A 57,671-nucleotide genomic window follows, 5' to 3' on the forward strand; every position below is an offset into this window, starting at 1 on the left:
ACCTCATGGGGGCCACCCCGGTCGGCACCGGCCTCGAGGACGGTCGTCCCGCGGTCGGTGACTGCGACGCAGGCGTCCAGCCGCACGGCCAGTCGTTCCAGCAACGGCGCGAGGTCGAGGTCGCCGTCCAGGGCGGCCGCGACGAGCTCCGGGTCGGCCGGCCGGCGCTCCGTCTCGGCGGCCAGCGTCGTCCGCATCCGTGTCGCGAGGGCGGCGACGTCGGTGGTGGCGCCGGGTCCCGTCCACAGCAATCCGCAGCCCGCTTCGCACACGACCGAGGCGACGCCGGCGGGCAGGGTCCGCGGTGGCGGCTCGACGGACGCCACCACGATGACGGCGGGGCGCAGCCGGTGCGCGACACGGCCGACGACGAGGTCCAGCGGCTGCGCGGTGTCGCGGGCCGCGGCCGTCCGGTCGAGCACCACCAGCGCGGCCGGAGGGATCCGCTCGGCACGGGCCGGCCGGCCCTCGGCGTCCAGGAGGTGGACGGCCGACGGCGGCGGCAGGCTCGACGGGGCCAGGACGACGAGGTCGGCTTCGGCCGCGATTCGCGCGAGCCGGCTCACCGGCGCCTGCCCGCCGGGTGGGTGCGCGCCGCGTGCCGCCGCGGACCGGCTGGCGGGCGGCGCCGGCGCGACCGAGAATGAACGCCGTGCACAGCCTGCCCGTGGTGGACGTGGCGGCCGTCGGCGACGCCGCGGAGGCCGCCCAGGCCGAACAGCTGGACCTCGCCTGCCGTCACGTCGGCTTGTTCGAGGTGGTCGGCCACGGCATCCCGCGCGAGGACGTCGTCGAGCTGTTCAGGCTCACCCGCGAGTTCTTCGCGCTGCCCGCGGTCGAGAAGGCCGCCGTGGCGCAGCCGGCGCCTGACCAGGTGCGGGGGTGGTCGCCGGCCGGGAGCGAAGGTATCGCCTATTCCCTCGACGAGGAGTCGCCGGCCGATCTCAAGGAGAAGCTGGACATGGGGCGTCCGCACGTCGACGCCGCCGATCCGTACTACGACCCGGCGCGCTCCGGGCCGCACCTGGCGCCGAACCTCTGGCCGGTTCGTCCTCGCGAGCTGCGTCCGGCGTGGGAGGGGTACTGGCAACATCTCGACCGCGTGTGCGCGATCCTGATGCGGCTCACCGCGCTCTCCTTCGAGCTGCCCGACACGTGGTTCGCCGACAAGATCGATCGTTCGATCAGCATGTTGCGGGCGCTGCACTACCCGCATCAGCACGAGCCGCCCCTGGCCGGGCAGCTGCGCGCCGGTGCGCACACCGACTACGGCGCCTTCACCGTCGTCACCGGCGAGGACGCCCCGGGCGGCCTGCAGGTACTGGAACGAGACGGCGGCTGGGTGTCGGTGACGACCACCCCCGGGCGACTCGTCGTCGGCGTCGGTGACCTGTTGGCCGAGTGGACCGCCGACGTGTGGCCCGCGACGCTGCACCGCGTGGTGAACCCGCCGCGCGGTCTCGCGTCGGACGCGTCGCGGCTCGCCTTCGCGTTCTACCAGCACCCGAACTACGACGTCGAGGTCGACGTCCTGCCGTCGCTGCTGAGCCATGACCGCGCCGCGGCGGCGCCCCGGCTGACCGCCGGCGACCATCTGCGGCACAAGTACGTGCGGCAGACGACCTTCGGTCGGGCCTGACCGGGGACGCCGCACGCCGGTCAGCCCGGTGCGAGAGGGAGGTGGTTGATCCGGAACACGTTTCCCTCGGGATCCCGGACGACCGCCTGCCACGCCCCATAGTAGGTCCGGTGCGGCTCCTGGACGGCCGTCCCACCGCGACTCACCGCCGTCGCGAAGCGGGTCGCGACCTCCGGTTCGGTCGCGCACTCGAAGGTCAGGAACGACACCACGCCGTCACGGCCGTGGGACGGCGGTTCGAGGGCGAGCAAGTCGTACGCCGTGTGGGCGCTGAAGCCGAGCACGACCGGGCCCACCCACAACCCGCGGAAGTGCGGTGAGTCGAGGCCGGCGACCGCCGCGAGCCCGAAGACGTCCCGGTAGTAGTCGGCGAGACCGACGATGTCTGCGGCGAAGACGCTCGCGAACGACAGCGAGACGGCCGGCGCGCTCAGAACTTCACCTTGCCGGCGTAGGTCTTGTAGCGGTACGGGTTGGCCTTCACGGCCGCCGTCGCCGTCGACTTGGTGATCATCGCCTGGGTGATGGGGTTGTCGAACGTCGCCGAGCCGCCCTCGATCTTGGCGCGGACCGCCTTGGCCACGGCCGATCCGGTCTGCGCCGCCGAGTAGTAGCGGTTCGCCTGCAGGTAGGGCGTGCCGAGCCAGGTGAACAGCTCGTCGTCGCCGTCGCTCGAGACGTGCGTGAGGTCGGTGATCTTCTTCGACTTGAGATACGAGGCGATGCCGTCGGACATCGACGCGGAGTACGCCACGATCGCGGTGGTGTCCGGGTGGGCCTGCAGGCCGGACTCCACCACGCCGGTCGCCTTGTTGCGGTCGAAGAACGCCTGCTGCCGCACCGCGACCGTGAAGCCGCTGCCGGCGAGCGAGGCGTTCAGTCCCTCGTCGATCTTCTCCGAGAAGCCCTGCCCGACGATGCCCTGCACGACGATGACCTTGCCCGGCTTGGCGTTCTTCTTGAGGTACTCACCGATCAGCTTGCCGCCCGCGACGGAGTCGAGGTCGGCGACGCCGGTGTAGTACTTGTCGGCGGCGCTCTTGCCCGGCCACAACGCGTTGCCGACGGGAACTCCCTGCTGCGAGCACAGCTGCGCCGCCTTGCCGATCGTGGTCGCGTCGGCGGGCAGCACGACCAGCCCGTCGATGCCCTGCGTGAGCAGGTTCTGGATGTTCGACAGCTCCGTGGTGGAGTTGAAGTTGTTCTGCACGCCGACGACCTTGTACTTCGTCCCGGCGAGCGCGGCCATCACACCCTCCGCCACATAGGTGGAGTAGGCGTTGATGCCGTTGAGGGAGATGCCGATCGTCTTGCCGGCACCCGCGTTCCCACCCGCGCCGCCCGAGCCCGACGACGTCGACCCCGAGGAGTCCGACGACGAGGAGCAGGCGGTCGCGGCACCCCCGACGGCGAGGAGGGCGGCGACGCCGCCGATACCGCGCAGGAAGGTGCGTCGGTCGGGTTCGAGGTCGGTGAGCGCGGCGGTCGGCGTGACGGAACCGGGGTGCGGTGACGGGCGGCGGGACATGCGGACTCCTCGGGTCGGGACGGGTTCGATGCGGCGGTGGGCGGCGCTGCCCGAGGTGCCGGTCCGGGTGGGGACGGACCGGGTGGTGGTGGCGTGGTGGGTCGACCGGCGGGGTGCCCGCTCGGCGCCGATCAGCCGGGGTCGGCCCCGGCGTCGGTCCTCGCGGCCGATGACCGGCCAGGACGGGTGAGCACGCGGCCGAGCACGCCGGAGACCGCGCCGCCGAGACCGGCGCCGGTCGCGACCCGGCCGGCCCGCAGGTCGGCGGCGGCGGTGGCGAGCACGGCGAAGATGAGGATGCCGCCGGACACCAGGCTCTGGTAGGCACCGGGCACCTGCAGGAAGGTGAGTGCGGCGCTGACCGTGCCGTAGACCATCGTGCCGAGGAAGGTGCCGATCATGTTGCCGCGGCCGCCAGCGAGGGCCGCGCCGCCGAGCACGGTCACGGCGATGGTGTTGAGCTCGAGGCCCTCGCCCGAGTGCGGGTCGCCGGAGGCGAGCCGCGCCATCATCACGAGCCCGGCAAGGCCCGTCAGCACGCCGTTGAGCGCGAACAGCTCGACGGTCAGCCGTCGCGAGGGCAGGCCGGCGAAGAACGACGCCTGCGGCGACGACCCGAGCGCGAAGGTGTTGCGGCCGAAGCGCGTGAAGTGCAGCAGCAGCCCGGTGGCCACGAGGACGAGCAGCAGGGTCAGCGCGGGGGCCCGCACACCGTGCCACTCGCCGAAACCCAGGGTCTCCAGCCCGGACAGCACGCTGATGGGGTGATTGTCGGAGAGGATGAGCGCAGCCGACGCGAAGACGCTCAGCCCACCGAGCGTGAGGATGAACGGCGGCACCCGCAGGTAGGCGACGATCAGACCGTAAAGGACGCCGACGGCGGTCGACATGCCGAGGCAGACGGCGAGCACGGCCGGTGTCGACCAGCCGTCGTCGAATAGCGTCGCCGCGACGACCGCCACGAACGAGACCATGCTGCCGACCGACAGGTCGAGCTGGCCGCCGATGATCAGGAACGTCTGGCCCGCGGCCAGGATCCCCAGGACCGAGACCTGCGACAGGATGTTGTCGTAGTTGTTCCAGGTGAGGAACTCGGGGTTGCGACTGTTGGAGTAGAGCGACAGCGCGGCGACGGCGAGGACGAGGGGGATCGCCGTCCGGACGAAGGTGATCGTGGTCGACTGGCGCCGGGTACGGGGCCGGCGTGCCGGGTCCGCACCGGCGGCAGGCGCCGCGGCGGGCTTGGCCAGGGCGACGGGGGAGCGGGTCTCGGTCATGCCGTGCCTTTCGTGGACTGGGGCGGCTGCTGGCCCATCTCGAGCTGGTACAGCAGGTCGGGCGTGGCCGTCGCGCCGTCGAGCTCGGCCGTCACCACGCCGTCGCGCATGACCAGCACACGATCGGCAAGGCAGCTGATCTCCTCGTAGTCACTCGACACGAACAGGATCGCCAGGCCGTCCGCGGCAAGGTCGAGCAGCTGCTGGTAGATCTCGAACTTCGAGGCGATGTCGACGCCGGCGGTCGGTTGGTCCAGCACGAGCAGCCGGCAACCGGCGAGCAGCCATCGCGCGAGGACGACGCGCTGCTGGTTTCCGCCGCTCAGGGTGGCGACCGTGCGGCGCGGATCGTCGGCCTTGACCCGGCCGCGTCGCAGCGCATCGCGCACCAGCCGCAGCACGGCGCGTGGACGGTAGAGGGCGGTGCCCCGGCCGCGCCGCGACAGGATGACGTTCTCCACGATCGGGCGGTCCAGCAGCAGGGCGTCGGCCTTGCGGTCGGCCGGGACGAAGCCGACCCCGGCCCGCGCCGCCCGGCTGCGGCCGCGGACGCGGTCGCCCCCCGGCCCGTCGCCCAGCTCCAGTCGCCCCGAGGTGGGCGCCTGCGCGCCCGCCAGGATCGTGGCCAGGTCCGAGGCCCCGGAGCCCGCCCCGCCGCACAGCGCGACGATCTCGCCGCGATGCACTGGGACGTCGGTCGGGGCGAGCACCGGCGGCCGCGCGACCGCCGTGGCCCGCGCGGCGACGTGGCTGGTGTCGCGTTCGGGCCGCGGCAGCCGGACGTGCGCGACGCTGCGGTCGAACATCGCGCCGACGAGCTCGTCGGGCGTGGTGTCGGCGACGCGGAAGTGCCCGACCCGGGCACCGTTGCGCAGCACCGTCGCGACGTCGGCGATCTCGAACACCTCGTGCAGGTGGTGCGAGATGTAGAGCAGCGCCGTCCCCTCGCGCCGGAGGGCGCGGATCACCGCGAAGAGGACGTCGACCTCGCCGCGGCGCAGCGACGCGGTCGGCTCGTCCATGATGACGAGGGGCGCGCGGCGGTGGACGGCCCGCACCAGCTCGACGAGCTGCTGCTCGGCGGCGGTGAGCCCGGCCGCCGGGCGAGCGGCGGAGATGGCGATGTCGAGCCGGTCCAGCTCCTCCTGTGCCCGGGCGACGAGACGCCGGCCGCGTACGACGCCGAACCCACCCGGGAGGTCGTCCATCAGGATGTTGTGGGCGACCGAGAGGTCGGGGGCGATCTGCCGCTCCTGGTGCACGACGCGTACGCCGAGGTGCTGCGCCGCCCGCGGCGTGAACGTGCGCAGCGGTCGACCGGCGATGGTGACCGTGCCGGCGTGCGGGCGCTGCACGCCCGTCACGATCTTGATCAGCGTCGACTTGCCAGCGCCGTTCTCCCCGAGCAGGGCGTGCACCTGGCCGGGCGCGACCTCCAGGCTGACGTCGTGCAGCGCACGCACGCCGGGGAACGCCATGCCGAGGCCGTGGACGGCCAGGGCCGGTACCTCGGGCTCGACGGTCGTCGCCAGGGCGGCGCTCACAGGTCGAGCACCAGGACGGGCGTCCGTGACCGGCTCACGCAGATGGCGATCCGCTTGTTCGCCGCCTTCGCGCGGGGGCTGAGGACGGTGTCGCGATGCGCGGGGGTGCCCGCGACGACGCGCTGGACGCACGTGCCGCACTCACCGCGCAGGCACTGGAAGTCGACCGGTTCCACCGCGAGCAGGGCCTGCAGGATCGTGGTGTCGGCCGCCACGCGCACCTGCCGGCCGCTGCGGGCGAGTTCGACGACGAACGAATCCGGCGGTCCGGGGTCCTCAGCCACCGGCACCTGCGGGGGTCACGGTCGAGGCCAGACCGGCGGCGGGCTCGACCGAGATCGTCTTGACGAACTTGTTCATCAGGTGGTCGCCGGACGCGATCGGCTCGTAACGCGGCTGCTCGCCGGCAGAGAGGCAGCTCGGCAGGCACTCGACCATCGCGTCGTAGTTCGGCTGGTGGAAGAAGACGAGCGACATGCGGCGCGTGTCGCCGGTGCCGGCCGGCGGGTTCGCGACCCGGTGCCGGGTCGAGATCCACAGGTCGTTGGTCCACTGCGCCATGAGGTCGCCGATGTTCACCACGAACGCGCCGGGGACGACGGGGACGCGCAGCCAGTCACCGTCCTGCGTGAACACCTGCAGGCCGCCCGGCGCCTCCTCCTGGCGCACGATGGTGAGGCTGCCGTAGTCGGTGTGCGCACCGGCACGCAGCTGGCCCGGCAGCGGGGGCTGGTCGCTGTGCGGGTAGTTGATCGCCCGCAGCATGCTGATGTCCTTGTCGATCTTGTCGGCGAAGAAGTCGGCGGGCAGGTCCAGCGCTCTCGCGAAGGCGCTCATGAGGAGCCGGCAGAGGTCGTTCATGGCGTGGAAGTAGTCGGTCCACACCTGCTCCATGCCGCTCGGCTCGGCCGGCCACTGGTTGGGCAGGAAGTGCGCGCCGGCGTGCTCGGGCGCGTAGTAGGGGTCGTCGGCCGGGACGTCCACCGGGCCGACGTCGAACTTCTCGTGCAGGTCGCGCGGTGTCTCGATGCCGTCGCTGTACGCGAACGACTGCTCGCCGACGGCGCAGTAGCCGCGAATGGTCTCCGGGTTGGGCTGGGCCACGCCGCGCTTGGCGGGCAGCGGCAGGTCGAAGAACCGGCGCGACGTCGTGTACATCGTCTCGACGAGCTCGGGGTCCACGCCGTGCCCGGTGATCTGGAAGAAGCCGATCTCGCGGCAGGCGTGGTCGATCTGCGCCACGGCCGTCGCGGTTCCGGCGGCGTCGCCCGCGACGAGTGCCCCGATGTCGATGACGGGCACCACCGGCTCGCCGTGGTCCTGCGGGCCGCTGTCGCCGTTCGTCGGCTGTTGCCCCATCGCTGCTTCCCCCTGCTTGTCGGTCGGAGGCACAGCATGGGTCGCGCGACGAGGGGACGGTAATGACCTCGACGCACCCGATCGCACACCGCGATCGGGCAGGTTCGACATCGGAAACACGGCCGACACCGTCGGAAGCGTGGGCGACACGTGCCCCCGGAGGGGGCGGGCGGCTCAGCGGGTGTCGACGCGCCGCAGGACCGTCTCGACGGGGGCGAAGGAGGCCGGTTCGCCGGTGGTGCGCCAGGTGGTGGCCGGGCGGTCGGCGGGCAGCCAGGCGGGGTCCCAGATGCCGAGCGCGAGGTCGAGATCGCCCAGCTCGGCCGCGAGCTCGGCGGACAGCGGCGCCCGCAGGTGCTCGGCCCACACCCGGACCCGCAGGTCGCGCACGGCCGGCGTCGACGTCTCGACGGCGGCGCTGATCTCGGCGTCCACACCGGACATCGACCGGCTGAACAGGTTGGCCGATCCGATGTTGGCGAAGACGTCGTCGATCAGCGTGAGCTTGCTGTGCATGGTGACGTGCTCGACGCGGTAGACGGCGACGTTCCCGCGCCGCTCGGGGTCGAGCCGTCTGAGGATCTTGCTGCGGATGTCGCGGTTCACCGAGGAGTTGATGGGCCGCAGGTTCAGGCCCGGGTCGTCGGGATCGCGGGTGCCCGACCCGACGAGCACGACCTTGACACCACGGGCAGCGGCATCGCGCAGGTAGGGATAGAGCTCGAAGCGGCGCTGCGCGCCGGCGGTGTACTCGGCGAGGTACTGGTCCTCGATGTAGACGTAGCGGCGCGCGGCCGCGATCGCCGCCGTCAGCGTCTCGAAGATCTCCTGCACGCCCGTCGGCGGCAGGGCGTCCCACCGCACCCGCCGCCACGGCAGGACCGAGTCCAGCTTGCGGTTCGAGATCGAGCGCAGCACCCGCACCGAGGTGTGGTCGGCGGCGACCGGCTTCTGGTCGCCGGCGGCGGCGGGCGTCGGGGCCGCGGGTGGGTTCACCGACCGGCGGACCCATGCCCGGGTCGGCAGGCCGGCCGCCTCGTGCCAGCGGCGCAGGAACACGTCGTGCGCACGCGCCGCCGCCGGCCCGCGCAGCCGGACCGCGGTGTCGTGCCAGCCCCACCGGTCGCCCTTCAGACGCAGGGTGGTGTGCGGCTCGTGGTCGAAGCGCTCCTGGACGAGGTCGATCCCCCCCACGAAGGCCGTCACCTCGCCGCGGCGCGTCACCACGACCGTCTTCTGGTGGTTGGACCCGAGGAGCGGGCCGGAGTAGTCGACCAGCGCGTGCCCGGCCAGCCCGGGGGACCCGTTGACCCGGTGGCAGAGCGCGGCGTTGGCCCGGAAGTTCGCGAGGCCCGGGAGGGGGAGCACGAAGGCCGACAGCTTGCCGGCGAGCAGGATGCGGACGTCGACCCCGGCCGCCCCGGCCGCGACGAGGCGGTCGACGAGCGTGGTGCGCCCGTCCGCGCCGTGCGGTCGCCCCGTCAGGTCGAGATCGGCGTCGAGCTCGAGCCCGGCGATCAGGACCTCGTCACCGCGCTCGAGGCCGGTCAGGACCTCGTCGAGCTCGGCGAAGTAGGCGACGCCGTCGACGATGGGTGCCCACTCGGTGTCGCCGTCGAAGGTCGGGCAGTCGGCCGACGGGGCGGGGAAGTACTCCGGCACCCGTCCATCATCGGGGGTGCGGACGAAGCGTGGGGAACCAGGGTGCAACGCGCGGGCGGTCTGGGTACCACGGCGACATGACCGAGAGCCCGGATCCCGACCGCGTCGACCAGCGGGCGACCGACCTGCTGCCCGAGGAACGCGCCGCCGGCAGCGACGACCCGGAACGCGAGGCGGAGATCATCCTGGAAGACTCCGACGCCCGCACCGAGGATCCGGAGGGGACCAAGCATGAGTCGACGCAGACGCCGGACTGACCTTTCCCGCGACGCGGGGCGCGTCGCTCCTTCACTCTCCCGAGCATTTGCGTGATACTGCGCTAATGGCGAGAGCGGGATCGGCACAGACCGGCAAGCGGCGCAGGACCTTCCGCGACGAGAGCGGTCGGACGTTGCTCGACTATCCCCGACCGTCGGTGGCCGTCGACGTCGCCCTGCTCACGCTCGTCCCGGCCGACGACGGGTACGCGCTGTCGGTGCTCGAGGTCCGGCGGGTGGGCGAGACGGGCTGGGTGCTGCCGGGCACCTTCCTGCGCGACGGCGAGCGGCTGGCCGAGGCCGCGCTCCGCGCGCTGGCGGCGAAGGCCGGCGTCACCGGGCTCTCGCCCCGGCAACTGCAGGTCTTCGACGCTCCCGACCGGGACGACCGCGGGTGGGTGCTGTCCGTCGCGCACGTCGACGCATGCCCGCTCGAGGGACTCGAGGGACGGGCGGACGCGACCCGACTGGTCTCGGCCGACTCGCCGGGGCGCCTGCCGTACGGCCACGGCGACATCGTCGCCCGGGCGGTGGCGGATCTTCGCGACCGCTATCTCTACGCGCCGGATCCCGACGGGTTCCTGCCCGAGTCCTTCACCCTGCGCGAGCTGCGCCAGGTGCACGAGTCGGTGGCCGGCTACGAGCTGCAGCGCGACACGTTCCGCCGGGCCATGGAACCCTCGCTCGCGTCGACCGGCGAGGTCAGCGTCGGCGGGCGTGGGCGGCCGGCCGAGCTGTACACACGCGCCTGACGCGCGGCGGCGGCAGAAGCAGAACCGCCCCGCACCCTGGGCGGGTACGGGGCGGGTTCGCGCGACGCGAGGTGAGTCAGACCGCGTGGACGTTCTGGGCCTGCGGGCCCTTCTGGCCCTGCGTGACCTCGAACTCGACCCGCTGGTTGTCCTCGAGGCTCTTGTAGCCGTCGCCGGTGATGCCGGAGAAGTGGACGAAGACGTCCGCGCCGCCGTCGTCGGGGGCGATGAAGCCATAGCCCTTTTCCGAGTTGAACCACTTCACAGTGCCCTGCGTCATTCCGTACTGCCTTTCACCGATCTACGGGGAGACAGCGCACCTCGCGCTGTCCCGGTCCGCTCAACTTGCCTGCCACGGTGGAAGACACGATGCGCTGCACTGGTCCGGCGGTCGTGGATTACGTCGACGGGCAGTACGTGAAGACCGCGGCGAGCATAACAGCGAAACACCCGTCCGTGGCTAGGGTCACGCCGGTGAAACGCCCGGAATGCCGGTGCGCAGGGGGGCGCCCAATTCGTGCAGGGCGCGCAGGGCAGCGCCGTAGGAGGCGAGCAGTGAGGTCTCGGTGTAGGGGATCTCGTGGTGCGCGCAGAACGAGCGGACGAGGTGCTGCGCATGGCGCAGGTTGGGGCGCGGCATGTTGGGGAACAGGTGGTGCTCGACCTGGTAGTTCAGGCCGCCCAGCACGAAGTCGGTGACGCGGCCGCCCCGCACGTTGCGTGACGTCAGCACCTGACGTCGCAGGAAGTCGATCTTGACGCCGGGGGCGATGACGGGCATCCCCTTGTGGTTGGGCGCGAACGAGCAGCCCATGTAGAGGCCGAAGACGGCCTGCTGGACACCGACGAAGACGAGCGCGTAGAGGGGGCCCACCACCCACAGCACCGCGCCCGCGTACCCGAGCACGTGCAGCGCGAACAGGACGATCTCGAGACGCCGGTACCTGCCGGCGGGCCGGCGGCGCAGCGAGGCGACGCTCGAGACGTGCAGGTTGAGGCCCTCCAGCGTCAGCAGCGGGAAGAACAGGTAGGCCTGGTTGCGGGTGACGAACCGCGCGAAGGCGCCGGTGCGGTTCGCCGCCTGCTCGGTCGTGAAGGCGAGGACGCCCTCGCCGATGTCCGGGTCGTGGCCCTCGTGGTTGGGCTTGGCGTGGTGCCGGTTGTGCTTGTCGACCCACCAGCCGTAGCTCAGGCCGGTCAGCAGATCCCCGGCCACGATGCCGAGCAGGTCGTTCGCCCGCCGTGAGCGCCACACCTGCTGGTGGCCGCCGTCGTGGCCGAGGAACGCGACCTGGGTGAAGACGAGGCCCATGACGGCGGCGACGATCGGCTGGAACCAGCTCCGTCCCACCACGACGAACGCGGCCCAGACGGCGACGTAGGCCAGCAGCGTGCCGGCGATGCGGATCGTGTAGCTGACGCGGCGACGGTCTAGGAGGTGCGCGTCGCGGATCTGCCGGCTCAGCGCGGCGAAGTCGCTGCCGCGGCGGACGGGTAGGGCAAGGCTCACGGCCGGCCTCCTGGAGGTCCAGTTGGCCGACAAGGGTTTGAGCCCGCCAAGTACTACCCACTGTGCCCGGTACAGGGGCCGTGCGCCAGACGGCCTGACGATATCCACAGCCTGCCTGCGCGGGATGTCCACAGCCCCGCCCGGGTTGTCGGCCCCCTTGGGCACCATGGCCCCATGACCGCCACCGTCGACCTGCGCTCCGCCGCGCAGGAGCACCTCGTCCGCCTCGCCGGCCCGAGCGCCCACCTGCGCGACGACCAGTGGCGCGCCATCGAGGCGCTGGTCGCGCGCCGGCGCAAGGCGGTCGTCATCCAGCGCACCGGCTGGGGCAAGTCGGCGGTGTACTGGATCGCGGCCGGGCTGCGCCGGGCGCAGGGCTTCGGGCCCACGCTCGTCATCTCCCCGCTGCTCGCCCTCATGCGCGACCAGGTGGCCGCCGCCGAGCGGTCGGGGCTGCGAGCGGTCACCCTCAACAGCGCCAACATCGACGACTGGCCCGCGATCGAGGCGCAGATCGCCGCCGACGAGGTCGACGTCCTGCTCATCTCGCCCGAGCGGTTGAACTCGTTCGGATTCCGGCAGCGGGTGCTGCCGCACCTGGCCGCGCGCATCGGCATGCTGGTCGTCGACGAGGCGCACTGCGTCTCGGACTGGGGATCGGACTTCCGGGCCGACTACCGGCGCATCAGGGACGTCCTGGCGGGGCTGCCCGAGGGCACGCCCGTGCTCGCCACGACCGCCACGGCGAACGACCGGGTCACCGCCGACGTCGCGGCGCAGCTGGGCACCGACACCCTCACGCTGCGCGGCTCGCTCGACCGCGAGAGCCTCGCGCTCTCGGTGATCGACACGCCGGACGTCGCCACCGCCTACGCCTGGATCGCCGACGCGCTGACCGGTGACGACCTGCCCGGCTCGGGGCTGATCTACACGCTGACCGTCGCCGGCACGACCCAGCTCGCGGACTTCCTGCGCGACCGCGGTCACGCGGTCGCGCCGTACTCGTCCGCCACACCGCCCGAGGAGCGGGCCGAGATCGAGCGGCGGCTGCTCGCCCACGAGCTGCGGGCCGTCGTCGCGACGTCGAGCCTGGGCATGGGGCTCGACCACCCCACGCTCGGCTTCGTGGTCAACCTCGGGGCGCCGGCGTCCCCGATCTCCTACTACCAGCAGGTGGGCCGGGCCGGGCGCGCGCTCGACGTGGCGCAGGCGGTGCTGCTGCCCACCGCGGCCGACACCAGGATCTGGGCCTACTTCGACTCCACCGCGTTCCCCGCCGAGGACCGTGTCCGTCGCGTGCTCGACGTGGTCGCCGACGGGCCGACGACGCTGCCGCGTATCGAGGCCGACTCCGGCCTGCGGCGCGGCCGGCTCGAGACCCTGCTCAAGGTGCTCGACGTCGAGGGCGCGGTCGAGCGCGCCGACGGCGGCTGGGTCGCCACCGGCCGCGAGTGGCGCTACGACGGTGAGCGCTACGCCGGCATCGCCGCCGCCCGCAAGCGGGAGCAGGCCGCGATGCTGGCCTACGAGCGCGCCGACACGTGCCTGATGCAGCAGCTGCGCCACGAGCTCGACGACACGACCGGCAGCGACTGCGGGCGGTGCGCGGTGTGCACCGGCCGGCTGCCCGCTCCCGGCACGTCCCCGTCGCCGGAGACGGTGCGGGCCGCGGTCACGCACCTGCGCTCGCAGACCACCGTGCTCGAACCGCGCAAGATGTGGCCATCGGGTCTGCCGCGGGACGGCTCGGGTGCGCCGGCCCGGCGCGGCAAGATCACCGAGTCGGCCCGCGCCGAGGCCGGCCGGGCGCTCGCGGTGGCCGAGGACCCGGCCTGGTCGGGTGCGGTGGCGGCCGCCTTCGCCGCCGACGAGCCGATGTCGCAGGAGCTGTTCGACGGGCTCGTCGCCACCCTGTCGCGCTGGGGGTGGCCGGCCGGGCGGCCCACGTGGGTCACCTGGGTGCCGTCGCGCACCCGGCCCGCGCTGCTCGCCGACGCCGCCCGGCGGCTGGCCGAGCTGGGTCGCATGGCCGTCGCCACGCCGCTACGGGCCGACGGCCCGGGCTCCCAGCGCGACGCCGCCACCAACGTCGACTCCGCGGCCGGTGCCCTCGCGCGGCTCTCGGTCGACGGCGAGGTCCCGCCCGGCCCGGTGCTGCTGCTCGACGACACCACCCGCAGCGGCTTCACCTTCACCGTCGCCGCGGCACTGCTGCGCGAGCACGGCGCCGGCCCGGTCTACCCACTCGCCCTGCACAAGACGTTCTGAGCGCGACGGCGACCGACCGCGCGCCGGGTGCACGTCAGCCGAGCGCGACCTCGCCGCGCACGCCGACGACGGTGTCACCGCCGACCCAGATCTCCCCGCCCTCGCAGACGACGTGCACTCGGCCGCGGCGGCCGAGCCGGGTGCCCTGGCTCGCCACGTACCGATCCGGCGCGTGCCCGGCCGGGACGAGCCACTGGGCGAGCGCGGCGTTGAGACTGCCGGTCACCGGGTCCTCGCCGGACGCGTCGTTCGCGAGGAAGGCACGCACCTCGAAGGCGGGCTCGTCCGGTCCGGCGTCCGGGTACGGGCCGACCACACCGATGTCGGGGAAGCGGCCGAACCGGGTCGCGTCGGGCCGCAGCGACAGCACCCGCTCGGCGTCGCGCAGCAGCAGCGCGACCCAGCCAGGCCCGTTGTCGCACCACTGGGCGTCGACCACCTCGGCCCGGTCGACACCGACGGCCGCGGCGACCGCAGCGACGTCCGCGTCGTCGACGGGACCGCCGCGCAGCAGTGGCGGGGCCGCGAACGCGAGCCGGTCGCCGTCGCGGCGCAGCCGCACCAGCCCCGCGCCGCACTGCTGCACCAGCTCGCCGTCGCGGGCCGGGGTGCCGCCCGCCGCGAGCCAGGCGCGCGCCGAACCCAGCGTCGGGTGCCCGGCGAAGGGCAGTTCGCGCGCCGTCGTGAAGATGCGCAGCCGGTAGTCGGCCGCGGGATCGGTGGGGCGCAGTAGGAACGTCGTCTCGCTGAGGTTCGTCCAGCGCGCGAAGGCGGCGAGCTGGTCGTCGGCGAGGGAGTCCGCGTCGTGCACGACGGCCACCGGGTTGCCGAGCAGGAACTCGTCGCTGAACACGTCGACCTGGGAGAAGGGGAGCACCCGTCCACGCTGTCACGGGAACGAACCGGTTTTCGTGGCGGCCGGTCAGCGGCTCACCACGAGCGCCAGCGAGCCGGCGTAGCTGGGCCGGGTGCGCAGGTGCCCGTGCGCGGCGTCCCACGACCCGTCGGCGAGCGCGGTCGCGAGCGCGTCGACGTAGCCCGCCGCCACGTCCGCGGCGACGAAGCTCCAGGCCGAGCAGGAGCGCCGGGCGGCGGGGTCGAGCAGCCGCTCGGGACGGCCGTAGTACGCCTCGTTGAAGCCGTCGCGGCAGTCGAGGGGGACGGGCACGTACTCGATCGCGACCGCGCCGCCGAGCGCGTCGGTCACCGAGCGCAGGGCCGGGTACCGCCGTGCCTCAGTGGCCAGCACGTCCGGGGCGTAGTCGGCGAGCCAGTACCGCTCGACCAGCGCGGGATCGCAGGTGAGGACGACGACCGGCCCGGTGCTCACCCGCCGGAGCTCCGCGAGGCCGCGGGCGGGATCGCTCCACTGGTGGACGCTGAAGGTGGTCATGGCCGCGTCGAAGGCGCCGTCGGGAAACGGCAGCTCCTCGGCCACCGCGTCGATCGCCGCGGGCAGGTGCGCCGGCCGCTGCGCGCGCATCGCGCGGGACGGTTCGACGGCGACGACCTCGCGGTCCGCGGGTTCGTAGGACCCGGCGCCCGCGCCGACGTTGAGCACCGTGCGGGCGTCGCCCAGCGCAGTCAGGACCGCCGCCGCGATGCGGGGATCGGGGCGCCGGTGGTCGGCGTAGCCGGTGCCGATCGCGCCGTAGTCCGCGTCGCCCGCGCTGCCGTCCTCGGTGCGCGTCATGTGCTGCCTCTCGATCGGGAACGGTGTGGTGCCATTCCAGCCGTAGGGTTCGGTCATGTCGAGCCCCGAGCCGTTCACCGCGCGTGCCTCGTCCGAAGCGCTGGCGCAGCTGCGGGCCCGGCTGCGCGCCACCCGCTTCCCCGACGCCGCCGCGGACGCCGGATGGTCGCTCGGCACCGATCCCGACTACCTGCGCGAGCTCGTCGCGTACTGGGCGGACGGCTTCGACTGGCCGGCGCAGGAGGCGGCGTTGGCGCGGTTCCCTCGCTTCCGCGCCCAGGTCGGCGGGCTCGGCATCCACTTCGTGCACGCCCGGGCGGCGACGGCCGCCGCCCCCCTGCCGCTCGTGCTGTGCCACGGCTGGCCGGATTCGTTCTGGCGGTACACAAAGGTGATCGACCTGCTCACCGACCCCGGGGCGCACGGCGCCGACCCGGCCGACGCCTTCGACGTCGTCGTCCCGGACATGCCGGGCTACGGCTACAGCGACCACCCGGCCCAGCCGCTGGACAGCGCCGCCGTCGCGGGGCTGTGGGCCGAGCTCGCGAGCACGCTCGGGTACGCGCGCTTCGGCGCCGCGGGCGGCGACATCGGCAGCGGGGTCGCCCGCTTCCTCGCCCTCGACCACTCCGACCGCGTTGCGGCCGTCCATCGGATCGACGCCGGTCCGCCGGTCTGGTCCGGCGACGTCGCCGACCTCGCCGCCGAGGAGCAGGCGTACCTCGACGCCGCCTCGCGCTGGGCCGCGACCGAGGGCGCGTACGGCGCGATGCACCGCACCAAGCCGCAGACGGCCGCCGCCGCCCTCACCGACTCGCCGGCCGGTCTGGCCGCCTGGATCGTCGAGAAACTGCGCGCGTGGAGCGACTGCGACGGGGACGTGGAGCGGTGCTTCACGCGGGACGAGATCCTCACGAACGTCACGATCTTCTGGCTGACCGGCTCGATCGGCTCGTCGATGCGGATGTATCACGCGAACGCGGCGATCTCGCCGCACCAACAGGCTCGTCGCGTGGAGGTGCCGTCCGGGTTCGCGCTGTTCCCCGCCGACATCATGCACCCGCCACGCGCCTGGTTGGAGCGGACGACAAACCTGGTGCGCCTCGTCGAGCTGCCGCGCGGCGGGCACTTCGCCCCGTTCGAGCAGCCGGAGGCGTACGCCGCGGAGCTGCGCGAGTTCTTCCGTCCCTACCGGGCACCGGCCTGATCGCAGCGGTGCCGCGTTCCGCTCGTCACTCCTGTCGGCGCGGGCCCGGTGCCGTCGTCGCGCCGCAGTACCGTCGAGGTAGTGACCGACGCGCTCGACGCCTCCGACGCCTCCGACGCCTCCGACGCCCCTGACGCCGCGACGACCCGGCCCGCTCCGGACGACGCCCCGAACCTGCGCGTGCTCGGCGCGGTCCTGGCCGCCGCATGCGGACTCACCGTCGCGAACCTGTACTACGCCCAGCCGCTGCTCGACCTGATCGCCGGCAGCTTCGGCGTCGGCCAGGGCACCGCGACCGCGGTCGTGACCCTCACCCAGGTGGGCTACGTGCTGGGCCTGCTCTTCGTCGTCCCGGTCGGTGACCTGGTCGAGAATCGGACCCTTGTCGTCCGCACGCTGGTCGGCACCGCGCTGTCGCTCGTGCTGGCCGCGGCGTCGCCGGTGTTCGGCGTCTTCCTCGCGGTGGCCGTCCTCGTGGGGGTGACGTCGGTCGTCGCCCAGCTGCTCGTCCCGCTCGCCGCGCACCTCGCGCCCGAGGCCGAACGCGGCCGCTTCGTCGGGCGGGTGATGAGCGGGCTGCTCCTCGGCATCCTGCTCGCCAGGACGGCGGCCAGTCTGCTCGCCGAGGCATGGAGCTGGCGGGCGGTCTACGTCGTCTCCGCCGTGCTCACGGTGGGGTTGGGCGTGCTGCTGCACCGCATCCTGCCGACCCGCCGTCCCGATCACCGGGCCGGGTACGGCAGCCTGCTCGCGTCGGTGGCCGGGATCGCACGCGAGGAGCCGGTGCTGCGCCGGCTCGCCCTCAGCCAGGCCTGCATGTTCGGCGCGTTCAGCGCCTTCTGGACCGCGATCGCCTACGAGCTGATCGACGAGCACGGCTTCGGCCAGGGGGCGATCGGGGTGTTCGCGCTCGTCGGCGCCGCCGGTGCCGCGGCCGCTCCGCTCGGCGGGTGGCTCGCCGACCACGGGCACGGGCGTGCCGGCCGTCTCGTCGCGCTGCTGCTCGCGGCCGCGGCGATGACGGTCGCGGGCCTGGGGCACGGCAGCGTCGTCCTGCTCGCGGTCGCCGGGGTGCTGCTCGACCTCGCCGTGCAGTGCCATCAGGTGATGAGTCAGCACGTCATCTACGCGCTGCGCCCGGACGCCCGCTCCCGGGTCACGACCGTGTACATGAGCACGGTCTTCGTCGGGGGTGCGATCTCGTCGGCCGCGGCGGGGCTGCTGCACGACACCGCGGGATGGGGCGGGGTGGCGGCCTACGGCGCGGTGCTGCCGCTGGCCGGTGCGCTGCTCTGGCTGACGGGGAAGACCACCGCCAGCCGGTAATCTCGCCCTACCGGCGTTTCCGCCCTGGCCCCGACCGGACGAGCAGGTGAGAGATGTCGGCGATCGAGCGCCTCGACCGCTTCCAGCGTGCCCACCCGCGCGCGGGCCTGCCCATCGCGGTCGTCTACAAGTTCGCCGACGACCAGGGCACCTACCTGGCCGCGCTCATCACCTACTACGGCTTCGTCTCGCTCGTCCCGCTGCTGCTGCTGTCGTCGACGATCCTCAACTTCGTCCTCGCCGGCGACCGGCACCTGCAGCGGGAGCTCTTCGACTCGGTCCTCGGGCAGTTCCCGATCGTGGGGACGCAGCTGTCGGACCCGAACGGGGTGTCCGGCAGCGGGCTCGGGCTCGCCATCGGCATCCTCGGCACCGTCTACGGCGGCCTGGGCGCGGCGCAGGCGATCCAGAACGCGATGAACACGATCTGGCGGGTGCCGCGCAACCGCCGGCCGAACCCGATCACCGGACGGCTGCGCAGCCTGCTGCTGATGGTGGTGCTCGGGCTGTCGATCCTCGGCACCACCGCCCTCGCCGCGTTCGGGACCAAGTTCGACGCGTTCGGCATCTGGACGAAGGTCGCGATCGGGATCGGCACGTTCGCCATCAACCTCACCGTCTTCACGGTGGGGTTCCGGCTGGCGACGTCGCGGGCCATCACCCTGCGCCAGACCGTGCCCGGCGCGCTGGGCGCGGCCCTCGTCTGGCAGGCACTGCAGTACGTCGGGACGATGTACGTCGGGTCGGTCGTGCGCACGGCCACCGAGGTCGACAGCGTGTTCGCCCTGGTGCTCGGGCTGCTCGCCTGGATCTACCTGGAGTCGGTCGTCGTCGTGCTCGCCGTCGAGTACAACACCGTGCGCTCGCTCAAGCTCTACCCGCGCGCGCTGCTTACCCCGTTCACCGACGACGTCGACCTCACCGCCGCCGACGAGATCAGCTACACGCAGCAGGCGAAGGCCCAGCAGGCCAAGGGCTTCGAGGAGATCACCGTCCGCTTCGACCCACCGCCCACGCGCTGACTCAGCCGGGCGAGCCGATGATCGGCGGGAGCGCGAACAGCATGACCGCCGACCACGTCAGGTGGGTGAGCATCGACGCGAGGATGCCCCCCGACGCCCGCCGCTGCAGCCCGAACACCGTGCCCATGAGGACGGCGGCGAACACGAGCATCGGATTGCCCGTGGCGATCGTGACGATGCTGTAGATGATCACCGACAGGACGATCGGCCGGCGCCGGCCGATGGCCGAGTACAGCGCGCCGCGGAAGAAGACCTCCTCGGCCGCGCCGTTGAGCAGGGCCACGAACGCGATGAGCGCGAGATTGCCCTGGTTGGCGTGCTCGAGCACGTTCGCGACGACGTCGCGCAACGGCTCGATGGAGCGGATCACCACCGCGCCGACGACGAACACCGCCGACGCGGCCAGGCCCAGGGCGATCGGCGTGAGCACGGGGCGGCGCAGGGCGTTGCGCGACATCATGTAGCCCAGGTGCAGCGGCCCGGACACGAAACCGCCGACGAACCACACGGCGGCGACGCCGATGGTCAGCGGGTAGAACGCCGGGTCGCCGGGATCGGTCGCCAGCGAGATCCCCAGCAGCGTCGCGCCGAGGACGAGCGAGACGCCGACGACGATGCGCCGGCGCCGGAAGTCGCGGTCGGGCTGTTGGTGGTCGCGCGGCACCTGGTCGAACAGGGCCGGCCCGACGAGTCGCCGGGCGCGGTCCTGCCACGCCGGCGGGGGAGCCGTCTCGCTCATGCACGCTCCGCTTCCGCGCGGGCCGCGAGGGCCCGGCGCACGGCCTCGTCGTAGCCGATCGGGTCACCGGGGACGACCTCGAGGATCGCACGATCCCGCACCACGACCTCGTTGTCCATCGAGTCGACGAGATTGCGCGCCGTCGCGTAGTCCACGTCGGTGACGAGCGCGAGCCAGCGCCCGGACAGGCCCGGGGAGAGGAACGGCACGTCGACGGTCCACAGTCGCTTGTGCATCTGGGCCGCGGCGCGGGTGAGCATGTCGACGTAGCGCAGCACGTCCGGTCCGCCGATCTCGAACACCCGGCCGCGCGCGTCGGGATGGTCGAGCACGCCCACCAGGTAGCGGACGACGTCGTCCAGCGCCACCGGCTGCGTGCGGGTCTTCACCCACTTCGGCGTGATCATCACGGGCAGGTGCTTGACGAGCTGGCGGGTGATCTCCCAGGAGATGCCGCCGTGCCCGATGACGACCGCGGCACGCAGCACCGTGACGGGCACCCCCGCGTCGCCGAGCAGCGTCTCGACCTGCCGGCGGGAGCGCAGGTGCGGCGACAGCGTCTCGTCGTCGCTGCCGAGCCCGCCCAGGTAGACGATCCGCTCGACCCCGCCGGCCGCGGCGGCCTTGCCGAACGCGCGGGCGGCGTCGGCGTCCTTCTCCTCGAAGTCCTCCGACTCCAGCGAGTGCACCAGGTAGTACGCGACGTCGGCGCCGTCGAGCGCCCTCGCCAGGCTGTCGGTGTCCGCCACGTCGCCGTACACGGCCGTGCCCGCGCCGTCGTAGTCGTCGGGGTGACGGGTCATGGCGCGGACGTCGTGCCCGGCGGCCACGAGCGCCGGGGCGAGGTGTGATCCGACGAATCCGGACGCACCGGTGACGAGCGCAGTCTTCGGCATGGCAGCAGCATTCCCCGCGAGCGGGCCGCCTATTGCGTCGTGGCTACCTGGTCACGCCGCAGCACCTGCAGCAGCTCCTCGTAGGGGCCGACCAGGTAGGCCTCGTCACCGCCGGCGAAGCGGGTGTCGCGCCGGGGCGGGTACTCGAGGCCGGCCGCGCCGCGGCGCCGGAGCGCGATCACCCTGATACGCGCGGACAGGTCGGCCATCGCGCTGCCGCGCAGGCCGCCGGTGTCGCCGACGGTGAGCCGGCCGACCAGCATCGGCTGCCGGTCGACGTAGAAGGTGGTGAGGATGTCGAGGCCGAAGGCCGCGCCGACGAACCACGGAGCGGCGAGCGCGGCGGTCGAGCGGACGTCCTCGAAGCCGAAGCCGACGTCGATCGTCTCGGCGAGGTCGCGGTCGAACACGCGCAGGACGACCGGGACGTCCGCCCGTCGGTCGCCGAGCAGGTCGGCCACGGCCAACCCGGCCTCGATGTTGGTGAGGTCGTCGCTGGTGAGGACGGCGACCGCGCGGGCACGGCGCAGGTTCACCGCGTCCAGGCTCGCCGGCACGGTGGCGTCGCCGAAGACGACGGGGACCTTGAGCGCACGCGCCCGGGCGAGGAAGCGGTTGTCCTCGTCGCGTTCGAGCACGACGACGGGCTGGCCGGCGGCGACGAGCGTCTCGACCACGCGCAGCCCCACCGAGCCGAGCCCCAGCACGACCACGTGCTCGGACATCCGGGTGGCGAGCTGCCGGCCGTAGGACTGCGCGATGCGCCGGCTCACCAGCAGGTTGGTGAACATCGCGTAGAGGACGGTGACGAGCGTCGCGCCGACCACCATCAGCGCGATCGCCCAGGCGCGCAGCCAGGCGTCCTGGTCGGTGAAGCTGTAGTCGCCGAAGCCCACCGTCGTCAGCGTCTCGGTCGTGAAGTACGCGGCGTCGAGCACGCTCGGGTGCCGGCCGTCGTCGGTGCGGAACGCGAACCGCAGCACCACGACCGACAGCACGGCGACGGTGAGCAGCAGCGCCAGCGTCCACCGCAGCTGGGTCTCGGACGACGCGACGAAGCCGCGCAGGTACCGGCGCAGCAGCGGCCCCCGGCGCCGACGCCGCTCGGCCTCCTCGGTCTCCTCGTCCACCAGCCCGCGCGCGACGAGCTCCGCGGTCCGGGCGACCACGACGACCCGGTCCCCGGCGCGCACCGCGAGGTCGCGTCCCGGGCAGACCTGCAGCGGCGAGCCGTCGGCGGGGGAGACCGCGACCGGGGCGAGGTCGTCGTAGAGCGAACGCAGGGTGCCGTCGGCCGGGGCTACGAGCTCCTGCAGCCGGAACTGCTCGGCGTCGATCTCGACGGCACGACTGTCGAGGTCGAGGCAGGCCTCGGCCAGCGACGGGGCGGCGATGGCCGCGACGTCCAGGACGCTGTCCTCGCCGGTGACGCGGGCGACGGCCCGGGCGACCGCCTCGTTCTCCAGCTGCGCCACCACGCGCAGATCAGGACGCATACGGCGCGCCAGGAGCGCGATCTCCAGGTTCTCGAGGTCGGAGTCGTGCGCGCAGATGAGGGCGGCCGCACCGGCCAGCCCGGCGTCGTTCAGGGTGGCGGCGCGGCGCCCGCTCGCGGCGAGGTGCGCGGCGCCGAACTCCTCGCTGAGCCGCAGCAGTCGGGGATCGGGCTCGTCGTCGGCGACGACCACCTGCTCGCCGGCGAGCCGCAACTGCTCGACGATGCGCACCCCGACGTCGTGCAGGCCGCAGACGATGACGTGGCCACGCCACGTCGCGCCGGTGCCGCTGGTCACGGCGGAAGTATGCCGGTAGGCACGTGCCGGTACACCGCGCAGGCGGCGACACGGCCGTGCGCCATGCTGCACCCATGACCGACGCGCCGCTCGCCGCACCACCGCCCGACCTGCCCGGCCCGTACCGCACCGAGGCGCGGGTGGCGCTGCAGGACGGGGCCCGGCGCTTCGCGGCCGAGCAGGTCAGGCCGATCGCCGACGAGTACGACCCGCACAAGCGCGAGATGCCGCGCTCGCTGATCGAGGCCATGGGGCGCGAGGGCTACTTCGGCATCATGGTGGACGCGGAGCACGGTGGTCTCGGCCTCGGCGTCTTCGAGTACACGATGGTGGCCGAGGAGCTCGCGCGGGCGTGGATGAGCGTCGCGAGCATCATCGCGCGGGCGCAGGGTCTCGGCACCGACGTCGCGGAAGAGGACCGCGCCCGCGAGCTGCTGGCCCGCAGCGCACGCGGCGAGTGGATCGGTGCGGCGGGGTTCTCCGAACCCGACGCGGGCTCGGACCTCGCCGCCGTCAGCACCCGGGCCGAGCTGGACGGCGACGAGTACGTGATCACCGGCGAGAAGCGCTGGATCGGCAACGCGGAGGCCGCCGACTTCATCCAGCTGCTGTGCCGCACCGACGACCCGAGACCGGGGGAGAAGCGGGCGGCCGGACTGGCGACCGTCATCGTCGAGAAGGAGCGCGGCGCGTTCCCGCCCGGGCTCACCGGCACCACGATCGACAAGATCGGCTACCACGGCTTCCTGACCTGGAACCTCGTCTTCGACGGGGTGCGGGTACCGGCGGCGAACCGGGTGGGCGGCAAGGGCACCGCGGCCTTCCGCGACACGCAGAAGTGGCTCAACATCGCCCGGGTGCACACCGCGGCGCGCGCGGTGGGACTCGCCCGGGCGGCGGTCGAGGACTCCGTGCTCTACCTGCAGGAGCGCGAGCAGTTCGGTCACCCGATCGCCGACTTCCAGGCCCTGCGCTTCATGCTCGCGTCGATGGTCGCGCGGGTCGACCAGGCCCGCGCGTTCTACCGGCAGGTCGCCGACCAGCTGGACCGCGGCGAGCCGTGCGAGCGCGAGTCGGCCATGGTCAAGCTGGTGGCGACCGAGATGGCCGTCGACGTCACCGGCGACGCCATGCAGCTGCACGGCGGCAACGGCTACACCACCGAGCGGCAGGTCGAGCGCTACTGGCGCGACGCGCGGCTGACGACGATCTTCGAGGGCACCAGCCAGATCCAGCAGAAGATCATCGCCGACTCGCTGCTGCCGAAGAGCTCACTGGAATGATGGCGGCCGTGGACGTGCGAGACATGGGTCGGCGGACGAGCCGGGTGGCCGTGGTGACGGTACTGGTGGGCGCGTCGCTCGTGGTGGGTGCCGACGCGCCCGCACTGGCCGCCCGTCGGCTGCCCGTCACCGCCTTCCAGTCCGCCGGCGACCCGACGTCGCTCATCGACCGCAGCCGCGCTGCGATCACGACCGTGGGTGTCGACGGCGTCGTGCTGCGAGCGTCGGGCGCGTCGGTCACGGCTCCGGACCGGGGCGCCGAGCGGCAGCGCCGGCGCGCGCATCACGACCAGCTGCGGGCCGAGCTGCTGGTCAGCAACTACTCCGACGCGGTCGGCGACTTCGCAGAGCCGGTCGCGCACCGGCTGCTGGCCAGTGCCGCACACCGCCGCGCCGTGGTGCGCGCCCTCGTCCGCGACGTGACCCGGCGCGGGTGGGACGGCATCAGCGTCGATCTCGAGGCGTTGGCTCCGCGCGACACGACGGGCCTGACGGCGTTCGTCCGCGCGCTGCAGCGAGCGCTGCCGCGGCGCGCGACCCTGTCGATCAGCATCTCCACCGCGGCGAGCCGGGCCGGCTACCGGCGCATGGGGTACGACCTGCGCGCGCTCGGTCGCGCCGTCGACCGCGTCATGCTCATGGCCTACGACCAGCACGGGCCGTGGGAGGACACGCCCGGGCCGATCGGCGCGCTCGGCTGGCAGCGCAAGGGGATCGCGGCGGCGCGGCACACCGTCCCGCGGGCGAAGCTCGACCTCGGCGTCGCCGGCTACGGCTACGCCTGGCGGCCGCACTCCAACGATCAGCTGTCGGTCGCGCAGGCCCGCACGCGCGCCGGCTCCCGGGCACGTTTCGACGAGGCGAGCGGCGAGTGGACGGCACGCCTCGCCGACGGATCGACGCTGTGGTGGTCCGACCGTCGGTCGTGGCAGCTACGGGTGAAGCTGGCGCGCACGCTCGGCCTGCACGGCCTGGCGCTGTGGGTGCTCGGCCGCGCCGACCCGCTGCGTTGACCGCCGCCGGGGCCGCTCAGCCGGACTGCGCGACGTTCGCGGCGTTGTAGCCCAGCCAGCCGAGGTAGCCGACGAGCGCGAGCTTGCCGCCCTTGCGCAGCGGGCGCGCCATCAGCGCCAGGCCGATCGCGGTCTCGGCGGCGCCGTTGCGCTGCACCCACTGGTCGGTGTCCTCGGGGAACGCCTGCTTGGTGAGCTCGGCGAACCTCTCCGGGACGACGAAGTGCGCGACCCCGGTCGCGGCAAGCAGCAGGCCGACCTTGCCGGCGGAGAAGAGAGCCATGCCGCACACCCTGCCACTGCGCTGCTCGGTGCGGGTGAGCGGCCGGTGCCCGATCGTCGCGTGGCGATCCTCCTGCGTCGGGCGACGTGGGACGCGGGTGGCGGCTGACGATCGCGGGAGGGTTGGCGCAGCCGGGCGCGAAAGCTGTTTGTCGCCCGGGGGTGTGTGGTAGGACGGTTCGTCGGGAGTCCGAACAAAACGGTCCAACGAGGGTCCGGCTCGGACACCGGAAGCGGAAGGTCGACTGGTGCTGCGGTTACATCCGAGCGTCCTGGACATCGTCCTGCTCGTCATCTACTTCGTGGCGATCCTCGGGATCGGGCTGGCGGCACGACGCTCGGTGGGCACCAGTGCGGACTTCCTGCTCGCCGGGCGCGCGCTGCCGGCCTGGGTGACGGGCCTGGCCTTCGTCAGCGCCAACCTGGGTGCGACCGAGATCCTCGGCATGGCCGCGAACGGCGCGCAGTACGGCGTCGCGACCGTGCACTACTACTGGATCGGCGCCGTTCCGGCGATGGTGTTCCTCGGCATCGTGATGATGCCGTTCTACTTCCGCTCCAAGGTCCGCTCGGTCCCCGAGTTCCTCAAGGTGCGGTTCAACAACCAGACTCACGTGCTCAACGCCGTCGTGTTCGCGGTGTCGGCGGTCCTCATCGCGGGCGTCAACCTCTACGCGCTGGCCATCGTGCTGCAGAGCCTGCTCGGGGTGAACCTCTACGTCGGCATCGTCGTCTCGGCGGCGTTCGTACTCGTCTACATCGGTGCGGGTGGCCTGTCGAGCGCGATCTACGGCGAGGTGCTGCAGTTCTTCGTCATCCTCGCCGGCCTGATTCCGCTCACCATCGCCGCGGTCGTGCACGTCGGCGGCTTCGCCGACCTGGGCAGCAAGGTGATCACCGCCTTCAAGGGCAACGACACGGCGCTGCACGCCTGGGCCGGCACCGGCGTGGGCGTCGACCAGCAGAACCCCATCGGCGCCAACTTCATCGGCATCGTGCTGGGTCTGGGCTTCGTGCTGTCCTTCGGCTACTGGACCACCAACTTCGCCGAGGTGCAGCGCGCGCTGTCGGCCAAGGACGAGTCGGCCGGCCGGCGGACGCCGCTCATCGCCGCCTACCCCAAGCTGCTGATCCCGGCCGTGACGATCATCCCCGGCCTGGTCGCGGTCGCCCTCGACCCCAAGTTCGGCACCGGCGGCGACCACCTCACCTACAACGACGCGATCCCGCACCTGATGGGCGATCTGCTGCCCTCGGGCGTGCTCGGCATCGCGATCACCGGACTGTTCGCGTCGTTCATGGCCGGCGTGGCCGCGAACGTGAGCTCGCTGAACACCGTGGTCACCTACGACATCCTCGAGCCGTACGTGGCCAAGGGGCGCAGCGACCGCTACTACCTGCACGCGGGTCGGCTCGTCACCGTCGCGGGCATCGTGATCGCGGTCTTCACCGCCGTGCTCGCGTCGCACTTCAACAACATCATGACGTACCTGCAGTCGCTGTTCAGCATCTTCAACGCGCCGATCTTCGCGACGTTCATCCTCGGCATGTTCTGGAAGAAGACGTCGGCGTGGGGCGGGTTCGCCGGTCTGTTCGCCGGCGTCGTGAGCGGGGCCATCACGTTCCTGCTGTTCCAGACCGACGTCTTCAGCGCGGCCTCGGGGATCTACGAGACGTTCATCCAGGCCGGCGTCGCCTTCGCTGTCGACATCGTGGTGACCCTCGTCGTCACGGCGGTCACGCCGCGGCCCGACCCGGCCACCCTCGGCGACATCGTCTACAGCCGCCACCACGGCAGGACGGCCGAGAAAGGCCCGCGCGAACCGTGGTGGCGCCGGCCGGTGCTGCTCGGCGGCGGCGCGCTGGCCATCGGCCTCGTCCTCAACATTCTCTTCGCCTAGGCCGGGAGGTCATCGACATGAGCGAGCACGTCTCGAAGGAACAGGCCGAGACCGCCAGCCGCATCTCCAAGCTGTTCGACATCCGGCTCATCGTCGGGGGTCTGCTGGCCGTCTACGGCGTCATCCTGGTGATCAAGGGCTTCTTCGACACCGACCGCGAGATCCAGAAGGCCGCCGGCCTGCACCTCAACCTCTGGACGGGCATCGGGATGCTCGTCGTCGGGCTGGCGATGCTGGCGTGGATGCGCCTGCGGCCGCTGGCGCCGCCGAAGCCCGACGAGCTGGTGACCGAGGAGGGGCCGCGGGAGTCGCGCGCCTCGTGACCGACCCGGCCGCGACGCCGTCGGAGCGGCTCAGTGCCGCACGACGGTCGGGGCCGTGCCGCCGGGCACGGTCGGCAGCCCCGCCGCCGCCCACGCCTCGAAGCCGCCGACGACGTCGCTGGCCGGCACGCCGAGCGAGTTGAGCGCGTCCGCGGCGAGCGAGGACGTGTAGCCCTGCTCGCACACCACGACCCAGCGCTGCCCGGGCCGGGCGTCCTCGACCCGCGCCGTGGAGCCGGGATCGAGGCGCCACTCGAGGTGGTTGCGCTCGACTATCACCGCGCCGGGGATCTCCCCGTCGCGCTCGCGCTGCCAGATCGGGCGGATGTCGACGAGCTTCGCGCCGGCCTCGACCGCCGCGGCCGCGGCCGGGGGGTCGAGCCGGTCGAGCCGCGAGCGGGCGTCGGCCAGCAGGTCGTCGACGGAGGAGTAACGGGGTGCGGAGGTCACGCCACCCGTCGTACCACGCCGGTCAGGACGCCCGGCGCACGGACCCGAGATCGACCTCCGGCTCCGGGTCGTCGGTCGCGAGCGTCGCGAGCCGTTCCAGCCGGCCGTCGTTGAGGTCATAGAAGTTCATCGAGGTGAGCGGGGCCGAGTACGCGTGGACGCTCACCGCGGGCGCGTCGGACAGGTTGCGCACGTCGTGCACGTAACGCGCGCCGAAGCCGACGCTCTCGTTCGCGCCGCGACGGTGGTCGACGAGTCGGTCGCCGCCGGTGACCACGGCCTCGGTCAGCTCGCCGTCGAGCACGGTGAACGAGCCGGCCGAGCCGCCGTGGTCGTGCAGTTGGGTGCCCTGGGTCGGCAGCCAGCTGATCAGCCACACGTCGACGCGCCGGTCGCGATAGATCCGCTGGTGCCAGCGCTCGTCGGGGTCGTAGTCGATGTAGGGGTACTTGCCGTGCGCGACCTCGTCGGCCCAGAAGCGGGTGAACTCGATGAGCTGCAGCGGCGTGAGGTAGAGACTGTCCGCGCTCGTGCGGGGCATGCGGAACTCCAGAGGGGAAGGACGGACGAACGGATTCGGGGTCTATCGGCCCCGACACGCCTCGTCGAACGCGTCCTCGCGCCGGCCGCTCCAGAGCGCGTCGAGCAGCCCGCCCGTGGCGGGTGTCCCATGCTCGGTGCTGACCATCAGGCCATCCTGCTCCTCCGGAGCCTACGTTGTCTAGTCGAGACGTAGGAAAAGCCTGGATGTCAGGACAGGTAGCGGTCGAACCAGTCCACGACGGCCTCGAAGCGGGCGACGCGATGGCCCGGTACGCCGCTGCGCGAGAGCTCGTGCCCCTCGCCGGGGAACAGCAGCAGCTCGACCTCGGCCCCGCGCCGCCGCAGCGCGACGTAGAGGCGCTGGGCCTGCTCGACCGGGCAGCGCCAGTCGTGTTCGGAGTGGACGACGAGCAGTGGCGTGCTGATCGCGTCGGCGGTGGTCAGCGGGCTCTGCCGGCGTCGCTGGTCGGGATCGGTGCCGTAGAGGTTGTCGGCGAAGTCCCAGCCGATGTCGCTGGAGCCTTCGAAGCTGTCGATGGCGTTGACCGCCCGCTCGCTCACCGCCGCACGGAACCGGTCGGTGTGGCCCACCAGCCAGGTCGTCATGAAGCCGCCGTGCGAGCCGCCGAGGACGCCGACGCGCGTCGCGTCGAGGTCCGGACGTTCGAGGCCGGCGTCGAGCAGGGCGAGCAGGTCGGGCGCCGACCGCTCGCCGACGTCGCCGACGATGTGGCGTCCATGGGCCTGGCCGTACCCGGACGAGCCGCGCGGGTTGCCGAACACCACCGCGTACCCGGCCGCGGTGTAGACGTGTACCTCGTCGAGCATCGTCCAGCCGTACTGGCTGAACGGGCCGCCGTGGATCAGCAGCAGCACCGGGTGCGGCCCGGCGCCGGCGGGGACGGACACGAAGCCGTGCACCGGGTAGCCGTCGGGCGCGGTGGCGGTGAGCTCCTCGACCGGACGGGTCAGCCCGGCGGTGGCGAACGAGGTCAGCGTGGTGACGGTGCCGTCGTCGGCGACGCGGGCGAGCTCGCCGGCGGTGTCGGTGTCGCTGTAGGTGACGACGGTGACGCCCGCGGCGCGGTCGACGCCCGTCACCTGGCGCCGCCCGGCGCTCGCCACGCGCGTCGCCGACCCGTCGGTCGCCACCGCGAGCAGGTCGACCGCGCCGCGGTTCTCCACCCCGACGAGCACCTCGTCGCCGGTGACGACGGGTGGCAGCGCGGCGACGTGGACGGTCTCGGTGTCGGTGAGCCGGGTCGGCGTGCCGCCGGCGGCGTCGACCCGCCAGAGACCCTCGTTGCGCGCGATCCAGTCCTGCCCCTCGGGGCGTACCCCGGTGGCGAACAGCGCCGTGCCGTCGGCCGACCACACCGGCAGGTCGAGCTGCATCGTCGTGTCGGTGACCGCCCGGACGTCGCCGCCCCCGGCGGGCACGACGAAGACGTCGGTGAGGCGGTCGAGCTCCCGCCCGGCGTGCCGGCGCGAGACGAAGGCGAGCGCGGCACCGTCGGGTCGCCACGCCGGCGCCGTGTCGTCCTGGTCGCCGTCGGTGAGCTGCTCGGCCCGTGGCTCGTCGGCGGTGACGTCGACGACGAACAGGTGGTGGCGCCGGTCGAGGACGAAGCCGACGTCGTCGGTGCGGTACTGCAGGCCGGTGATGCGCCGCGGTGCCTCCTTCTCGGCCGGGACGTCGTCGTCCTGGCCGTAGCGCCCGTCGGCGAGGACGCGCGCGGCGAACGCGACCCGGCGCGAGTCCGGCGACCACACCGGCTCACCCGCCCCGCCCACGAGCTCGGTGACGGTGCGGGCGTCGCCGCCGGCCGCCGGCAGCAGGTGCAGCTGCGGCTTGCCCTGCGCACCCGTACCCGTCCCGCTCGTGCGCAGGAAGGCGATGGTGGCACCGTCGGGAGACCACCGCGGTGCGGTGTCGTGCTCGCCGTGGGTCAGCCGGCGGGGCGGGGCCGCGCCGTCGGTGGGCACCAGCCACAGCGAGCTGCGGTAGTCGTTCGCGTCGAGGTCGGGACGCGTGGCCGCCACGACGGCATGGGCGCCGTCGGGGGAGAGCGACGGGCGGCCGAGGGTGACGAGGTGGGCGATGTCCGAGGGCTGCACCACCCCACCGTATGGCGCGCGGCGTCGGCGGCGGTGCCGCGCCCGGGGTCAACCGGTGACGAGGTGGGTCCGCGGCCAGCCCTGCCGCAGCTCGATGCGCGCCAGCTCCTCGGCGAACCAGGCCGGCGTGGGCGGCCGCTTCGTCGCGTCGGCCGACATCGCCCAGGTCAGCAGGTCCGACACCTCGATGGGGACGTCGGGGGCGACGATGGGCTGCACCTGACCGCCGAGTACGCGCACGATGACGGTGGCGGCCGACTCCCCGGCGTACTCGCGGAAGGCCGCGTGCCCGGCCACCAGCTCGTAGAGCGTGGCGGCGAGGCCGTACACGTCGGTGGCGGGTGACGGCGCGGCGCCCTCGAGCAGCTCGGGTGCGGTGTAGGCGGTGATGACGTGCTGCGGGAAGCGGGACGCGTCGGGCGCCGTCGAGACCGCCTCGTCGAAGCCGCCGAGCACCGGTTCGCCGACGTCGGTCGTGAACACGTTGTCGGGGCGGACGTCGCAGTGCAGCGCGTCGGCGGCGTGCACGGTCTCGAGGGCGCCGGCGAGCTTGATCCCGGTGGCGATCGCCGCCCGCAGCGGTTCGGGCGCGGCGGTCACGGCGTCGCGCGGCGAGCCCGTCGCGTGCTCGAGGACGAGCGCGGGGCGGCCGTCGTCGAGGGTGAAGGAGTCGAGCACGCCGATGACGTGCGGGTGCGATCCGATCCGGCCGAGCAGCGTCGCCTGGGTCCGCAGCAGCCCGTCGACCCAGAGGTGCCGGACGCCGTCGGGCACCTTGACGACGACGCGCCGACCGCCCGGCCGCTCGCGGGCCTCGAACAGGACGAACGGAGGTCGGGAGCGCAGCGGGCGCACGTCGTCGAACCGGCCGGCGAGCTCGTCGCCTACCGGTGACGTCCGCGCCGACATCGCCATGGTCCCCACCGTTCGTCCCGCGACGACCGCGGGTACGTAACCCAGCTTACGACAACTTCACAACCGGCCGCGACGGTCGCCCTCGGTCGACGCCGGGCCGGTCCCGGGCGGACGGTCAGGGGACGACGGTGACCGGCCACGAGGCGTCGCGCACGAGGCGGGCGGCGAGCGAGCCCACGATGCGGTGGTTGGCCTGCGTCGACGCGCCGACCACGATGGCGTCGACCTGCAGCTCCGCGGCCACCGCGATGAGCTCGCGGTAGGGGTTCCCGGCGCGTTCGACGTACTCCGCGACGATGCCCACGTGCTCGATGCCGTCCTGCACGGCCTGTCTGATCTCCGTGCCCAGGTCCTCCTGCGCCCGCAGCATGGCACCGGCGGTGACGGCGACACCGCTCGCCACCGACGAGGTCCGCACGAACACGACGACGAGCTTGGCGCCCTGCCGGCGGGCGAGACCGGCGGCGTAGGCGCCGGCCCGCAGCGACGTGTCGGACCCGTCGACGCCGACGAGGATGCGCGTGGGGCCGTCCGTGCCGAGCTCGAACGTGTGCGTCATGCCCGGGATTGTGGCCCGGTCCGGTGGGCGGGGGCCAGCCGCCTCCCGCCCCGACGCGACCGGACCCCGCCGCGGGGTGAGCGGCGGGGCCCGGTCGAGCGCATCAGGGACCGGTCACCGGCGGGCGGCCGACCCCAGCGCGGCGACGTCGGCCGCGCTGAGCGCGCGGTTCCAGACCCGGACGTCGTCGATGGTGCCCGGCCAGTAGTCGGTGGGGCTCCCGCCGTACTGGCCGCGCCCGATCGTCAGCGGTCCCGACGCCGCGTCGCCGAGGCACTGCCGGTGCACCTGCTGCTGCGCCGTGCCGTCGACGTAGAGCGTGTACGTGCCCGTGGCCGCGTCGTGGACGCCGGTGAGGCGGTACCACGTGTTCAGCTGCGGCGCGGTGTCGGCGAGCGCCCGGCCGCCGACCGTCGAGAAGGCGAAGCGGTTGTCGGCCTGCGAGTACTGCAGGAAGAACGCGCTCGCGCTGTCGGTGTCCTCGCCGACCGCGGTGGCGAAGTGCCCGGTGCTGTCGAGCTTGACCCAGGCCGAGACGCTGAAGTTCCCGGCGGTGTCGACGACCCGGTCCTTCGTCACGGCGGCCTGCGACGAGCCGTCCAGCTGCAGGGCGGTGCCGGTGTGCCCGGGTACCCACTGCGGCGAGCCGGTCGTCGTCGCGTCGTGCGAGCCGGCGGCGTCGTGCGCGACCGTCCCGCTGCCCTCGTCGAGCGCGTAGCTGGCGACCGGGTTCTGCTGGCCGGCCGGGTAGGTCGGCGCGTTGGCGCCGGAGTACGCGCCGGGCGCGGCCCTGACCACGGCCAGGTTCGCCTTGCGCACCGCGGCCGGGTCCATCTTCTCGACCTGCCGGTCGTAGGTCCAGAAGCCGTTGACCTCGTTCTCCACGTCGGTGATCTGGGTGTAGATCGCCGCGCTGACGCCGCACTGGTTCTCGACCTGCACGAGCTTCTTCTGCAGCTCGACGTACTTGGCCGTCAGCGCGGCCTTGTCCGGGAAGAGCTGGTACGAGCCGGGGGTGCCGGGCCAGTCGTGTGCCTTGTCGATCAGGCCGAGACCGCCGTACTCGCCGTCGATCGTGAGCCGTTTGCCGTCCGATGTCGGGGTGCCGGGGCCGAGGTAGGTGTGGTCGTCGTAGACGTCGCCCTCGCCGCTGTCGGGCAGCGAGGCGCAGCAGTTGACGCCGCTGTCGGCGTCGACCAGCCGGGTCGGGTCCCACTTCTTGACCTGGGCCGCGGTGCTCACCGGGTCGAACTCGCCCCAGCCCTCGTTGAACGGGACCCAGCCGATGATGGAGGTCTCGCTGCGATGCTGGTCGATCATCGTGTGCAGCTCCTTCAGGAACTGCTGCTGACCGGCCGCGGACGGGTGCCGGTCGCTGTTGGTCGCGGGCATGTCCTGCCACACCAGCAGGCCGAGCTTGTCGGCCCAGTAGTACCAGCGGTCGGGCTCGACCTTGATGTGCTTGCGCACCGAGTTGAAGCCGAGCTGCTTGTGCTGCTCGAGGTCGAACTTCAGCGCGTCGTCGGTCGGCGCCGTGTAGATGCCGTCGGGCCAGAAGCCCTGGTCCAGCGTCGCCATCGAGAAGATCGGCTTGCCGTTGAGCAGCAGGCGCGGCTTGCCCTGGGCGTCCTTGTGCACGGTGACGGAGCGCAGGCCGGCGTACGAGCCGACCGAGTCGACGACCGTGCCGCGGTGCTTGACCTTGACGGTGAGGTCGTAGAGGAACGGGTCGTTCGGCGACCACAGGTGCGGCTTCGCGAAGGCGAGCGTCACGGCACTGCCGGCCGCGCCGGTCGCGCGGGCGACCTGCGTGCCCTTGGTCGAGGCGGTGACGACGACGGTGTCGCCGTCCTGCGCACCGGTGACGACCGGCTTCACCGTGAGCTGCTTACGCGCCACGTTCGGCGTCGTGACCAGCGAGTCGACGTGGGTGTAGGCCACCGGCTCCAACCACACCGTCTGCCAGATGCCCGACGTCGGCGTGTAGAAGATCCCGCTCGGATCGTTGCGCTGCTTGCCGATGGGCTGCTCACCGGAGTCGGTCGGGTCGCTGACGCCGACGAGGATCTCCTGCTTGCCGCCGGCGTGCACCGCGCTGGTGATGTCCGCGCTGAACGCGTCGTAACCGCCCTTGTGGTGGACGACCTTGGTGCCGTTGACCCAGACGGTCGTGTCGTAGTCGACCGCGCCGAAGTGCAGCAGCAGGTGCTGGCCGTGCCAGCTCTTCGGGACGGTGACCGTGCGGCGGTACCACATGCGGTCCTCGTGACGCATGATCCCGGACAGCGCCGACTCGACCGGGTAGGGGACCAGGATCCGCTCCGCCAGGGTCTGCCCCACCGGGGGCTTCTCGCCCTCGTCGGCGCCGGCGAACTGCCAGACTCCGTTGAGGTTCGTCCAGGCGTTGCGGGTCAGCTGCGGGCGCGGGTACTCGGGCAGCGCGTTGTTCGGACCGACCTGCGAGGTCCACGGCGTCGACAGCGGTGGGGTCTTGGCGTGCCACCCCGAGGGGGCGGCGTCGGCCGCGGAGCCGGCGGCGATGCCGCCGGCGGCGCTCAGCGCGAGCACCGCCGCGGTGAGGCCCGCCGGCAGGCGTCGGCGGCGGGAGCTGGATGAGAACACGGGTACGCCCTTCGATCGGGACGGCGACGATGCCGTCGACAGCGGGGAGGACCGTCCGACGGGTGCACGGGGTTTGCGGCTTCCGTCCGGAACAGGTGGAGCGTCCGATGCGTAACCAACTCGCCCTGATCGGTTAAGTCAATAAGCAATCGTTTGCTGATCGAACGTGCCGTCGCTACGCTCCGACCGATCAGCGGCTCGATCCGGCTGGATCGAGTCGGGCCGACTCCGTGGTGGGTGCCAATGTTCACGGCCGAACGCAGGCAGGCGATCGTCGAACTCGTCCGGGCGAACGGGGCGGTGTCGCTGCGCGAGCTGGCCGAGTCGACTGACTCCTCCGAGGTCACCGTGCGCCGCGACGTGCGCGCGCTCGAGGAGCAGGGTGTCCTCGATCGTCGCCGTGGCGGTGCGGTGTGGCCGGGCGGGCTCTCGCACGAGCAGAGCTACCGGCAGAAGCGTGCTGTCGCGTCGGCGGAGAAGGCCGCGATCGCCGTCGCCGCCGCCGGGTTGGTCGAGGAGGGCGACGCCATCGTGGTCGGCGGCGGCAGCACCACGCAGGAGTTCGCGCGGCGGCTGGCACGCATCGTCGACCTCACCGTCGTCACGAACTCGGTGCTGGTCGCGCAGGCGCTCTCGGACGCGAAGGCCGAGGTCGTGCTCACCGGCGGTTCGCTGCGCAAGTCCACCCACGCGCTCATCGGCAGCGGCGCGGAGAAGGCACTGGCCGGGCTGCGGGTCCGGCGGGCGTTCCTGTCCGGCAACGGCCTCACCGTCGAGCGGGGTCTGTCGACGCCCAACATGCACGTCGCGAGCATCGATCAGGCGATCATGCACTCCGCGCAGGAGGTCGTGGTCCTCGCCGATCACACCAAGCTCGGCGTCGACACCATGTTCCAGACCGTTCCCACCGAGCGCATCGGCCTGCTCGTCACCGACGCGGCCGCCGATCCCGCGCTGCTCGAGGCGTTCCGGGGGGACGGCGTCGAGATCGTCGTGGCGGCCCCCGGGGCTCCGGGGGCCACGGGGGCCGCTGCGGCCGACGGCATCGACGGGCTCGTCGCCGCGCGCGCCGAGCCCACCCGTGTCCGCAACGATTCCGTAAAGTCCTGATCAGTTTGCTGTCAACTCTTGACCGATAGCTGATCGTTCGCGTTCACTCTGTCCACCAGCGGACGGCGGTAACCGCCGCGTAACCCGGGCGTCATCCCTGCCGCCCGGAGGGTCCGGCGTCGTCCCGCATGGCGTGATGTTCGACTCGACGAGGAGTGGCGAGGACATGGTCAGCAATCCGACGCGACGCGGTGCCGCCGCACTGGGGATCTCCCTGGCGGCCGCCATGGTCATGACCGGGTGCGCGAAGAGCGCGTCCCAGAGCGGCGACAGCAGCGGAGGCGACGACTCCACCAACACCGCCGCCGCGCAGCAGGTGCAGTCGACCGGCTCGGCCGGCCCGGGGTGCACCTACACCAAGTACGGCGCGCCGAAGGTGGACCTCAAGGGGGCGACCGTCGGCTTCTCGCAGTCCGAGGCGACGAGCAACCCGTTCCGCGCCACCGAGACCAAGTCGATCACCGACGAGGCCAAGCGGCTCGGCATCAAGCTCATCCAGCGCAACGCCAACGCCAACGTGGCGCAGCAGAACACCGACATCCAGGGGATGATCGCGCAGGGCGCCAAGGTGCTCATCGTCGCGCCGGAGAACTCCGACGGTCTCGCCCCTGCGCTCAACCAGGCCAAGGCCAAGAAGATCCCGGTGCTGACGATCGACCGCACCGTGCAGGGCAGCGCCTGCTCGGACTACATCGGCTTCATCGGTTCGGACTTCACCGGCCAGGCCAAGATCGCTGCCGACGACCTCGCGACCGCCATCGGCAAGAAGGGCGAGGTCGCCGTCCTGCAGGGCACGTCGGGCAACAACGTGGCCCAGGAGCGCACGAAGGGCTTCAACGACCAGGTCAAGGCGCAGTACCCGGACGTGAAGATCGTCGCGTCGCAGACCGCCAACTTCGACCAGGCCACCGGCCAGAAGGTCGCCGCGCAGATCCTGCAGAGCAACCCGAACATCAAGGGGATCTACGCGCAGAACGACACCATGGCCCTCGGCGCGATCCAGGCCATCCGCGGCGCCGGCAAGAAGCCGGGCACCGACATCAAGGTCGTCGCGATCGACGGCATCCGGCAGGCGGTCCAGAACGTCGCCAGCGGCATCATGTACAGCGACATCGAGACCAACCCGCGTTTCGGTCCGCTGGCGTTCAAGGCGCTGCAGGACTTCTACGGCAGCGGCAACGGCGTGTCCGCCAAGGTGATCATCAAGGACCAGCACTTCACGAAGGACAACGCGGCGCAGGCCCTCAAGGAGGGCCGGGTCTACTGATGGACCCCGCGGTCGGGACGAGCAAGGCCGGCGTAGGCGCGGCACCTGTCCTCGAGGTCGTGGACGTCGACAAGCAGTTCGGCGGCGTCCACGCCCTCCGGGGAGTGTCCTTCGCGCTGCGCCCGGGCGAGGCGCACGCCCTGGTGGGGGAGAACGGCGCGGGCAAGTCGACGCTGATCAAGGTGATGACCGGCGTCTACAGCCCGGACGGCGGCGCGGTGCGCTACGCGGGGAACGAGGTCGCGTTCGGCAGCCCGCTCGAGGCGCAGGACGCCGGCATCTCGACGATCTACCAGGAGGTCAACCTCGTCCCGCTCATGAGCGTGGCGCGCAACCTCTTCCTGAACCGGGAACCGCGCCGGCTCGGTCTGATCGACTCGGGGCGCATGAAGCGCGAGGCTCGCGCGATCCTGCGCGAATTCGGCATCGAGGTGAACGTGTCCCGGCCGCTGCGCACGCTCGGCCTCGGCGCCCAGCAGATGGTGGCGATCGCGCGGGCGGTGCAGATCGACGCCCGCGTGGTGATCATGGACGAGCCCACGTCGTCGCTGGAGGCCCGCGAGGTCGAGACGCTGTTCCGCGTCATCGGCCAGCTCAAGGAACGCGGGATCGCGATCGTCTACGTCAGCCACCGGCTCGACGAGCTGTACGCCGTCTGCGACCGCGCGACGATCATGCGCGACGGCCAGGTCGTCCACGTCGCCGAGCTCGCCTCGCTGGACCGGATGCAGCTGGTGGCCCAGATGCTCGGCCGCGACGTCGCGGAGGTCCGGCGCGGCGGGGCGACGGCCTTCGGCGCCGAGCACGAGACCGAGGGGGAACCGGTGCTGCGGGCGCGCGGGCTCACCCGGCGCCACCAGCTCGACGACGTCAGCCTCGACATCCGCCCCGGCGAGGTCGTCGGGCTGGGCGGCCTGCTCGGATCGGGGCGCAGCGAGACGGCCAAGGCCATCGCGGGAGCGTTGCCGGTCGACTCGGGCAGCGTCGAGGTCGGCGGCAAGCCGTTGCAGGCCCGCTCGACCGCACGCGCCATCAAGGGCGGCGTGGTCATGCTGCCCGAGGACCGCAAGAGCGAGGGCATCGTCCCCAACCTCTCGGTGCGCGAGAACATCGTGCTGGCGGCCCTGCCGCGGATCTCGCGGCTGGGACTCGTCAGCCGGGCCAAGCAGGACGAGATCGTCGACTTCTTCTTCACGCGGCTCAACATCAAGGCGTCGAGCCCGGAGCAGAAGGTGTCGGAGCTGTCCGGCGGCAACCAGCAGAAGGTGATGCTCGCGCGCTGGCTGTGCCTGCGCCCGGCCGTGCTGCTGCTGGACGAGCCGACCCGCGGCATCGACGTCGGCGCGAAGGCCGAGGTGCAGTCGGTCATCGACGAGCTGGCCGAGGAGGGGCTCGCGGTGCTGCTCATCTCCTCCGAGCTCGACGAGCTGCTGGAGGGCTCGGACCGCATCGTGGTGCTCAAGGACGGTCGGGTGGTCGAACGGCTCGACGGTGACGACGTGAACGAGACCGCGCTGATGAACGCGCTGGCCGTGGAGGCAGATCTCGGTGAGTGAACTGACGGCGCGGCGCGGCCGAACGGTCGAGCTCGACCGGCTGGTCGTCGGCCTGCAGCGCTACGGCGTCTACGCGGCGCTGCTCGTGCTGCTCGTCTACGACGTGCTCACGCTCGACCGCTTCGCGACGATGAGCAACGTGCGGGTCCAGCTCGACCAGGCCGTCCCCATCCTCGTGATCGCGCTCGGCATGGCGCTGGTGATCGGCACGGAGGGCATCGACCTCTCCGTGGGTGCGGTGGTCGCGCTCTCGTCGGCCTTCGTGCCGCTGTACCTGGGCTACGGCGCGGGGTTCTCGATCGTCGCCGCGCTCGTCGCGGGGGCGGTGACCGGTGTCCTCGCGGGCCTGATGGTCGCGGTCGTGAACGTGCAGCCGATCGTCGCGACGTTGTCGCTGATGATCGGCGTGCGCGGCATCGCGGTGATCCTCAACGGCGCGTCGGCCAAGCAGGTGATCGACCCGACGATCCTGGGGCTCGGCTCCGATCAGATCCTCGACATCCCGAAGATGGCGTGGATCGCGCTCGTCCTCGCCCTGGTGGTGGGCTTCGTGGTGCGCTACACGCGCTTCGGCCGCCAGCTCGTGGCCATCGGCGACAACCGCCGGGCGAGCCAGCTGGCCGGGCTGCCGGTCAAGCGGGTGCTCGTGACCGTCTACGTCGTCTCGGGCGTACTGGCCGCACTGGCCGGCCTGCTGGTCACCGGCTACGGCGCCGAGGCCGACCCGTCGAACTACGGGTTGAACTTCGAGCTCAGCGCCATCACCGCGGTCGTCGTGGGCGGCACACCGCTGTCCGGCGGCAGGATCCGCGTGCTGGGGACGGTCGCGGGCGCCCTGTTCATGCAGCTGGTGACGGCGACGCTCGTCCAGAACAACGTGGCGACCAGCTACGCCCAGATGGTCGAGGCGGCCATCATCTGCGTCGCCGTGTATCTCGCGAGAGGCAAGGCAGCCCGATGACCGGCACCCTGACCAAGGGGGCGGCGCCGACGCCGGCCGCACCCACCGCGGTGGTGGAGACGCGGGCCGAGCAGGTGACGCGGCTGCTGCGCGAGCAGGGCGGTGTCGCCGTGCTCGCCATCGTGTTCGTGTGCGCGTCGCTGTTCTCCGACGGGTTCTTCGACTGGGGCAACATCCAGAGCATCCTCGTGGGCAACGCCTACGTCGCCCTGCTCGCGCTCGGCATGACCTTCGTGATCATCTCCGGCGGCATCGACCTCTCCGTCGGCTCCATGTTCGCGCTCGGCGGCGTGCTCGCGGGGTGGGGCGTGAACCACGGCGGCTGGCTCGTGGGGCTGCTGCTCCCGATCGCGGTCGGGTCGGTGTGGGGGCTCGTCCAGGGCCTGCTCATCGCCAAGGCGCGTCTCGCGCCCTTCATCGTCACGCTCGCCGGGCTGCTCGGCGCCCGTGGCCTGGTGCAGGCGATCTCCGACGAGGGCAACAAGACCTACCTGGTGCCGCGCGACTCGTTCTTCCTCCACCTCGGCGACGGGACGTGGATCCCCATCGGCACGGTCGTCGTGCTCTTCGGTCTCGGCGCGCTGCTGCTGCTGCGCACCCGCTACGGCCAGTCGCTGTTCGCCATCGGCGGCAACGAGAACGCCGCGACGCTGATGGGTCTGCCCGTCCTGCGCAACAAGGTGCTGGTGTACGTGCTGTCCGCCGGCCTCGCCGGCACCGCCGGCGCGCTGAACGCGTCGCGGCTGCAGTCCGGCGTGACCAACATCGGCGTCGGGTACGAGCTGACCGCGATCGCGGCGGTGATCATCGGTGGCACGCTGCTGACCGGGGGCGCCGGCTCGATCGCCGGCACCGCGGCGGGCGTTGCGCTGCTGGCCATCACGCAGAACCTGATCGGCGTCCACCTGTCGCAGTACGGCTCGTCGGCGTCCGACGCGGTGAACGGCGGCTTCCTCGCCGTCGTGGTGATCCTGCAGACCCTGCTGACCAGAGCGGAACGGATCGAATGAGCGCGCTGCGAAGCGCGCGCAAGACCGCGACCCGGTTGTCCGACGGGCGGGAGCTGATCTACTTCGACGAGTCGGCCGGCGCCGGCCGCGGCACCCCGGACACCCGCGGCCTCGACCCGATCCAGGTGAGCAGCGAGCTGCGCCGCGACCCGCTCACCGACGAGTGGATCGTCGTCGCGTCGCACCGGCAGACCCGCACCTACCAACCGGCCACCGCGGCCTGCCCGCTGTGCCCGACGACGTCGCGCGACAACCTCTCCGAGGTGCCGGTGCCGGGCTACGACGTCGTGGTGTTCGAGAACCGGTTCCCCTCGCTCACGGCGGACGCGGCGGGGTCGCACGACGACGATCCCGTGTTCGCCCGGCGCCCGGGCGTGGGGCGCTGCGAGGTCGTGTGCTTCAGCGACGACCACGACGCGTCGTTCGCGTCGTTGCCGCCGGCCCGGGCGCGCACGATCGTCGACGTGTGGGCCGACCGCACCGCCGCACTGTCGGCCGTCCCCGGCGTCGAGCACGTGTTCCCGTTCGAGAACCGGGGCCGCGAGATCGGGGTGACGCTCAGCCACCCCCACGGCCAGATCTACGCCTACCCCTTCGTCGCGCCACGGTGGGCGCGGATGCTCGAGACCGCGGCCCGGCACCGCGAGCGGACCGGTGTCAACCTCTTCGCCGAGGTGCTCGCCGCCGAGCAGGAGGCCGGGCTGCGCGTGGTCGCGCGCACCGAGCACTGGACGGCGTTCGTCCCCGCGGCCGCGCGGTGGCCGGTGGAGCTGCACCTGTACCCCAACCGGCACGTCCGCGACCTCACCGAGCTCGACGACGCCGAGCGCGACGACTTCGCCGTGACCTACCTCGACATGCTGCGCCGCCTCGACGCGCTCTACGACGCGCCGCTGCCCTACATCGCGGCCTGGTACCAGGCGCCCGTGCGGCAGCACCGCAACGACGCCTACCTGCACCTGCAGCTGCTGTCGACGAAGCGCGCGCCGGACAAGCTCAAGTTCCTCGCCGGCTCGGAGTCGGCGATGGGCGTCTTCATCAACGACGTGGTGCCCGAGGACATGGCGGCGCGGCTGCGCTCGGGGTGAGTCGGCGGGTGCGACGCTCGTGACATCGGGCGCGTTCGGCACGCGGAGACACGGTGTCCCGGATACCGTGTGCCCCGTGCCGGACACCCGCGACCGACCCCTGCTGCAGGGCCGCGCCGGTCCGGCGATCGGGCTCGACACCCACCGCCTCGCCGACGGCACCGTGATCGCGGTGCAGGACACCGGGCCGCGGGACGCCGAGGTGACCGTCGTCCTCGTCCACGGCTGGTCCCAGGACCACACGAGCTGGGACGACGTGGTCGAGCTGCTCGACACCGACCACCCGGACCTGCGCGTCGTGGCCTACGACGCCCGCGGGCACGGCCGTTCCGACGCCGGGCCGCGGCGGACGGGCACGGTCGACCAGTTCGCCGACGACCTCGCCGACGTCGTCACCGGCCTCGTGCCCGCGGGGCAGGTCGTGCTGGCGGGGCACTCGCTGGGCGGCCCGATCATCATGGCGTTCGCGCAGCGCTTCCCCGACCTGCTGCGCGACCGCGTCCGGGGTGTCCTGCTCGTCGCCACCAGCTCCGCCGACCTCGGCAAGGACGTCTTCGGGCTGTCGGCCCGCCTGACCGCGCCGGCGATCGCCGTCGCCCCCGTCGTCACGAAGGTCCGGTCGTGGTCGCGGGCCCGCGTGAACCTCTACCACCCGGGCCTCATCGCCTGGGCGATCCGCCGCGGCTTCTACGGCCCCGGCGCGGCCACGGCGCACAATCGGTACCGGACGGCGGCGCAGACGTCGCGCAGCCATCCGGCGACCGTCGCGCAGCTGGTCGACGAGATGATCCGCCTCGACCGCGCGGACGCGCTCGCCGTGCTCGACACCGTGCCCACGGTCATCCTCGCCGGGACCAAGGACGGTCTGTGCCCGATCGCGCATTCCCGCGCGATGGCCGACGCCATGCCGGGTGCGCAGTTCGTGGTGCTGCCGCGGGCCGGGCACATGCTGCCCTACGAACGACCGGCCGAGGTCACCGACCAGCTCGTCCGGCTCGCCACGAAGTAGGAGGAGAACGCGATGGGCAGCTGGACGACGTCGGTGCTCGTGCCGGGGCCGCGCGAGGAGGTCTTCGCGCTCTTCGCCGACCGGGAGAACTACCGCGCCCTCGTGCCGCCCGTCGGCGCGCGGCTCGTGCGCCCGGGACGCGACCGGCGCCAGGGTGAGGGCGCGGTGCACCGGGTCGGCCTCGGGCCGCTCGGGCTGCGCGAGCAGATCGTCGCGCTGGAGCCGGGACGCAGCTTCACCTACCGCGCGGTGACCCCGCTGCCCGTCCGGCACTACATCGGTGTCGTCGACTTCCACGACGATCCCCGGGGCGGGACACGCGTCGACTACACCCTCGACGTCGAGGCCGTCGTGCCGGTTCCCGGTCCGTTGCTCGCCGTCGTCGTGGCCGGCCTCGCCGGTGGCCTCGCGCGTGGCGCGACCCGTGAGCTGCGCCGCCGAACCCGCGGCTGAGCGGTGCGAACTGCCGCGAGTGGTGCGATCCGTCCCGAGTGGTGCGAAAGGCCGCCCCACTCAACGGGGCAACGCACCACTCACCGACCAGTGGGTACGGTCGTCGCACACGGCGGTCGAGAACCTGAGACGGCGTGGCGAGGCGAGGAGGACGCATGCTGACGATCACGTCCGCGGCGAGGACGCACCAGGGTCGGGTGCGGACGCTGAACGAGGACAGCATGCTGGTCACCGACACGTTCGCGGCGGTGGCCGACGGCCTCGGCGGCCACGCCGCCGGCGAGGTCGCGAGCCGCATCGCCGTCGACCGGCTCGGTCGGCTCGCCGAGCACCCCGCGGTCCATCCCGACGACGTCGTCTCGGCCATCGCCGACGCGAACAAGCTCATCATCGACGCGGTGCGGGCCCACCCCGAGAACGAGGGCATGGGGACGACGGTCACCGGCTTCGGCCTGGTCGAGCTCGGCGGTGCCGCGCACTGCGTGGTGTTCAACGTCGGTGACTCGCGGGTGTACCGGCTGCTCGAGGGCGTGCTGGAGCAGGTGACCGTCGACCACTCCGAGGTCGAGGAGCTCGTCGCGGCCGGCGTCATCACCGCGCAGGACGCCGCGCGGCACCCGCGTCGCAACGTCGTCACCCGCTGCCTGGGCAGCCTGCCGAGCCCCGTTCCCGATCTGTGGGTCTACCCGCCCGCGGCGAGCGAGCGCTACCTGATCTGCTCCGACGGGTTGACGAACGAGGTCGACGACGACGCCATCGCGGCAACGCTGCGGGACCGACAGGAACCCGGCGAGGCGGCCGAGGCGCTCGTCGCCCAGGCCCTGGACGCTGGCGGGCGCGACAACATCGCCGTTATCGTCGTGGACCTGGTCAGCGTCGACCACCGTCCGGTGGACGTCGACACGGCGCCGCGCGTGCGCGCGGACCTCGCGTGACCCGACCAGCCGATCCGATCGTCGAACGAGCAGACCGAGGACACAGATGACGGTGCCGCCCCCCGGATCGCCGCCGGCGGCGCCGTCGGTCACCTACCTGCCCGGTGACTGGCTGGCCGTGGTCGCCGACGGGATCGCGGTCCTCGTCGACCTGCCCGCCGACAGCCCGGCGGTGACGTCCTGCTGGAACGCCGCCCTGCGCGGCGGCGGCGCCGACGGCGTCCTCGACGCGATCGCGCAGGCGGGTGCCGTCCCGGGGTTCGCGCTCGCCGCGCGCACGGCCGACGGCGCGGTCCGGGTGGTGGTGGGCGGTTCCGGGCGCGCCGAGACCGGGGCGCCGGAGGAGCCGACCGTGCTGGTCGCCGACGCGGCCGCGTCCCGACGCGACGAGCAGCTGCCGGGCGGGGTCGGCGTCCGCCTCGGCGGGTCGGCCGAACCGGACCCCGACGCGACGCCCCTGCCCCTCACCGGCGGCATTGCGCAGGCATGCGCAATCGGCGTCGGCGTGCCGGCGACCGCGAAGCAGCGAGCCGGCGCCCCCGGTGCGCCGCAGGCCGCGCCGCTCGACTCCGGCCCGATGCCCGTGCACGTGCCCCGGGTCAGCGCCGACACGATGCCGCCGCAGTCGGACTTCGACTCCGGTCTGATCGACTCGCTGCCGTGGCGCACCCCGGACCACTTCGCCGACGACGCCGAGGCGCGCGAGCAGCGGGAGGCGCAGCCGCCGCTGCCGGCCGCGCCCCTCCCGGCTGCGGCGCCGGAGCTGCCCGCCCCGTTCTGGCGGGAGCCGCCGCCGGCCGACCCGTACGCCCACAACCCGTGGGAATCGGCGGCACCGCAGGCACCGTTGGCACCGCAGGCACCGTCCGCACCGCCGCCCTGGCCGGCGCCGAACGCGGCCGGGCCGGCGAGCCCGTGGGCGCCCCCGTCGGCCGCGGACCGGCAGCCGGCCACGCCGACCGAGGACGAGCAGGCGTCCGGCGGGGCCGCAGAGCCGGTGAGCGGCCCGATGGTGCATGCGTTCGCGTGCCCGCGCGGCCACCTGAACCCGCCCTACGCGGGGAACTGCCGCATCTGCGACGAGCCGATCCCGCCCCAGGAGGGGTTCGCCGCGCCGCGGCCGTCGCTCGGGGTGCTGCGACTGTCCACCGGCGACACCGTCCCGCTCGACCGCGACGTCGTGCTGGGACGCGCCCCGTTCCACGCCGACGAGAACGCGGCGTCGCGACCGCACCTCGTGCAGCTGGCCAGTCCGGGCAACGACATCTCGCGCAGTCACCTGCGGGTCAACCTGGAGAACTGGTTCGTGCAGGTGACCGACCTCGGCTCCACCAACGGCACGGTCGTCACGCTCCCCGACCAGGCGCCGGTGCGGCTGCGGCCGCACGATCCGTTCACGATCCTGCCGGGGACGACGGTGACGATCGCCGACGAGGTCACGCTGCGCTTCGAGGTGTCGTGACGACGCGCACCGGCGGCGGCGCGCGGAGCGGCCGATGACGCAGCCGGCGCCCGACCTGCCGGGGCTGCGCCTCGAGCGCCTGCTCGGTTCGGGCGGCTATTCCGACGTCTTCCTCTACCGCCAGCAGTTGCCGAGCCGACTGGTGGCGGTCAAGGTGCTGCGCAACTCCGGGCTCGGCGAGGCGCAGCGCAGCCGCTTCACCGCCGAGGCGAACGCGATGGCCGGGCTCGCCGACCACCCGAACATCGTGCCGGTCTTCTCGGCGTCGGTCAGCGACGACGGCCGTCCCTATCTGGTCATGCAGTACTACTCGCAGCCCAACCTGGCGGTGCGGGCGGCGAGCGAACGGCTCGGCGTGCCGGAGGTGCTGCGCGTCGGCATCCAGATCGCGAGCGCGGTCGAGACGGCCCACCGGGCCGGCATCCTGCACCGCGACATCAAGCCGGCGAACCTGCTCATCAGCCAGTACGGCGCCCCCGGGTTGACCGACTTCGGGATCGCCGGGCAGCTCGCCGACATCGGCAGCCCGGCCGACGACGACGAGCTCGGCGTCTCGGTGCCGTGGGCGCCGCCGGAGGTGCTGTACGCGAGCGCCCCGACCAGCGTGCAGTCCGACGTCTACGCGCTGGCGGCGACGCTCTGGCACCTGCTGGTCGGCCGCTCGCCGTTCGAGGTACGCGGCGGCGACAACTCCGCGTTCGCGCTGATGCGGCGGGTGCGGGACGCGCCGGCGCCGACGACCGGCCGCGCGGACGTCCCGGCGGCGCTGGACCGGCTGCTGCGGCAGGCGATGAGCAAGGACCCCGCCGGTCGGCCCGCGACGGCCATCGAGTTCGCCCGCCGGCTGCAGGCCGTCGAGCAGGAGCTATCGCTGCCGCGCACCCAGATCGTGGTGACGACCGAGGGGCTGGGCGGCGACGGCGATCCCGAACCCCCGGAGCACTACAGCACCGCCCCGGCCACCGTGGCGCGGCCGCTGTCGGTGACCGCGCAGCCACCTCCGACCTACCGCGCGGCGTCCCCGCAGGACGCCGCCGCGGCCCCGGTCACCGACGCCCGGCCCGACGCCTACGCCGCGCAGCGCAGCGCCGCGCCGTTGCGCTACGCACCGGGCGAGGGCCCGCACGCGCCGTCGGTCCGCGCGTCACCCGATCACCAGCCCGATCACCGGGTCGAGCCGCAGGGGAGCCGGGGTCGCCGGACCGCCGGGCTGCTCGTGGCCGCCGGCCTCGTGGTGGTGGCGGCGGGCGTCGGCGTGACGCTCGTGGCGACGGGCGGCGACGACCCGGGGCCGACGAGCACGGTGAGCCAGGATCCCGGCACGCAGGACGCCGGGCTGCCCGGCGAGGACGTCCCGCCCGGACGGCCCGCGGTCGCGGCCCGTCGCGCCGGCAGCGCGGTCGCGTTCTCCTGGACGTACTCCGCGCGTCGGCGCGACGACACCTACCAGTGGCGCGAGACCACCGGGAAACGGCGCACCGGCGTGGTCACCGCACCGGCCCTGCGGCTCGCCGCGGCGACGCGGACCTGCGTCCAGGTCCGGGTCGTCCGGGCCGACGGCACGAACGCGTCCGCTACCTTCTCCCCGGAGGGATGCGCATGATCGAGAAGAACGACCAGCCGCGCACGACACCGGAGCCGGCGGTCCGTATGCCGGTGCTCACCGTGGAGTTCTGCGGTGAGCTGTTCCCGGTCGCCCCGGGCGAGCCGTTCGTGATCGGCCGCGAGGGGCAGCTCGAGATCGACGACAACCCCTACCTGCACCGCCGGTTCCTGCAGATCAGCGACAACGCGTCGCTGTGGTGGCTCGGCAACGTCGGCAGCGCGCTCACCGCGACCGTCGCCGACGAGCAGGGCTCGATGCAGGCGTGGCTCGCCCCGGGCGCGCAGCTGCCGATCGTGTTCGACAAGACGGTCGTGTGGTTCACCGCGGGCCCCACGACCTACGAGCTGAGCATCCTGGTGCAGGAACCGCCGTTCATGCAGGTCACCGACCCGGCGGCCGACGCCGCGGGCGCCGAGACCATCGGCCCGATGACGTTCACCCCCGACCAGCGGCTGCTCATCCTGGCCCTGTGCGAGTCGATGCTGCGCGACGGCGCCCGCGGCGCGGGCAGCATCCCGAGCTCCGCGGACGCCGCGAACCGGTTGGGCTGGAAGATCACCAAGTTCAACCGCAAGCTCGACAACGTGTGCGAGAAGCTGACCCGCGCCGGCATCCGGGGCCTGCACGGCGGCCCGGAGAAGCTGGCGGTGAACCGCCGCGCGCGCCTCGTCGAGTACGCGCTCGCGGCCCGGCTCGTGGAGCGCGCCGACCTCGATCTGCTCGACGGGCTCGCCGACGTCACATGAGCTCGGGTTACGGTGTTCGCCTGAAGTGAGGTGAACCGGGGCGAATGGGCCCCCCGAGGAGGGTCATGGCCGGGGCGGTGTCCTTCGCGCGGCGGCATCGCGGTGCCACCGCCGTGGGGGTCGTCGTCGCGCTCGTCGCCGGTGTCCTCGTCGCCCTCGCGCTGACCGCGGACGGTTACGAGTCGCGCCACGTCGACCTCAACGACGGCGGCATCTGGGTGACCAGCAACGGCGACGGGTTGTTCGGCCGGCTGAACAAGCCGGCCGGCTCCCTCGATCTCGCCCTCAACCCGCCCGGCGGGGCGCAGTCGTCCTACCGGCTCGACGTCCGGCAGGCGGGCGCGGCCGTCGCGGCGTGGGACCAGGGCAGCGGCCGGCTGCTGCCCGTCGATGTAACGAGCGGCAAGGCCGACGCCGACCAGGCCGTCCCCGTCTCCGCCGACGAGGACGTCGAGATCGCCGGGGGGACGGTCGCCGTGCTCGACGCGGCGCTCGGCAAGGTCTGGGCCAAGCAGGTCGACGAGACCCGCTCGCTCACCTCGCTCGCCGACGTCGACCCGTCGGCCAAGCCGGCGCTGACGTTCCCCAAGCGCGACGACGGCGCGGGCCGGGTGGCGTCGCTCGCGGTCGGTGGCGACGGCACGCTCTACGCCGCCAACAGCTCCGGTGACGTCGCGGTGGCCGCCAAGTCCGGCCTGCGGTACGCCAAACCCACCTTTGCCCGCGTGGCGGGCCGGCTGGAGTCGGTGCAGGTCACCGCCGTCGGCTCGCAGGTGGTCGTGCTGGACGCCAAGCAGGGCGAGCTGCACCTGCCGGGCGGCCGCACGGTGCAGGTGCCGCCGGACGCCGACGCCCGGCTGCAGGCCCCGGCCGACTCCGGCGACGCGGTCGTGCTGGCCACCCGCAGCCAGCTGCTGTCGGTGCCGCTGCGTGGCGGGACCCGGACCACGCTGTACGCCGGCGGCACCGGCCGGCCGGCGACGCCGACGTGGCTCGGGGACTGCGTGCACGCTGCCTGGGCCGGCGAGCCCGGCGTGTACGCGCGCGCCTGCGGCGGGGCGGCGGCCAGGCGGGTCGGGCTGCCCTCGGCCAAGGCGTTGGTCGAGCCCGTGTTCCGCGTCAACCGCGGCGCGATCCTGCTCAACGACCTGACGCTCGGCAACGTCTACGACCTGGACTCGCTGCAGGAGGTCGACAACTGGTCGGCGGTCAAGCCGCCGCCGCGCGTCAAGCCGAGCAAGAACGACAAGAACAACCAGGACAGCGTCGCGGCGCGTGACCAGCCGCCGAAGGCCGTCGACGACACCTGGGGGGCACGGCCGGGCCGCACCACCGTCCTGCACGTCCTCGACAACGACTCCGACCCCCAGGGCGCCATCCTCTCGATCAACCGGCTCGGCGCGGTGAACGACCCGAGCGCCTCGGCCACCATCGCGCCCGACGGCCAGTCGGTCGAGGTCACGCTGCCGGCGACGGCCGCGCGCGACGTCCAGTTCAAGTACACGATCGACGACGGCAAGGGCCTGACGGCCGAGGCATCCGTCGACGTGCAGGTGCGCCAGCAGGGGCAGAACGAGCCGCCGCGCAAGCGGCACGCCTTCCGGCAGCAGTCGTTCACCGCCAGCTCGGGCGGCACCCTCGACCTGCCCGTCCTGGACGACTGGCGCGACTTCGACGGCGACCCGCTCGTCATCACGACCGCCAAGGTCGAGGGGACGGCGCGCGGCGCGGTCACGATCGCGCCGTCGGGGCGGCTGAACTACGTGGCCTCGGCCATCGGCGGCAGCACCGCGATCGACTACACGGTCTCGGACGGGTCGGCCGCGCCGGTGACCCAGCAGATCCCGCTGACCGTGCTCGCGGCGACGTCGGACCGCACCGCGGCCCCGGTGGCGCAGCCGGACATCGCGCGCGGTCAGGTCGGCAAGCCGATCACGATCAAGCCGCTGGCCAACGACCTCCCCGGCGCCGACCCCACCAACCCGAGCGCCGAGCTCGGCGTCGCCGGCACCATCGCGAGCCCGGCCGGCGCCAAGGTCGACACCGACCTCAAGAGCGGCACCGTCACCGTGACCGCCAGCCGGCACGGCACGTTCGCGCTGTCGTACACGGCCTCGTTCGGCAACGCCAAGTTCGACCACGCGCCGATCCGGGTCGACGTCAGCGATCCGCCGGCCAGCGCCCAGCCGCCGGTCGCGGTGCCCGACACCGGCGTGCTGTACGGCCAGACCGCCACCACCACCGACGTCCTCGCCAACGACCACGACCCCGCCGGTGGCGTGCTCGTCGTGCAGCGTGCGGTCGCCGCCGACCCCGAGCAGCTGCAGGTGTCCGTCGTCGACGGCCGGTTCCTGCGCGTGGGCGCCCGCGAGCCCGAGCTCGCCGACAACCCGCAGGTCGTGAAGTACACGATCACCAACGGCACGACCGCGCCCGTGACCGGCGAGCTCACGCTCACCCAGGTGCCGCCGCCGCCGGACGACACCCCGCTGGCCATCGACGACTACGCGACGGTCCGCTCCGGCGACACGACGCTCGTGCCCGCCCTCGACAACGACATCGACCCCGCGGGTGCGTCGCTCGAGCTGCTCGACGACGTCCCCGGCGCCCCGAACAGCGGTGCGCTCACCGTCACCGGGGCCGAGGGGCGTGCGAACGACCCGCGGGCGGGTGCGGCGTTCGTGTCGGGCAAGCAGGTGCGCTACGTCGCGCCCGCGGTCACCAGGCCGACGACCGTCACGGTCAACTACGTCGCCCGCAACCCCGGCGGCGACCGCGCGACCGGCACCGTCCACGTCACGGTGACGCCGCCGCCGTCGGCCCAGAACCCCGACCAGGCGCCGGCGGCCGAGCCGGTGAGCTCGCGGGTGGTCAGCGGCCAGAGCGTCCGCATCAAGATCCCGACCACCGGCGTGGACCCCGACGGCGACGTCGCGAACGTCATCGGCATCTCGGCTGCGCCCACACTCGGCCGGGTGACCGCGATCGGCGCGACGACGATCACCTACGAGGCGTTCCCGACGACCTCGGGCACCGACCGCTTCGGCTACATCATCGCCGACAAGTACGGCAAGACCTCGCGCAGCACCATCGCCGTCGGCGTCGCGCAGGTGTCCGACCCGCAGCCGCCCACCGCCGTCGACGACACGGTCACGGCGTCCCCCGGCGCGAAGGTCCGGGTGGACGTGCTCGCCAACGACGTCGTCGCACCCGACGACAGCGTCGCGATCGGCGACCTCGGCGCCGTCAACCCCGACCTGCCCACCGCCGTCCGCACGCTCGCCGCGACCGGCCCGGTACAGGTCACCGCGCCGCGCGGCGACGGGCAGTCCGTCGACGTCCGCTACTCCGTGACCGACGGCGCGGGCGACCCGTCGCTCGCGACCGTCACCGTGCGCAGCCAGCGCGGCTACGTGCCGCCGCCGTCGGTGCAGGACGTGCCCGCGGCGCCCAAGCCCGGAGCGGCCACGACCACCGTGAACGTGCTCAAGGCCGCGACCGACCCGCAGGGCCTGCCGCTGCGCGTCGCGAAGGTCTACGCCGCCGACGCGACCGTGCGCGGCGGCACCGTCACGCTGCCGGTCACCGGGCAGGTGCGCAACGTCGTCTACGTCGTCGCGAACAGCCAGGGCGGCACGGCGGCCGCGGTCGTCCACGTCCCCGCGCGTGGGTCGGGCGTCCCCTACGCCAAGGCCGACCAGCTGATCACGATCGGGATCGACAAGAGCAAGACGATCGACATCGCCGACTACGTGGTCGACCCGGCGGGCAAGCCGCTCCGGCTGACGACCACCGACCAGCTGAGCGCCGCGCCGCGCACCGGGCTGACGCTGACGAGCACCGACCCGACGCACCTGCGGGTGCAGGGCGTCAACGGCTACAACGGCCCGGCCGCCATCACCTTCGAGGTCACCGACGGCAGGACCCTGAACGACCCGGCCGGCCAGCTCGCCCTGATCACCGTGCCGGTACAGGTCGGCCCGAACACCCCGGTGATCCGGTGCCCCTCGGCCCCGCTCGCGGTGGTCGAGGGCGGTCCCGACCGCCGGCTCGACATCGCCTCGCTGTGCCACGTCTGGCTCGCCGACCGCTCGCAGCTCGGCGACCTCGACTACACGGCGAGCTGGACGCGGCAGCCGAAGGACGTCGACATCCTCGGCAACGGCTCGTCGGTGATCGGGTTGCACGCCGGGGGCTCGGCCGTCCCCGGGCAGACGGGGACCCTGCGCGTCGGCGTGAAGAACACCCGCGCGGCGGCGTCGTCGCTCAACGTCACGGTCACCAAGCTGGGCCGGGCCAGCATGAACCCGATCCGCATCGACGGCTTCAAGGCCGGCGGTACGGTCACCCGCGACATCCGCGGCTCGGTCGACTCGCCGCTGCGCGACCCACGCATCTCGGTGGTGCGGGTGACCAAGACCTCGGGGCAGGCCGCGACGGTCACGAGGTCGGGATCGCGGGTGAGCATCACCCCCGGCGCGAACAGCCACGGGATCATGACCTTCGACCTCGTCGGCACCGACGTCGCCGACACCTCGCGGGTCGACCGCCAGTTCACCGGCCGGATCACCCTCGAGGTCCTGAACGTGCCGGACGCACCGGGCGCGCCGCAGGCGGGCCGGGCGGTGCTGAGCCAGACCGTGGTGCTGTCGTGGCCGACGCCGGCGGCGAACGGCGCGCAGATCGACCGCTACCAGGTCGGCTGGTCGGGCGGGTCGCAGACCTGCGCCGCGTCGCCGTGCCGCATCACCGGGCTCACCAACGGCCGCGAGTACGCCTTCACCGTCCGCGCCCACAACGCGGTCGGGCTGTCCAAGCCCAGCCCGCGGCTCTCGCCGCCGGCCAAGCCGGACAAGCTGCCCGCGGCGGTCACCGACCTGCGGACCTCGAACCCCAAGGACGGCGCGATCACGGTGTCGTGGCGCCCGGTCGCCAACGGCGGCAGCGCCACCCGCACCTACCGGGTGAGCTGGTCCGGCGGCGGATCGGCCTCGGTGTCCGGGTCGGCGCGTTCGGTGGTCGCGCGCGGGCTGGACAACCACAACGTCTACACGTTCACCGTGGTGGCGGTGAACGAGCTCGGCGCCGGGCCGCCGGCCAGCACGCGTGGCCAGTCGGCGGGCGCGCCCGGCACGCCCGCCAACGTGCAGGTCGGCTACGCCGACAGCGCGGGCACCGACACCCGCGCGGTGAGGGTGACCTGGAACGCGAGCGACCCGAACGGCCCGACCCCCGCGACCTACACCGCCACCCGCGACGGCACGCCGATCTGTCGCGGCACCACGCAGACCTCGTGCAACGACACCCCCGCCACCGGCAAGACCTACACGTACCGCGTCGTCGCCACCAACGGCGCCGACAAGAAGTCGGCCGCCGGCGCGTCCAAGCCGTTCGTCGTCGCCGGCACGCCCGACACCCCGCCGCGCGTGTCCGCCACGCCGACCGACGACGACGGTGCGCTCCAGGTGACCTACACCGTCCCGAACCCGCACGGTCAGAAGGAATACAGCCTGTGGCGCGCCAGCAGCGGGCAGAGCGGTCGGTGGGACGACCCGCCGGCGGCCGGGAGCAACGACACCCGGACGGTCACCGGTCTGCCCAACGACAGTGACATCACCATCTCGGTGAAGAGCTGCAACGAGCAGAACTGCGGCAACGAGGGGTCCGGTTCGGGGCACACCAACGGGCCGCCGAGGGCACCGGGCGTGAGCTGCTCGCGCTCGGGCGAGAAGATCACGTGGACCTGGAACAAGCCGGACCCGGTGAACGGCCACCAGGTCGCCAGATATCAGCTCGGTGGGGAGAGCACGGCGCAGACCACGCAGCTGCAGTACTCCAGGGTCTTCCCGCGCGACAGCAAGTCGCACACGCTCACGGTGACCTCGATCGACGACCGCAACCCGGGGCATTCCGGTGGACAGGGCTCGGACACGTGCAAGGCCGAGGACCCGCCGGCGCCGCCCAACCCGACGGTGACGTGGAAGTACAGCAGCCAGCGCAAGAGCGGGTGCTCGTTCCACGGCGGGGGCAACTGCCCGTACGCCGACATCACCGGCCACGACTTCTCGGGGTCGGTCACCTGCACGGTGTACTGGAGCCCCTCGGGCAGTGCCCCGAACCCGGGCGGCAACAGCAAGACCTACACCGTGACGCTGAACTCGGGCAACAACTACAACGACCCCACGAGCGGCTACTTCGGCTACACCGCGACCATCCACGTCAACTGCAGCAACGGTGCGTCGACCACCGGCACCTGGTGACCCGCGAAAGGCCACACCCATGACCACACCCGAGCAGGCGAGCTGGTTCGCGCAGACCTTCCAGCGCATGTCCGACAACATCGGCACGGCGGTGAAGGGCAAGGAGCAGGCGATTCACTATGCGCTGACCTGCATGCTCACCGAGGGGCACCTGCTGCTCGAGGACTACCCGGGCACCGGCAAGACGATGCTGGCCAAGGCGCTCGCCGCGACGGTGAAGGGCAGCAACAGCCGCATCCAGTTCACCCCCGACCTGCTGCCCTCGGACGTCACCGGCGTGACGATCTACGACCAGTCGCAGCAGCGCTTCCAGTTCCACGAGGGGCCGATCTTCGCGACCATCGTGCTCGCCGACGAGATCAACCGCGCGTCACCGAAGACCCAGTCGGCACTGCTCGAGGTGATGGAGGAGGGGCGCGTGACCATCGACGGCGTCGCGCACCCGGTCGGGCGGCCGTTCATGGTCATCGCCACCCAGAACCCGATCGAGCAGGCCGGCACCTACCGGCTGCCCGAGGCCCAGCTGGACCGGTTCCTGATGAAGACGTCGCTGGGCTACCCCGATCACGAGGCCACCGTCGCGGTGCTGCGCGACTCGGCGACGCGCGACCGCAGCGCCGCCGTCGAGCCGGTCGTCACCGCCGACGTCGTCGCGCAGATGGCCGGCATGGCCGACCACGTGCACGTCGACCCGGCGATCCTCGGCTACGTCAGCAAGCTGGCCGAGGAGTCTCGTCGCCACGCGAGCGTGAAGCTCGGCCTGTCGGTGCGCGGCTGCCTCGCGCTGGTGCGGTGCGCGAAGACCTGGGCGCTGGCGGCGGGGCGCAACTTCGTCGTGCCCGACGACGTCAAGAGCCTGGCCGTGCCGGTCATGTGCCACCGCGTGCTGCTCGACGCCGAGGCGCAGTTCGCCGGGGCGGAGGTCGACGAGGTCATCGGCCAGATCCTCGACGCCGTCGCGCCCCCCACGCAGCGAGTGGCGTAACGCGTGACCGCTGCCCCCGAACCGCACCGCTCGCCGCTGCGCCGTGGCCGCGAGCTCGCCGCCGCGGCCCGGCCGGTGGTGGGTGCCGTGCAGCCGGTGCTCGGCACCGTCAGCCCGCTGGGGTGGACGGTGCTGGCGCTCGGGGTCGCGGGCTGGATCGTCGGCTGGCTGCTGGGCTGGGCCGAGATCGTGGTGGTGGCGCTGGCCTGTCTGTCCACCGTCGTGCTGTGCGCGCTGCTGACGATCGGCCGCACCCGGTTGAGCGTGCGGTTGGAGCTTACGCCGCGCCGGGTCGTCGCCGGCAGCCCCGCGGCCGGCAGGCTCGTCGTCAGCAACAGCTCGCGCGCGCGGCTGCTGCCGCTGCTGCTCGAGCTGCCGATCGGCGTCTCGCGCGCGCAGTTCCCGCTGCGGCGGCTGCGGATGGGCGAGGTGCAGGAGGAGCTGTTCTCGCTCGCGACCACCCGGCGCGGGGTCGTGCCGGTGGGGCCGGCGACGACGGTGCGTGGCGACCCGTTCGGGCTGCTGCGCCGCTCGGTGCCGTGGAGCGAGGTCATCGAGCTGATGGTGCACCCGCGCACCGTCGCGCTCGAGTCGCTCGGTGCCGGTGTGCTGCGCGACCTCGAGGGGCAGACCACGAACGAGGTGTCGACGTCCGACCTCGCGTTCCACACGCTGCGCGAGTACGAACCCGGTGACGACCGCCGCTACGTCCACTGGCGCTCGTCGGCCCGCGCCAGCGCGTTGAGCGGCGAGGACCGGCTGCTCGTGCGGCAGTTCCTCGACACCCGCCGCTCGCACCTGTGCACGATCGTCGACGGCCGCAGCGCGCCCTACCTCGACGAGGTCGACTTCGAGACCGCGATCTCGGTCGCCGCCTCGGCCGTCCGGCGGGCGTACGAGGACGACGTCGACACGACCGTCCTGGCCGCGCAGAGCGTCTTCAACGCCGCGGACGCCGGCGCGGCGCTCGCCATGGACGCGTTCTCCCGCGCCGAGCTGGGGCAGGGCACGGCGCTGTCGACGATGGCCCGGCACGCGGCGCAGATCGCGCCCGGCACGACCGTCGCGATGCTGGTCACCGGGGCACGCACCGAGTTCGGCGAGCTGCGTCGCGCGGCGCTGCACTTCGCGCCCGAGGTGAACGTCGTCGCGGTGCGCGTCGACCCCACCGAGCCGGCCGGCATCACCGCGTTCGGGTCGCTGGTCGTGCTCAGCCTGCCGCAGCTGTCGGGCCTGCGTGCCCTGCTGCTCGCGTCGGTGGCGGCATGACCGACGTCCGGGGCGGGGCCGAAGGCGGCCGGCACGGCCCGCGGCAGCTGTCCACCGATCCGCGCGTCGACGGCGACCGCCGCCGCTCGCTCGGACTGCGGGGGCTGGTCGACATCGCCTTCGTGCTCGTGCTCACCGGGGTCGCGCTGTACGGCCTGCGCAGCACGTTCAGCGGGCAGCAGTATTTGCTCGCCGGTCTCGTCGCGGCGGTGGTCGGCATCGCGCTCGCGTCGACGGTGACGGTGCTGCGGCTGCCGGTGTGGACGGCGGCGCTGTTCGTGGTGGTCGGCTACTACCTGCTCGCCGGCGTCCTGGTGTTCCGCGACGACGCGCTCGGCGGGGTGCTGCCCACGGCCGGCGTCCTGCGCGACGCGACGACGGTGCTCGCCGACGGCTGGAAGCAGCTGCTCACCACGCTGCCGCCGGTCGCGGGGGACGGCCCGCTGCTGGCGATCCCGTACGTGCTCGGGCTGCTGTCCGGCGCGATCGCCACGTCGGTCGCGCAACGCACCCGCGCCCGGCTGCTGCCCGCGCTCGCACCGGTGGCCGCGCTCGCCGCGGTGATCCTGCTCGGCACCGCCGAGCCCGCCGCCCGGGTGTGGCAGGGCATCGTCTTCGGGACGGTGCTCGTCTGCTGGGCGGCCGTACGGCGACCGGGCGCGCGGCCGTTGACGCCGCGCCTCACGCCCGGCGGGCCGCAGCGGCTGCTCATCGGCGCGGCCGTGCTGGCCGTGGCCGGGGTGTCGGCCGCCGTGGTGCAGCCGCATCTCGCCGGCGGCGACCGGCACCGCGTGGTGCTGCGCGACTACGTCAAGCCGCCCTTCGACATCGCCGCGTACCCGAGCCCGCTCGTCGGGTTCCGCAAGTACACGAAGAGCGCGAACCTGCTCTACGACCAGACGCTGTTCACGGTGCGCGGCGTGCCGGCCGGGACGCCGGTGCGACTGGCCACGCTCGACGCCTACGACGGCTCGGTGTGGGGGGCCACGAACGGGACCGTCGGCACCGCGGCGGGCGAGCCGGTCGACGCGTTCCAGCGCGTCGGGTCTCGCATCGACGTCCCGGCGCGAGGTCGCGGCGTCACCGCCACCGTCACCGTCGCGGCGCCGTACGCCGCGGCGAGCGACATCGACGCCTGGGTGCCCGCCCCCGGGACGCTGCGCTCGATCACCTTCCACGGCACGCGGGCGGACGCGCACGCCGACGCCTTCCGGTACAACCTCGCGACCGCGTCGGGCATCACCGCCGAGCGGCTCGCCGCCGGCGACCGCTACACGGTGCGCGCCGTCGTGGGCACGCAGCAACTGCCGCGCGACGCCGAACCCGCCGGCGCGCCGACGGTCGACGAGAGCGCGGCCGCGTTCGTGAGCAGCCGGGCGACGCAGTGGTCGGCCAAGGCCCAGGGCGTCCGCGACCAGGTCGTCGCCGCGGGGCGGTACATGCGCGACCACGGCGCCTACAGCGACGGTGGCC

49 protein-coding genes (2 of these 49 cut by a window edge) are annotated in these 57,671 nt (G+C 72.9%); 27 read left to right on the forward strand and 22 right to left on the reverse strand.

Annotated features, from left to right (window positions below):
- Positions 1–566: the beginning of a helix-turn-helix domain-containing protein gene (locus BUE29_RS14860; RefSeq protein WP_084181174.1), read on the reverse strand. It extends 913 nt beyond the left edge of the window; 566 of the gene's 1,479 nt are visible here — the first part of the coding sequence; it begins with the start codon at positions 564–566; its stop codon lies beyond the left edge, outside the window.
- A gap of 86 nt (positions 567–652) precedes the next feature.
- On the opposite strand from BUE29_RS14860, the gene BUE29_RS14865 reads away from it, so the two are divergent.
- Entirely contained in the window at positions 653–1,639 is a 987-nt protein-coding gene (locus BUE29_RS14865; protein WP_084181280.1) for an isopenicillin N synthase family dioxygenase, read from the forward strand.
- Between the two features lie 20 nt (positions 1,640–1,659).
- On the opposite strand, the gene BUE29_RS22860 is transcribed toward BUE29_RS14865, so the two are convergent.
- The 7 genes from BUE29_RS22860 to BUE29_RS14900 all read right to left on the reverse strand — a co-directional run bounded on the left by BUE29_RS22860 (position 1,660) and on the right by BUE29_RS14900 (position 9,009).
- Positions 1,660–2,073 carry a VOC family protein gene (locus tag BUE29_RS22860; RefSeq protein WP_073391242.1) on the reverse strand — a complete coding sequence of 138 codons (414 nt, stop codon included), beginning with the start codon at positions 2,071–2,073 and terminating at the stop codon, positions 1,660–1,662.
- Positions 2,070–3,167 carry a sugar ABC transporter substrate-binding protein gene (locus BUE29_RS14875; protein ID WP_073391243.1) on the reverse strand — a complete coding sequence of 366 codons (1,098 nt, stop codon included), beginning with the start codon at positions 3,165–3,167 and terminating at the stop codon, positions 2,070–2,072. The genes BUE29_RS22860 and BUE29_RS14875 overlap by 4 nt, the downstream gene beginning before the upstream one ends.
- Before the next feature lie 131 nt (positions 3,168–3,298).
- The gene (locus BUE29_RS14880; protein ID WP_073391244.1) at positions 3,299–4,444 is read right to left on the reverse strand and encodes an ABC transporter permease; all 1,146 of its coding nucleotides are present in this window, start codon (positions 4,442–4,444) and stop codon (positions 3,299–3,301) included.
- Positions 4,441–5,988, reverse strand: coding sequence for a sugar ABC transporter ATP-binding protein (locus BUE29_RS14885; RefSeq protein WP_084181176.1), 1,548 nt, complete (start codon positions 5,986–5,988; stop codon positions 4,441–4,443). The genes BUE29_RS14880 and BUE29_RS14885 overlap by 4 nt, the downstream gene beginning before the upstream one ends.
- Positions 5,985–6,272: a 2Fe-2S iron-sulfur cluster-binding protein gene (locus BUE29_RS14890; RefSeq protein WP_073391539.1), complete on the reverse strand. Its 288-nt coding sequence runs from the start codon at positions 6,270–6,272 to the stop codon at positions 5,985–5,987. Before BUE29_RS14890 ends, BUE29_RS14885 begins: the two co-directional genes overlap by 4 nt.
- Positions 6,265–7,347: an isopenicillin N synthase family dioxygenase gene (locus BUE29_RS14895; protein WP_073391245.1), complete on the reverse strand. Its 1,083-nt coding sequence runs from the start codon at positions 7,345–7,347 to the stop codon at positions 6,265–6,267. The genes BUE29_RS14890 and BUE29_RS14895 overlap by 8 nt, the downstream gene beginning before the upstream one ends.
- Before the next feature lie 174 nt (positions 7,348–7,521).
- On the reverse strand, positions 7,522–9,009 hold the full coding sequence (locus tag BUE29_RS14900; protein ID WP_073391246.1) for a phospholipase D-like domain-containing protein: 1,488 nt from the start codon (positions 9,007–9,009) through the stop codon (positions 7,522–7,524).
- 77 nt (positions 9,010–9,086) lie between these two features.
- Between BUE29_RS14900 and BUE29_RS14905 the strand changes: the two genes are divergently transcribed.
- Positions 9,087–9,266, forward strand: a complete 180-nt coding sequence (locus BUE29_RS14905) for a hypothetical protein (RefSeq protein ID WP_073391247.1) — start codon at positions 9,087–9,089, stop codon at positions 9,264–9,266.
- 65 nt (positions 9,267–9,331) lie between these two features.
- Positions 9,332–10,018: an NUDIX hydrolase gene (locus BUE29_RS14910; protein WP_073391248.1), complete on the forward strand. Its 687-nt coding sequence runs from the start codon at positions 9,332–9,334 to the stop codon at positions 10,016–10,018.
- A gap of 76 nt (positions 10,019–10,094) precedes the next feature.
- Here the strand turns inward: BUE29_RS14910 and cspE are convergent, their stop codons facing one another.
- On the reverse strand, positions 10,095–10,298 hold the full coding sequence (gene cspE / locus BUE29_RS14915) for a transcription antiterminator/RNA stability regulator CspE (protein ID WP_073391249.1): 204 nt from the start codon (positions 10,296–10,298) through the stop codon (positions 10,095–10,097).
- Positions 10,299–10,484: 186 nt separating this feature from the next.
- A complete protein-coding gene (locus tag BUE29_RS14920; RefSeq protein WP_073391250.1) occupies positions 10,485–11,528 on the reverse strand; it encodes a fatty acid desaturase family protein in 1,044 nt (347 codons plus the stop codon).
- Between the two features lie 174 nt (positions 11,529–11,702).
- On the opposite strand from BUE29_RS14920, the gene BUE29_RS14925 reads away from it, so the two are divergent.
- Complete coding sequence (locus tag BUE29_RS14925; RefSeq protein WP_073391251.1) at positions 11,703–13,796, forward strand: RecQ family ATP-dependent DNA helicase; 2,094 nt, start codon at positions 11,703–11,705, stop codon at positions 13,794–13,796.
- 34 nt (positions 13,797–13,830) lie between these two features.
- Here BUE29_RS14925 and BUE29_RS14930 read toward each other — a convergent pair whose 3' ends face one another.
- Together BUE29_RS14930 and BUE29_RS14935 are read right to left on the reverse strand one after the other, a co-directional pair.
- Positions 13,831–14,673, reverse strand: a complete 843-nt coding sequence (locus tag BUE29_RS14930; protein WP_073391252.1) for a PhzF family phenazine biosynthesis protein — start codon at positions 14,671–14,673, stop codon at positions 13,831–13,833.
- A gap of 45 nt (positions 14,674–14,718) precedes the next feature.
- Positions 14,719–15,489 (reverse strand): class I SAM-dependent methyltransferase, encoded by a 771-nt coding sequence (locus BUE29_RS14935; protein ID WP_073391540.1) that lies wholly within the window; start codon positions 15,487–15,489, stop codon positions 14,719–14,721.
- A gap of 55 nt (positions 15,490–15,544) precedes the next feature.
- On the opposite strand from BUE29_RS14935, the gene BUE29_RS14940 reads away from it, so the two are divergent.
- The 3 genes from BUE29_RS14940 to BUE29_RS14950 all read left to right on the forward strand — a co-directional run bounded on the left by BUE29_RS14940 (position 15,545) and on the right by BUE29_RS14950 (position 19,044).
- Complete coding sequence (locus BUE29_RS14940; protein ID WP_073391253.1) at positions 15,545–16,696, forward strand: epoxide hydrolase family protein; 1,152 nt, start codon at positions 15,545–15,547, stop codon at positions 16,694–16,696.
- 81 nt (positions 16,697–16,777) lie between these two features.
- The gene (locus BUE29_RS14945; RefSeq protein ID WP_084181184.1) at positions 16,778–18,022 is read left to right on the forward strand and encodes an MFS transporter; all 1,245 of its coding nucleotides are present in this window, start codon (positions 16,778–16,780) and stop codon (positions 18,020–18,022) included.
- Between the two features lie 53 nt (positions 18,023–18,075).
- A complete protein-coding gene (locus BUE29_RS14950) occupies positions 18,076–19,044 on the forward strand; it encodes a YihY/virulence factor BrkB family protein (RefSeq protein ID WP_073391254.1) in 969 nt (322 codons plus the stop codon).
- A gap of 1 nt (position 19,045) precedes the next feature.
- Here the strand turns inward: BUE29_RS14950 and BUE29_RS14955 are convergent, their stop codons facing one another.
- From BUE29_RS14955 to BUE29_RS14965, 3 genes are read right to left on the reverse strand one after another with little or no spacing between them, the layout of a single operon-like run.
- On the reverse strand, positions 19,046–19,783 hold the full coding sequence (locus BUE29_RS14955; RefSeq protein WP_073391255.1) for a CPBP family intramembrane glutamic endopeptidase: 738 nt from the start codon (positions 19,781–19,783) through the stop codon (positions 19,046–19,048).
- Positions 19,780–20,679, reverse strand: a complete 900-nt coding sequence (locus BUE29_RS14960; protein ID WP_073391256.1) for an NAD(P)H-binding protein — start codon at positions 20,677–20,679, stop codon at positions 19,780–19,782. The genes BUE29_RS14955 and BUE29_RS14960 overlap by 4 nt, the downstream gene beginning before the upstream one ends.
- Positions 20,680–20,708: 29 nt before the next feature.
- The gene (locus BUE29_RS14965; protein ID WP_073391257.1) at positions 20,709–22,472 is read right to left on the reverse strand and encodes an NAD-binding protein; all 1,764 of its coding nucleotides are present in this window, start codon (positions 22,470–22,472) and stop codon (positions 20,709–20,711) included.
- A gap of 74 nt (positions 22,473–22,546) precedes the next feature.
- Between BUE29_RS14965 and BUE29_RS14970 the strand changes: the two genes are divergently transcribed.
- Positions 22,547–23,755, forward strand: a complete 1,209-nt coding sequence (locus BUE29_RS14970) for an acyl-CoA dehydrogenase family protein (RefSeq protein WP_073391258.1) — start codon at positions 22,547–22,549, stop codon at positions 23,753–23,755.
- Between the two features lie 8 nt (positions 23,756–23,763).
- Positions 23,764–24,768, forward strand: a complete 1,005-nt coding sequence (locus BUE29_RS14975) for a glycosyl hydrolase family 18 protein (RefSeq protein ID WP_159440879.1) — start codon at positions 23,764–23,766, stop codon at positions 24,766–24,768.
- Positions 24,769–24,784: 16 nt separating this feature from the next.
- Here the strand turns inward: BUE29_RS14975 and BUE29_RS14980 are convergent, their stop codons facing one another.
- Positions 24,785–25,051, reverse strand: a complete 267-nt coding sequence (locus tag BUE29_RS14980; protein ID WP_073391259.1) for a hypothetical protein — start codon at positions 25,049–25,051, stop codon at positions 24,785–24,787.
- A 247-nt stretch (positions 25,052–25,298) separates the two neighbouring features.
- On the opposite strand from BUE29_RS14980, the gene BUE29_RS14985 reads away from it, so the two are divergent.
- The gene (locus BUE29_RS14985; protein ID WP_073391260.1) at positions 25,299–26,951 is read left to right on the forward strand and encodes a sodium:solute symporter family protein; all 1,653 of its coding nucleotides are present in this window, start codon (positions 25,299–25,301) and stop codon (positions 26,949–26,951) included.
- 17 nt (positions 26,952–26,968) lie between these two features.
- Positions 26,969–27,274, forward strand: coding sequence for a hypothetical protein (locus tag BUE29_RS14990; protein ID WP_073391261.1), 306 nt, complete (start codon positions 26,969–26,971; stop codon positions 27,272–27,274).
- Between the two features lie 30 nt (positions 27,275–27,304).
- On the opposite strand, the gene BUE29_RS14995 is transcribed toward BUE29_RS14990, so the two are convergent.
- From BUE29_RS14995 to BUE29_RS15020, 6 genes are all read right to left on the reverse strand, one after another.
- The gene (locus tag BUE29_RS14995) at positions 27,305–27,724 is read right to left on the reverse strand and encodes a rhodanese-like domain-containing protein (RefSeq protein ID WP_073391262.1); all 420 of its coding nucleotides are present in this window, start codon (positions 27,722–27,724) and stop codon (positions 27,305–27,307) included.
- Between the two features lie 22 nt (positions 27,725–27,746).
- Positions 27,747–28,265: a cysteine dioxygenase gene (locus tag BUE29_RS15000; protein WP_073391263.1), complete on the reverse strand. Its 519-nt coding sequence runs from the start codon at positions 28,263–28,265 to the stop codon at positions 27,747–27,749.
- Between the two features lie 209 nt (positions 28,266–28,474).
- A complete protein-coding gene (locus BUE29_RS15005) occupies positions 28,475–30,385 on the reverse strand; it encodes a S9 family peptidase (RefSeq protein ID WP_073391543.1) in 1,911 nt (636 codons plus the stop codon).
- A 48-nt stretch (positions 30,386–30,433) separates the two neighbouring features.
- Positions 30,434–31,300, reverse strand: a complete 867-nt coding sequence (locus tag BUE29_RS15010; protein WP_073391264.1) for a protein kinase domain-containing protein — start codon at positions 31,298–31,300, stop codon at positions 30,434–30,436.
- A gap of 115 nt (positions 31,301–31,415) precedes the next feature.
- Positions 31,416–31,859 (reverse strand): universal stress protein, encoded by a 444-nt coding sequence (locus BUE29_RS15015; protein WP_073391265.1) that lies wholly within the window; start codon positions 31,857–31,859, stop codon positions 31,416–31,418.
- 114 nt (positions 31,860–31,973) lie between these two features.
- Entirely contained in the window at positions 31,974–34,481 is a 2,508-nt protein-coding gene (locus tag BUE29_RS15020; RefSeq protein WP_073391266.1) for a glycoside hydrolase family 2, read from the reverse strand.
- 243 nt (positions 34,482–34,724) lie between these two features.
- Here BUE29_RS15020 and BUE29_RS15025 point away from each other — a divergent pair, with 243 nt between their 5' ends.
- From BUE29_RS15025 to BUE29_RS15100, 16 genes are all read left to right on the forward strand, one after another.
- Positions 34,725–35,591 carry a DeoR/GlpR family DNA-binding transcription regulator gene (locus BUE29_RS15025; RefSeq protein WP_073391267.1) on the forward strand — a complete coding sequence of 289 codons (867 nt, stop codon included), beginning with the start codon at positions 34,725–34,727 and terminating at the stop codon, positions 35,589–35,591.
- A gap of 166 nt (positions 35,592–35,757) precedes the next feature.
- On the forward strand, positions 35,758–36,858 hold the full coding sequence (locus BUE29_RS15030) for an ABC transporter substrate-binding protein (RefSeq protein ID WP_073391268.1): 1,101 nt from the start codon (positions 35,758–35,760) through the stop codon (positions 36,856–36,858).
- Positions 36,858–38,414: a sugar ABC transporter ATP-binding protein gene (locus BUE29_RS15035; protein WP_073391269.1), complete on the forward strand. Its 1,557-nt coding sequence runs from the start codon at positions 36,858–36,860 to the stop codon at positions 38,412–38,414. Before BUE29_RS15030 ends, BUE29_RS15035 begins: the two co-directional genes overlap by 1 nt.
- Positions 38,407–39,375 carry an ABC transporter permease gene (locus tag BUE29_RS15040; protein WP_073391270.1) on the forward strand — a complete coding sequence of 323 codons (969 nt, stop codon included), beginning with the start codon at positions 38,407–38,409 and terminating at the stop codon, positions 39,373–39,375. Before BUE29_RS15035 ends, BUE29_RS15040 begins: the two co-directional genes overlap by 8 nt.
- Entirely contained in the window at positions 39,372–40,385 is a 1,014-nt protein-coding gene (locus BUE29_RS15045; RefSeq protein ID WP_073391271.1) for an ABC transporter permease, read from the forward strand. The genes BUE29_RS15040 and BUE29_RS15045 overlap by 4 nt, the downstream gene beginning before the upstream one ends.
- Positions 40,382–41,473 carry a galactose-1-phosphate uridylyltransferase gene (gene galT, locus BUE29_RS15050; RefSeq protein WP_073391272.1) on the forward strand — a complete coding sequence of 364 codons (1,092 nt, stop codon included), beginning with the start codon at positions 40,382–40,384 and terminating at the stop codon, positions 41,471–41,473. Before BUE29_RS15045 ends, galT begins: the two co-directional genes overlap by 4 nt.
- Positions 41,474–41,549: 76 nt before the next feature.
- Positions 41,550–42,482 (forward strand): alpha/beta fold hydrolase, encoded by a 933-nt coding sequence (locus BUE29_RS15055; protein WP_159440880.1) that lies wholly within the window; start codon positions 41,550–41,552, stop codon positions 42,480–42,482.
- 12 nt (positions 42,483–42,494) lie between these two features.
- A complete protein-coding gene (locus tag BUE29_RS15060) occupies positions 42,495–42,935 on the forward strand; it encodes an SRPBCC family protein (RefSeq protein WP_073391273.1) in 441 nt (146 codons plus the stop codon).
- Between the two features lie 155 nt (positions 42,936–43,090).
- Complete coding sequence (locus BUE29_RS15065; protein ID WP_073391274.1) at positions 43,091–43,870, forward strand: PP2C family protein-serine/threonine phosphatase; 780 nt, start codon at positions 43,091–43,093, stop codon at positions 43,868–43,870.
- 46 nt (positions 43,871–43,916) lie between these two features.
- Positions 43,917–45,332: an FHA domain-containing protein gene (locus tag BUE29_RS15070; RefSeq protein WP_073391275.1), complete on the forward strand. Its 1,416-nt coding sequence runs from the start codon at positions 43,917–43,919 to the stop codon at positions 45,330–45,332.
- A 34-nt stretch (positions 45,333–45,366) separates the two neighbouring features.
- The gene (locus BUE29_RS22070) at positions 45,367–46,935 is read left to right on the forward strand and encodes a serine/threonine-protein kinase (RefSeq protein WP_073391276.1); all 1,569 of its coding nucleotides are present in this window, start codon (positions 45,367–45,369) and stop codon (positions 46,933–46,935) included.
- Positions 46,932–47,684 (forward strand): hypothetical protein, encoded by a 753-nt coding sequence (locus tag BUE29_RS15080; protein WP_200800241.1) that lies wholly within the window; start codon positions 46,932–46,934, stop codon positions 47,682–47,684. Before BUE29_RS22070 ends, BUE29_RS15080 begins: the two co-directional genes overlap by 4 nt.
- Positions 47,685–47,749: 65 nt before the next feature.
- On the forward strand, positions 47,750–53,944 hold the full coding sequence (locus tag BUE29_RS15085) for an Ig-like domain-containing protein (RefSeq protein ID WP_073391277.1): 6,195 nt from the start codon (positions 47,750–47,752) through the stop codon (positions 53,942–53,944).
- Positions 53,945–53,963: 19 nt separating this feature from the next.
- Positions 53,964–54,929, forward strand: a complete 966-nt coding sequence (locus BUE29_RS15090; protein WP_073391278.1) for an AAA family ATPase — start codon at positions 53,964–53,966, stop codon at positions 54,927–54,929.
- Between the two features lie 3 nt (positions 54,930–54,932).
- Positions 54,933–56,198 carry a DUF58 domain-containing protein gene (locus BUE29_RS15095; RefSeq protein ID WP_084181194.1) on the forward strand — a complete coding sequence of 422 codons (1,266 nt, stop codon included), beginning with the start codon at positions 54,933–54,935 and terminating at the stop codon, positions 56,196–56,198.
- On the forward strand, positions 56,195–57,671 hold the 5' portion of the coding sequence (locus tag BUE29_RS15100) for a transglutaminase domain-containing protein (protein ID WP_073391279.1). 938 nt of this gene lie beyond the right edge of the window; only the first 1,477 of its 2,415 coding nucleotides appear in the window; it begins with the start codon at positions 56,195–56,197; its stop codon lies beyond the right edge, outside the window. Before BUE29_RS15095 ends, BUE29_RS15100 begins: the two co-directional genes overlap by 4 nt.

Origin of the sequence: Jatrophihabitans endophyticus (genome assembly GCF_900129455.1) — a bacterium.
GTDB classification, from domain to species: domain Bacteria; phylum Actinomycetota; class Actinomycetes; order Mycobacteriales; family Jatrophihabitantaceae; genus Jatrophihabitans; species Jatrophihabitans endophyticus.

Bases quoted from the DNA above. Each gene is read 5' to 3' on its own strand.
- BUE29_RS14875 (WP_073391243.1), bottom strand. From the start codon at position 3,167: ATGTCCCGCCGCCCGTCACCGCACCCCGGTTCCGTCACGCCGACCGCC.
- BUE29_RS14880 (WP_073391244.1), bottom strand. From the start codon at position 4,444: ATGACCGAGACCCGCTCCCCCGTCGCCCTGGCCAAGCCCGCCGCGGCG.
- BUE29_RS14895 (WP_073391245.1), bottom strand. From the start codon at position 7,347: ATGGGGCAACAGCCGACGAACGGCGACAGCGGCCCGCAGGACCACGGC.
- BUE29_RS14905 (WP_073391247.1), top strand. From the start codon at position 9,087: ATGACCGAGAGCCCGGATCCCGACCGCGTCGACCAGCGGGCGACCGAC.
- BUE29_RS14910 (WP_073391248.1), top strand. From the start codon at position 9,332: ATGGCGAGAGCGGGATCGGCACAGACCGGCAAGCGGCGCAGGACCTTC.
- cspE (WP_073391249.1), bottom strand. From the start codon at position 10,298: ATGACGCAGGGCACTGTGAAGTGGTTCAACTCGGAAAAGGGCTATGGC.
- BUE29_RS14925 (WP_073391251.1), top strand. From the start codon at position 11,703: ATGACCGCCACCGTCGACCTGCGCTCCGCCGCGCAGGAGCACCTCGTC.
- BUE29_RS14935 (WP_073391540.1), bottom strand. From the start codon at position 15,489: ATGACGCGCACCGAGGACGGCAGCGCGGGCGACGCGGACTACGGCGCG.
- BUE29_RS14940 (WP_073391253.1), top strand. From the start codon at position 15,545: ATGTCGAGCCCCGAGCCGTTCACCGCGCGTGCCTCGTCCGAAGCGCTG.
- BUE29_RS14950 (WP_073391254.1), top strand. From the start codon at position 18,076: ATGTCGGCGATCGAGCGCCTCGACCGCTTCCAGCGTGCCCACCCGCGC.
- BUE29_RS14955 (WP_073391255.1), bottom strand. From the start codon at position 19,783: ATGAGCGAGACGGCTCCCCCGCCGGCGTGGCAGGACCGCGCCCGGCGA.
- BUE29_RS14960 (WP_073391256.1), bottom strand. From the start codon at position 20,679: ATGCCGAAGACTGCGCTCGTCACCGGTGCGTCCGGATTCGTCGGATCA.
- BUE29_RS14970 (WP_073391258.1), top strand. From the start codon at position 22,547: ATGACCGACGCGCCGCTCGCCGCACCACCGCCCGACCTGCCCGGCCCG.
- BUE29_RS14980 (WP_073391259.1), bottom strand. From the start codon at position 25,051: ATGGCTCTCTTCTCCGCCGGCAAGGTCGGCCTGCTGCTTGCCGCGACC.
- BUE29_RS14990 (WP_073391261.1), top strand. From the start codon at position 26,969: ATGAGCGAGCACGTCTCGAAGGAACAGGCCGAGACCGCCAGCCGCATC.
- BUE29_RS15000 (WP_073391263.1), bottom strand. From the start codon at position 28,265: ATGCCCCGCACGAGCGCGGACAGTCTCTACCTCACGCCGCTGCAGCTC.
- BUE29_RS15010 (WP_073391264.1), bottom strand. From the start codon at position 31,300: ATGGCGATGTCGGCGCGGACGTCACCGGTAGGCGACGAGCTCGCCGGC.
- BUE29_RS15015 (WP_073391265.1), bottom strand. From the start codon at position 31,859: ATGACGCACACGTTCGAGCTCGGCACGGACGGCCCCACGCGCATCCTC.
- BUE29_RS15025 (WP_073391267.1), top strand. From the start codon at position 34,725: ATGTTCACGGCCGAACGCAGGCAGGCGATCGTCGAACTCGTCCGGGCG.
- BUE29_RS15030 (WP_073391268.1), top strand. From the start codon at position 35,758: ATGGTCAGCAATCCGACGCGACGCGGTGCCGCCGCACTGGGGATCTCC.
- BUE29_RS15035 (WP_073391269.1), top strand. From the start codon at position 36,858: ATGGACCCCGCGGTCGGGACGAGCAAGGCCGGCGTAGGCGCGGCACCT.
- BUE29_RS15045 (WP_073391271.1), top strand. From the start codon at position 39,372: ATGACCGGCACCCTGACCAAGGGGGCGGCGCCGACGCCGGCCGCACCC.
- galT (WP_073391272.1), top strand. From the start codon at position 40,382: ATGAGCGCGCTGCGAAGCGCGCGCAAGACCGCGACCCGGTTGTCCGAC.
- BUE29_RS15060 (WP_073391273.1), top strand. From the start codon at position 42,495: ATGGGCAGCTGGACGACGTCGGTGCTCGTGCCGGGGCCGCGCGAGGAG.
- BUE29_RS15065 (WP_073391274.1), top strand. From the start codon at position 43,091: ATGCTGACGATCACGTCCGCGGCGAGGACGCACCAGGGTCGGGTGCGG.
- BUE29_RS15070 (WP_073391275.1), top strand. From the start codon at position 43,917: ATGACGGTGCCGCCCCCCGGATCGCCGCCGGCGGCGCCGTCGGTCACC.
- BUE29_RS22070 (WP_073391276.1), top strand. From the start codon at position 45,367: ATGACGCAGCCGGCGCCCGACCTGCCGGGGCTGCGCCTCGAGCGCCTG.
- BUE29_RS15080 (WP_200800241.1), top strand. From the start codon at position 46,932: ATGATCGAGAAGAACGACCAGCCGCGCACGACACCGGAGCCGGCGGTC.
- BUE29_RS15085 (WP_073391277.1), top strand. From the start codon at position 47,750: ATGGCCGGGGCGGTGTCCTTCGCGCGGCGGCATCGCGGTGCCACCGCC.
- BUE29_RS15090 (WP_073391278.1), top strand. From the start codon at position 53,964: ATGACCACACCCGAGCAGGCGAGCTGGTTCGCGCAGACCTTCCAGCGC.